Raw genomic sequence first — 52,461 nt, forward strand, 5'->3', positions numbered from 1 at the left:
TCGAGAACGGCAAACTCGTCGAACGACCCGACGAATCAGGAGGTGATCAACAAGCTGCGTGACACGCCAATCCACAGGTCTTGACTATTCCTCGCAAGCCGTCACGGATGGACTCAATCCGAAACCGGGTGGATGCGTCGCAGGTAGTTCGCGATCGCGGCACTGTGGATGCTGAAGAGCTTGAGGATCACGTGCGGGCCCGACAGCGTTGGGCCGCGCGTTCTTGCCATCGGCTTCGAGACGAGCGGTTTTGCCTTCTTCGATGCCGTCGTACGTCGGCTTGCCCGGGTATGGTGCTCATTCGGTGAGCCGGAACGCGCGAGACCCAGTCCTCGTGCCAACCGCACTCTACGTGTGCCGGCTCACCGAATGAACATCACGATGAACATCACGCCCGAATTGATCGACCAAGGCGTGCAAGGGTGCACTTGGGCGCCGCGCCTCCTCGCGCCGCCGAAGCTCGGCAACTATCCCGTCCTCACGAGCAACGGACGTTGCGATCCGCTGCGACGACTCATCCCCGGACCACCTGGTGCGGTACCGCGACGCGGACTCGTGACTGTTCCCGCCTGCCGAAGACGGTCCCATCTGAGCAACCGGATCCGCGATCGTCAACCGGCAATCGTTGTCAAGAAATCGAACGTCAAGCTCGGACGCAGATGTCCGTGCAACCATGTAATGGACACGATCGTTCCTGTTCGAACGACAGAATCCGGGCTTGACTCCGCCGGTCAATGCTGTGTGTCGACTGGTGCAGTCTCAGTACCGCGTCGGCCAGGAGTTCGCCTTCCACCCCGCCAGTTGTCTGGTGTGGTGTTGAGGACGTTGGCGAGGTCCGCGTTGATGGTGTCGAGCGTCGTGACGTCTTCACGAATCGCGAGCGCGGACGTGCGTACACTGCTCATGGCGAAGTCGTAGAGACGGCCGAAGGTTCTACTTCCTCCGCGGTCGATTGCGGTGTACTCATCGGCGGTCGGCGCGAGTGTGGGCACGGTGGTGTCGTTCGGCACCGGCGCCGATAGGAGCGCGTCTGAGTTGACCAGACCTCCGCCGAAATGCCCGGACGGCCAGTTCGGTACGGGAGACGCGGTGGATCGGAGAAGTTGCAGGAATGTCGGGGCGATCTTCTCTCTGCCGCCGCAGGCCTGGATGATGACGTCGCGACCGTGCTTGGAGAGCCACAGCGCCGCGATTCCGGCGACGGTGGCGACGGCGTACGACGTACCGGATCCTTGGGCCACGTCATCTTTGGTGTCGTCCTTGTTCGCCTTCGGGCGCCAGACTCTGTCGCCGGGTGCGGTGATGTCGACCGTATGGCCCCTCGACGAACGGCGGTTTCAAGGGGTCACTGCAACACAAGTGAATTAGCTGGCTGTGGCCAGGAGTTTAGCGAGGCGCTCGGCTGGGGTTTCCCAGTCGAGCGTTTTGCGTGGCCGGCCGTTGAGGCGGGCGGCGATGGCGGCGAGGTGGTCGGCGGTGGGTGGACAGGTCGGTGCCTTTGGGGAAGTACTGGCGCAGCAGGCCGTTGGTGTTCTCGTTGGAGCCGCGTTGCCAGGGTGAGTGCGGGTCGCAGAAGTAGACCGGCAGGTTGGCCGTGACAGAGAACTGGTGGTTCCTCGCCGCCGGTGCCGCGGTTGCCGCCGACCCATGCTCGGAAGCGCGCCAGCGTCGGCCGCCGAGTTGCCCGATTACGCGCCGATCCCGCCGTCCGCGCTCGGCCCGGCGGTCAACGCGCAGGGCTACTTCGTCGGCCGGATCAAGAGGAACCTGTCCTGGGTCACCGACAGCACGTACCAAGCGGCGTTCCTGACCACCAAGGACGGAGTGGTGCTGTTCGACGCGCCACCCACGATCGGGGAGACCTGCAGCGCGCAATCGACCAGATCGCGGCCGAGAAAGGTGTGCCCAACAAGGTGACGGACATCGTGTACTCGCATCACCACGCGGACCACGTCGGTGCCTCGTCGCTGTTCGGCAAGCGCGTGACCCGGCTCGGTCATGCCGAGAACAGGCGGTTGCTTGCCCGCGACAACGATCCCACCCGGCCGGTGCCCGATGTGACCTTCGATAGCCGCCGTATCCTGCGGGTCGGGGGCGAGCGGATCGAGCTGGCGTATCACGGGACGAACCACACACCCGACAACATCTACATCCACTTCCCGGACAACGACACGCTGATGCTGGTCGACATCAACCTGCCCGGTTGGTCCCGTTCGACTTCTTCAACGTGAACGAGGACGTGCCCGACTCGATCGCAGCCCCGGCCCGACGCCGTTCTTTGTCAAGTACGGAAACAACGCCTGGGCAGCGGTGCAGGAGTACCAAGCAGCCCAGGTGAAGTACGCATCCGATCCGGTGATCAATGCGACGAGGGCGCCGGTGAGAACACCTCACTCCACGAAAGATCGATCCCGAGGGCGGCCGCGCGACCAGCAGATCGAGCTCAGGCGACGGGGAGGGCGGGAGGGTCGGCGAGCGCGAAGAGGCGGTCGAACACCGCAACCCGGTCGAACTGCAACGCGTACGCCCGCGCGCGCTGCTCGGCCACCGCCCGCTGCTCGTAGGTCCAGTCGCACACGACCTCGTCAAGCACGGTCCGCAGCGTGCCCGGCTCCCGCTGCGGCACCTGCAGGGCCGTATCACCGACCGCCTCGGGTACGCCGCCGGTCGCGCAGGTGATGATCGGCCCGCCGCCGGCGAGAGCCTTCTCGACCAGCGCGATCCCGAACGTCTCCACGAACTCCGGCTCCTCGCGGGTCGGCAGCACGAACGCCGCGCTCCCGGCCATCAGCGCCGGCTTCTCCGCGTCGTCCACGTCGGTCAGCACCCGCACCCGTTCGCCCAGGCCGGCTGCCGCCACCCGCGCCACCACCTCACCTTCCTGCGGCCCGCGCCCGGCCAGGACCAGTTGCACCCGCTCGGCTGACCGCGATCCGGCGTAGGCGTCGATCAGGTCATCGATCCCCTTCGCCGAGGCGATCCGGGACAGGAACAGCACGTACCCGTCCCGCGAAAGGCCGCGCCGGGCAAGAGTTTCGGCGATCCTGTCATCGGTGAGCGACAGGTAGGACCTGGAGTCGACCGCCGGGTAGGAGATGGCGATCCGCTCACGGCACCGCTGCGCGAACGTCGTACCGTGCATGCGGTCGAGGGTCGCCGCCGAGGCCACGATCAGCTCCTTGGTGTACTCCGACACCGCCACGCAGTGGTCGGCCTCCAGGTAGACCGACAGGATGTGCGCGGCCGCTCCGAACCGGCCGGTGTCCACGCAGTCGCGCACCACGTTGGTGACGTCGGAGCCCACAGCGTCAGCCACCGTGATGACCCGTGCGGGGCCGATCCGGCGCGCCACCCGGACGGCCTCCTGTACGGCGATCGCGTGCGGGCTCAGGTACAGCGACATCGCCACCGTCGGTACCCCGTCGCCGAACAGCTCGACCAGCCGCCCGATGAGCCCGGACAGGTAGCGCCCGTCCGGAACCCGGTAGTCGCCAACGGGATCGGGCCGCTCGACGGTGATGCCAGGGCTGTACGGCAGCACACGATCGAGTGGTTTCAACGGCAGCCCGGCCGCCTCCAGCGCATCCAGCGGCCAGGTCACGATCCGCACGTCGTCGAACCCGCGGGTGAGCGCCACCTCCGCCAGGCACCGTGCCTCACCGGAGTGCCCGCAGATCACCGGGTCGGCGCGGACGACGATGACCAGACGGCGGTTGGGTGTGGATCGGACGAAAGTGTTGTCGGCGATGGTCATGCCTCACCTCCAGTGGTGTGCAGTGGATCGGATGTGGATGGTGGCCTGATCCGGCTGCCCCAGCTGGAGGGCCGAGGGCCGAGCTCGATGTGCAGGTTGCGGATGTGCCGTAGTTCCAGGCCGGAGATCCAGGGGCGTTCGAGTGTCTTGCCGTTCAGCGCGACGGATTGGACGTAGGAGACCGGTCCGCCTGCCTCGACCGGCTCGAATCCTGTGGTGGTGATCGACAGCTCGCTCTCCGGCAGCCGGATGGTGCACTCCGCCACGGCCGGCGCGCTCACCAGGAACAGGTTCTGACCGGCCACCGGGAACAGCGCGAGCGTCGCCCACACGTACCACGCGGACAGCCCGCCGGAGTCATCGTTGCCTGGCAGCCCGCCCCGGCCGGTGCCGAACTGGTTGGCGATCGCGGCATGCACCACCTCGGCGGTTCGGTCCGGCCGTCCGGCGTAGTGGTAGGACCACGGCGCCTCGTAGTCCGGTTCGTTGTTCAATCCCTCGAACCGGCACAGGCCGTACCCGGCGTTCATCTCGGCCACGCTCGGCGCCACCCCCGGCTGGGTGACCGGTGCGGCGTCGTACCCGAAGAACCGGTCGAGCAGCCGCACGAACGCCTCATCGCCGCCGGCGAGCGCGATCCGGGCACGCATGTCGTGCAGCAGCCGGAAAGAGTAGTTCCACCGGCCGCCCTCATAGAACGTCGAGTCGCGCAGCAGGCCGGTGCCCGGGTCGTACGCCGCCTGCCAGCCTTGGGCGAGGTCGCGCATCTGCTGGGCCAGCGGTCGGTCGCGCACCTTGTGGGCGATCGCGGCGGTGCAGTGGTAGGCGTACGCCAGGTCGAGGGTGTGGCTGATCGGGTGCGCCACACCGTGCACCAGGTAGTCCTCCCCGTACGTCCGGCGCAGGTCCATCTCCAGGTGCACCATGGCCCAGTCCCAGTCGATACCAGGCAGATCCAGTTGGCACAGGTCGGCCAGGAAGGTGTGGGCGAGCGCGCTGCCCTGCCGGGAGAACCGGTCCGCGCCCTTGGCCATCCGGTATCCGATGGGCAGGTTGCCCTCCTGCTCGCAGATCGACAGCAGTGCGCCGGCCAGCGCGACCGAACGCTGCGGGAACAGCGTGGTCATCAGCGGCAGCTGGGTGCGGTAGATGTCCCACATGGTGCAGATGTCGAACGCGTAAGGGCCCTCGGTCGTCCACGACGGGCTCTCGTCCGGGGCGAAGCACGGCTTGACCAGCGAGTGGTAGAGCGCGGTGCTGAAAACCGTTGCCTGGTCATCGGACGCGGCCTCGATCTCGACCTTGCCGAGGTGGTCGCGCCAGCTGGCTGCCGTGCGGTCGCGCCGCCCGGCGAAGGTGGCCTGGGTGCGGCCGACGTCCGTGTGCAGGTTGCCGCGGGCTGTCTCACACCCGCGCAGGGAGAACCCCAGCCGCACCTCGACGGTCTGCTCGGCGCGCGAGGGGCCCATGAAGATCAGCCCGAATGGCCGCAATGTGGTCGGTCGGATGTAGTCGAAGTCGAGGCGAGTGCCGCCGGGCATCAGGCGTCGGTCATACCACAGCAGCTGCCGCCAACCGGGTGCGTCGACCTCCAGGTGCACAGCCAGCGGCACCCCCTCGACGTGGATCTCCCCCTGAGCCACCCCCGGCTCCGGCATCGCCAGGTGCGCCTTCAGCGGCACGGTCTGGCTGCGCGGGATGGCCAGGCCGCCGGTCGAGGCGTCGATGACGATCCGGGCGGCGTCATTTGCCGGGAAGGTGTACCGGTGGACGGCCGACTTGGGGCCGACTGTCAGCTCGCAGCGCACCCCCGAGCTGAGCGTCGCCGCGTAGTAGCCGGGCTCGGCCACCTCCTCCAGCAGGTCCCACGTGGTGCCCAGGTCATCGAGCGGGCCGAGCATCGGCGTGACCCGGAAGTAGTTGTAGTACTTGCGGATCGCGCCGGTGCCGGACTGCTGGAAGTGGGTGAAACCGGAGGCGACCGGGCGGTCGTACAACCGGCCGGGCACGCCCTCGGTGTTGAAGTCGTACAGCCCGTAACCGGTCGGGTAGGCCCCGGAGTACGGGCAGGCCGACACCATCCCGAAGGGGTGGATCGCGCCCGGGTGAGTGTTGCCGACCTGCGGCTTGGGCCACCACCATGTCCCTGCCAGGCCCTTGGGCGTGGGCAGGTCGGTGGCACCGGTCCCGATGAACGGGTCGACGTGCTCGTACATCGGCTCACCGCCTCGCGCGGCTGACGTGGACTCTCAAGGTAAGAAGCGCATGTTTCAGCCGCGTGACCGACGGATACGCGCAGGTTACGCCCGGGGTCCGCGCTCGCACTTGCCGACCGCAATTTGGTGTCGCTCTACCGACCGAGAACATTTCAGCTCAGGCTGAACAGTGTCGTCTCTGGCCTCCAGCAAATAGTGCCGCTGCCGACGAACGAAATTGCCCAGATCAGATGGGCTCTGCGCGCCCTGGATATGGGCAAGGACGGCGAGGACTATCTCGACGTCGTGAAGACAGCTTTGAAGGATGGAATCTCTTACGTCCACGGGCAAGCCGAGCGAAATCTGATCGAGGACGATTTGCAGGTCAGCAGGCTGAACGCGTTGCTCGTCTACGTGGTCGTCGGATTGGCCCTGCTGATGGCTGCGGTGCCGTTCGTGTCGCGTTCCAGCAGACCGCGGCGGTCGAGGTCTTCTGGCCGGTAGCGGAGCTGGGGCTCGGGGACTCGATCGATCTGATCGCCGGGGCGATCGGCCTGTCCATCGTGGGTGCAGTTGGGGGGATCCTCAGCGGGATGCTGACGGTGCGCGACTCGCGGGCAACGCTCCTCGAGTACCGCACCCAGCACGAAGAAGTTGGCGCTCAAGCCGACTGTTGGCGCCGTGGCCGCGCTGACGGTCTACCTTTTCCTGAGCGCGCAGGTCATCAGTGGGATGGAGGTCACGGGGGCCGGCACGTACATCGTCGCCGGGTTCGTGGCCGGCTTCTCCGAGATACCTACTCAGGCTCGTCAACGCACAAATCGATTCCGGGCCGGGGTCCTCCACCAGTCCGCCACGCTCACCAAGCGCGGTAAGCCCGACGACAGAGGAGCGCACCGACCCGTCACCAGCCTGAGCTGCGGAGTACCGACGCCTGACGGCGTCGCCTCACTGTCCTTCGGTGAGGCGTTCGTGGTGGTGGATGACCGCCGCTCGAGCCAACAGGTTGACGCGCTGCGTCGATACGCCGATCACGGCGGCGACCTGGCCGGTGGCGATCAGAGGCCTGGGCGTCACGACCGGTTCGCCGATCACCTCGCTGTACGGCGGGCGCTGTGAGGGTGACCGTGCGCCCGGCAAGGTTACGCCTCGGGGTGGTTGCCGCAGAACTAGATGCTGCTGCGATGGATCCAGCCGTGGCTCGCGAGCCACTGGGCAGCGGTGCCGGGCAGCTCGTTCGGCTCGTCGGCCGTGAGTACTCCGCCGAGCATCACCGTTGCGCTGCACATGCCGCACATCACGATGTGGGCCTGGTGCGGTAGGCAGCGTTCGCAATGCCAGCCCCCAGATCCGGGCCCTCATCAACCGTCTGACCCACAAGGAGAGCGCATGAACCGCCCGTCCGGCCGGACCGAGGAATGCAATCGTCCTCAGGCCGCCGTACGGCTCACGCACGCCCGGGCCTTCCTGGAAGTCGCCGATCTCGTCGGCGACGTCGACGACGAACTGGCCAACGAGAACATGTCGGCCGCACTGGCCGTACTCGCTGGGATCGCCGCCGCAGACGCGGCATGCTGGATCACCCTCGGCCAGCGATCCCGCGGCCAGGACCATCGCCAGGCGATCAACCTGGTCACCCAGGTTGGCAGCGATGGTCAGCGACTCGGCCCCGAGCGCTCAAAAGACTGCTCGACATCAGGGACGGCGCGCACTACGGCGCGGTCTACGTCGGAGCGAAGGAAGCCAAGGAAGCACTTCGGAGTGCCCACATACTGCTCGATGAGGCCGAACGGCTGTTCCAGAGCGGGATCGGATGAACACCCGATACAAGGGCTGCCGCCGCGGGTAGCTGATTGAGGCGGCATCTGCGGGCAGTCTCGGCGCCGGGCCTGCGCGACAGCTGTACCCGGTACGGCCGGCCGACGGATCACTCACTCGGCATCACCTCCTCCACCTTGGTGACAATGCCACAACCCGAGCTCGAATCCTGACCGATTCCGGCGACCAACTCCTTGTGTGCGCCGCGACAGCCCAATCGGGTGGAATCAGCGTTTGCGGTAGGTGGCGGTGTAGGTGGTGTTGACGGCGGGGGCGGTGATGGTGTGGCTTTGCGGGCCGCCGTCGGACCACGAGGTGAACAAATAGGTGGACTTGTTGAAGGGTTGTGGGGACGGGGCGCTGACGGAGTTGGCGGAGCCGACGACGACCGTGACGGAGAACGGGGTCGAGCGGGGCGCCTCGTTGACGACCAGGTTGGTGAGGTTCAGGCCGCCAGGCGTGGTCTTGAACGTGAGTACGACGGTTCGCGGGTTCAACCGGAGACTGGTTGTCGACGTCAGTCCGGTGGAGTCCCTCGCGGTCAACGTCAGTTCGATCCAGCACGGGTATGCATGGTCGGGCGCGGTGAACGACCCACCGGCGACGCCGTTGAACGTCTGCAAGGCATGCGCGTGGCAGTCGGTCGGGGTGATGCAGTGATTCATGTTCACGGCCCAGCTCAACGAAGACGCCGGAAGCGTTCCGTCCTGTACGTCGGTTGCGTGGCCGGTGAACGGGATCGGGTCGCCGACCTTCCAGGTCAGTGACGCCGCGGGCGAATCGATCACAACGGTCGGCGCGGTATTGCCAGCCGTGACAGTCACCGACGTGGTGTCACTCGCGCCCTGGTCATCCGTCACCCGAAGCGCTGGATGATAGACGCCCGAGGACGAGTAGGTGTACGACGTCGTCGTACCGGTCGCGTCACCAAAGGTCCCGTCGCCGTTGAGATCCCACGAGTGCGTGAGCGGACGGCCTTCCGGGTCGGATGAGCTGGTGCCGTCGAAGTTGACCGTCAGTGGGACCGCGCCACTGGCCGGGTTTGCGGTGAAGGCAGCATTCGGCGCCTGGTTGGCGGCGGTGAAGGTGATCCGGTGGACCGAACCGTTCTCCATGTCGACGTAGAACAGGTCGCCACCGGGGCCGATCTTCAGGTCGACCGGATGCCCGGCCGCGCCGCCGGCCGCGTCGACACCCACGAACGACTGCAGTCTTGCCGGATCCGGTAATCCGTTCGTACCAGGCAGCATCGCCCAGATCTCGTTGCGCGAGTGGTCGGCGAAGAAGAGTGCGCCGTTGTACTGCGCCGGATACGACCCGCTTTGGTAGAACGCGATGCCCGTGATCGACGAACCACCGGTGCGGCAGCCGGTGTAGTTCACCACGCAGGCGTTGTGGTTGTAGGCGTAGTACGGCGCAACGACCGAGCCAGGTGTCGAGTAGAGCGATTGGCATGAGGTGAGGCCGGCACCCTGGTAGCCGCTCTGAGCGCCTGAGCCTTCGTAGCACGGCCAGCCGAAGTTGGTGGCCGTGGTCGGTGACACCACCCGGTTGATCTCTTCCCAGGCGCCCCAGCCGACATCGCCGACCCACAGTTCGTCAGTGCCCGGGCGTTGAGTCATCCGGAACGGATTGCGTACTCCGTAGGACACGATGCGCCGTGCGTTCGGATCGGTCGACGAGAAGAACGGGTTTCCGGGGACGCCGGCACCGGTCGCCGGGTCGAGGCGCAAGATCGCACCGTCGAGCGTCGCCGGCCCGGTGGGACGCCGTACGCTCTGACTCCGCAGCGCTCCACCTTGCGCTCCGGGCGGGCTCAGCGCAGTACCGACCGCACCTGGCGGATCGCCACACGGGTTGGCCTGATCGCCGGCGTACGTCGCGCCGTACTGCCCGTAGTCGACGTTGTTGAAGCTGGCACCGTCGCCGGCGCTGGCGTACAGGTAGCCGTCGCGTCCGAACAGGAGCGTGCCGACGGAGTGGCTCGGGTACTGCTGGCACCAGTCGTTGATGAGGACCTGTTCGCTGCCCGTCATGACGTTTCCGCTGATCTGGAGTCGCGACAGGCGCGCCGACACCAGGCATCCGTCGGTGGTCGGGCCGGGTGGCGTCGGACAGGCGTCGTTCCAGGTCGGCGCCGTACCGCCGATTGGCGCTTCGTACGCGTAAAGCACGTAAACAAAGGGGTTTGCCGGGAAGTTGGGCGGGATCGCGAAGCCGAGGAGGCCGCGGTCCCAGTAGTCGTTAACCTGTGTCCTGAGGTCGGCCACCGTCACCGGGTTCGTGTCCGTCAGGCTCTGGAAGACCTTGATCACGCCGTTCTTCTGGCCGACGAAGATCCGCCCGTCGGGTGCGAACTGCAGCACCGTCGGGTTGGTCAACCCGCTCAGTACGACGCTGTCGCGGAATCCGGTCGGCAACGTCGAAGCCCCTGCCGGACCGGGCCCGACCTGCGTGAGCAACGCGGCGCCCAGCAACATCGCCGCAACCGCGCTGACCAGCCCGCGCCTACGCGTCGCAAATCCCAGACGCACCATGGATGCCCCCACCCCTTGTTACCCCCGGGCTCGCGGACCCCACCGCACGCCCTGTGCTTCGCATTCTGCGCGCTCAACACCTGCTGGGTAAGAGCTCCGGGCAACCGTATTCGCTGCGTGCTCACACGCTGGCGGTGAGCTAACGGGTCGTGTCAAGAATCCGTCTGTACGACGCGGATCGCCCTAAGCGGTCATGAGGTCCAGAGCGACGGACGCGCCGTCGTGGACGACGTCGATCGTGCCGGTGACGTCGTCGCGGCGGTTCACCGTGAACGTCGTACCGATGGTGATGCCGAGCTGGTCGAGCTGCCGGAGAGCTCGGGGGCGCTGTCGGAGACGCGGGCGACTCGGACGCGGACGCCTTCATCGACGGTGTCGAGTCGCATCGCCGCGGCGGACGTCGCGATGGAGCGACTGCGGCGAGCGCTTGATGCCGGTTGGGATCCGGTGGAACTGCGTGAGCAGTACAACGCGGCAGCGGCCGAGAAGCGATCGGCTGAGAAGGCGCTGGCGGCAACACAGAACGACCAAGGGACGAGTCGGGACGAACTCGAGTCGCACATCGATCGGCTGGGAGGCATGGCCCAGGCCCTGGATCGGGCAGACCGGGAAGAGCTCACTGAGTTGTACGCGGCTCTGCGGCTGTCGCTCAGGTATGACCACATCGAGAAGACTGTCGATGTGGAGGTCGACCCTATGGCCGACCGTGTGGCTAAGTTGCGTGTCCGAGGCGGGACACGCACCTTAACCACATGCATAGGGCTCAACGCCTGAGTCCACGCTTCAACTCGACGATTCGCTGCATGTGCTCGGTCGGGCCGCGGCCGACGTGGAGTCGGCGGCTGCCGCTGGCGCGTCCGCGCATGTTCTTGATCGGTAAGAACGGCGAGGGCGGCGATGACTGTGCCAAGGAACGGAGCGAAGTAGTTCGGCCCGGCGTGGCCGATTGCCGGCAACGGCAACGCCAGTACGGAGACGAGCAACTGCGGAAGTTGATACGACACGGTGACCACAGCCAGTCCCGCCCCGGCATCCGCAGTGGACGGGAGCAGTTCGGTCATCATGGCCATGTCGACGCCCGAACGCGCCCTGGCCGTCCCGGCGACGGTGATCCCGGCGACGAACGTCGGCAGGTCGCGGGCGAACAGCCTGCTCGCGAGCCATTTGCTCGACCGCTGCCACCGGCACACCGGCTATCGGCATGAGACTCAGCGCTCGCTGTCCTAAGTGTCTCCGGGCACGTGTCGGCGGGACGGAATGAACCACGCAGTGCGAACGGCCAACGATGGTGGATCGAGGACCTTGAACTGGCCGAGAACAACCTGTCGATCACCCGCGCGCTCGCTGCGGAGTTCCTCGGCCGCGAAGGCCGGCCGACCGCCGTGATCTGCCACCACGACGTCCTCATCAGCGGCTACCGCAAGCGCCTGAACGAGCCGCGGATGGTTGCCGAGGACTGGTACCGGTAAGCCATCGCAGTGGGCGCGCCGTCGGGGCTTCCGCCGAGGTTGTCGTGATCGACTCGATCCCCGGGGAGCGGCTCCGGGAGGCGTTGTCATCGCTGCCCGAGCACTACCGACGGGTGGTCCTGCTCTTCGACGTCGAGGGTTTACCTACAAGGAGATCGCCGGAATCGTCGGGGCTCCTCTCGGAACCGTGATGTCGCGGCTGCACCGTGGCCGAAAGGTGTTGAGGAACTGGATGGTCCTGGGCGGGAATGCGGCGACGAGGGGAGTTCTGTGATCGCACACATCGCGAGGCGTGGCACACCGCGGTGCCAGCCAGGGATGACCGTCATTGGCGGCTGCTGCCGCTCTCGAGACACCTTCCAGGAGGCGGGAGAAGGGAAGCAAGAGAAGGGAGCAGGACATAGCGAAGGTGGCATGCAACGACGCCGGTGCAGGCCGATCCGGCACGCACCTTAAGTACACGCATCGAGATCGGTGTATGAGCTGTGGCGCACGGAGGTCTGGGGCTGCGATGTGCCGGTGTGCGAAGGGTCAGATGCCAGCGGTGGCATCAGGTGAGGCGGGCGCCGACTCCGGGGTCTGCGCCCTGGAGACTGCGCAAACCCTCGAGGGCTACGGCGAGCATGGGGACGTCGACCTCGGCTGCTGCGCGGAGGTGCTGCAGGGTGTGCTCGAAAAGCGCAAGCCTGCGCCGGCGGGGATGGAGCCAGGAGGCAATTGCTTCATGAGGTGACGAGGCGGTGCCGACTTCGTGGAGGATGGCGAGTGCGAGACGCTGCTGTTCGGCGACCAGGTCGTCGCCGTACGCCACCCTGGCCAGGATCGACCAGTGGTCGTCGGTGGGTCGCTCGGTGGCCTGGTCACGCAGCCAGTCGACTTGGAGCTGTTCTCCTACCAGCGCGAAGATGCCGGTCAGGAACGTCAGGTCGGCGCCGCTGCCTTCCGCGGCTTCGACCACGCCCAGGGTCAGAGTGAGTGGCTTGAGAAGGCAGACCACTCGGGCGAGTTCCTGCGGCGCACCCCCATTGGTCACCAGGTCGGTGATGCGGGCATCGAGTCGCTGCCGAGCGTGCGGCGGCATCAGCTCGTCGAGGCAGCCGCTCAGCTTGTCGATACCGGGTCGCAGCCGGGCCACTTCGATCGCCGGGTCCACGGCGTGCCCGTGCCGCATGAACCAGCGGGCCGCGCTTTCGACGATATGCCTGGTCTCGCCCAGGAGGCGGGTCTGCAGCTGGGTGTGCCGGGCGACGTCGAGGCGGTCGATCTCCGTCCAGACAGCCGGAAGAGCGAACACGTCACGTGCGGCGACGTACGCCACGACGAGGTCCTCCCGGTCCCGGCCGGTGAGCTCCTGCACCCGTAGCAGCGCCCCGGAGCCCATCCGGTTGAACACCTCGTTGGCGAGCACGCTGCAGGCGATCTCGCGGTGCAGCGGATGGCGGGGGAGGAGATCGTTGAACTCGGCGCGCAACGCCGGCGGCAGGTATCGCGCGAGGGCGGCGGAGCCGATGTACGCGTCGTCCGGTACGCCCGACTCGAGGAGGAAATGAGTAGCCACGTCCTTGCTGACTGCGAGTAGCACCGCGATCTCAGGGCGGGTCAGCCCGAGGCCGCCGGCCTGCCGCTGCGCGACTGCCTCTTCATCCGGCAGTGACTCGAGCGCGCGCTCCAGGACGCCCAGGTCCTCGGCGTGCCGGATCATTTCCACTTGCTTGTCCAGCCACGCTGCGCCCAGCGCGTGGCTGACGCTGATCGCCCGGGCTTGCGCGGCGTTGTTCGCCAGTACCTGCTCGACGATTTGTGGAGCAACGTGCCGGAGCAGTTCGTCGCGCCGGGACCGGGACAGCCGCCGGCCTTTGACCGCCGCGTCGAGCAAGATCTTGAGGTTGACCTCGCGGTCGGAGATGTCCACCCCGGCCGAGTTGTCGATGAAGTCGGTGTTGATCAGGCCACCGGCAAGGGCGTACTCCACCCGGCCGCGCTGCGTGACCCCGAGGTTCCCACCCTCGACCACTACGCGCGCCCGCAGCTCGCAGGCGTCCACGCGGACAGCGTCGTTGGCGCGATCGCCGACGTCGGCGTGTGACTCTGTCGAAGCTTTGACGTAAGTGCCGATGCCACCGTTGAACAACAGGTCGGCCCCGGTCCGCAGTACCGCCTGGATGAGTTCGTCGGCCGGAAGCAGGTCCGCTTCCACGTCGAGGAGGGTGCACACTTGCGGCGACAGCGGCACCGCCTTCGCCGTCCGGGAGAACACACCGCCACCCGCGGAGATCAGGTCGGGCCGGTAGTCGGCCCACGACGAACCGGGTAGCCGGAACAGTCTCTGCCGTTCGGCGTACGACGCAGCAGGATCGGGATCGGGGTCGAGGAAAACGTGCCGGTGGTCGAAGGCCGCGATCAGCCGGATCCGGTCAGACAGCAGCATGCCGTTACCGAACACATCCCCGGCCATGTCGCCGATGCCCACGACCGTGATCTCGTCCCGAGCCGGATCCAGCCCCAACTCGCCCAGGTGACGGCGTACTGACTCCCACGCGCCTCGCGCCGTCACGCCGAGCGCTTTGTGGTCATACCCGGTGGCGCCTCCGGAGGCGAACGCGTCGCCCAGCCAGAAGCCGTATTCCTCGGCGATTCCGTTTGCGAGATCGGACATCGTCGCGGTGCCTTTGTCGGCGGCGACCACCAGGTAGGTGTCGGCATCGTCGCGGCAGCGAACCTGCGGTGGCCGGGCTACCGTCCCCTCGACGCGGTTGTCGGTGACGTCGAGTAGCCCACGGACGAAGGTCTCGTACGCCGCCCGCACCTCCTGCCGTATCGTCTCGGCATCTGTGGCGGCAGGCGGCCGCTTCACGACGAACGCGCCCTTCGCGCCGTGCGGAACGATCACCGCGTTCTTCACCCGCTGCGCCTTCATCAGGCCGAGCACCTCGGTGCGGTAGTCCTCCGTCCGGTCAGACCAGCGCAGGCCACCTCGCGCCACCTTGGCCGTGCGCAGGTGCAGCCCCTCCATTCGCGTGGAGTAGACGAAGGTCTCCGTCATCGGCTGCGGGACGGGCAGGAAAGGCAAACCAGTCGAGTCCAGCTTGAGCACGATGTAAGGCTTGGGAGCGCCGTCTGTGTCGTACTGGTAATAGTTGGTGCGGACCACAGCACAGACCAGCTCGAGGAATGCGCGTAACAACCGGTCCTCCGAGATGTTCTCCACCGGCGCGAGCGCCGCCTCCACCTCGGCCAACGCCTCTTCTTCGCGGGTGCGGCCGGTGTATACCGGATCCAGCCGCGCGTGGAAGAGCGCCACCAGCAGCCGGGTCACCCGCTTGTGCGTCAAGAGCGTCCGCTCGACATACGCCTGACTGAAGGTGAGGCCTGCCTGCCGAAGGTATGCGAAGCAAGCCCGTAACACGGCCACCTCACGCCATGACAGGCCTGCCCGCAGTACCAGCTGGTTGAACCCATCGTTCTCCGCGTGTCCCGACCACACCGCCCCGAAGGCGTCAGCCACTTCGTCGCCGATGGCAGGGTCGGCTGTCAGCACCCCAACATCACGCGGCAGCAACGCGAACTCCTCCGCGCGGACCGATGCCCGGCCGGCCGGACGCACCTCGTATGCCTCATGCCCGGCGATCCGCAACGCCAAGTTCTCCAGTACCGGGAACACGTCCGCCAAGAGCGCCGGCGCCGGGCTGGGCCACAACAGCAGAAACCGGGTGCCGTCATCCAGATCCAGGTCGAGCTGCCCGTCCGCCGGGCGGTCAGGCACCACCAGCCGCAGCAGCGGTCCGGTGCCGCCGGCGTACTCCTCCAGCGCCGTCACCCAGGCGCTGGCGACTGCCGGCGGGTGTGTGGCATGGAACCCGGCAGGAAACGCTTGGGCGTATCGGCCCAGTGTCATCACGGCGCGCGCCTCTCCAAGGCGCCTGGTCAGTGCCTCCTGGAGCCCGCCCTGCCACCTCCGGAGTGAACCGGTGGCCATACGCTCATCGTAGGCCCGGACAACCGACACTCCCACCGTGCGGACTCCACGCCTTAGAGAGCAGCTGATGAAGGCCCGCGGCCCACTTGGCCCGCAGTTGAGCGTTCGGTAGCCGGTCGGCGAGCAGTTGCCAGTTGACGGTCGGGATCATCATGTCGGTCACCGTTCGCGACGAGTGTCGGTTGAATGATCCCGGCCAGCCGGTCGAGCGGGCTCGGGTCCGGCATGGCCCATTCGACGATGGCGTCGACTGGACGCGGGTGACCTCTGGCCGTTCTGCTTGTCAGCGTTCGCGGTTCGGCTGAAGACATCGCTGGACGTACTCCATGCCGAGTGCCCGGCTGGTGTCGGTGCCGTCAGAGCCCTCGGCGGGTTCGCTGAGGCGCCAGTGCAGTGTCCTTGAAGAATTGGATCTGTTCGGTCTGCTTTGCCTGCGCATCTGACTCTCGCCAGAAGGCGTGCATCAGCAGCGCGGTCGGGACCAGGAACACGACCAGCAGGAGCGCGCCGAGATCCGCCCAAATCCCGAGCAGAACCGAGACCGCTCCGAGGACGAGGAGTACGCCGCCCAGAAGCACGGCGAGTCTCGGGGCGGGCACGCCTTTGCTTTTCGCGTAGCCTGTCATCGCGTCTGTCTGACCGAAGTGGGCCAGCGCGGAAACGGCGAACAGCGCGGCGAAGAGAATCCGGCCGATGAGTACGACGACATCCATGACAACCTTCAGCAAGTGACTGGCATCTGCGCCGGCAGCGGTCGCGCTCGGTCGCGAGGTGTCACCCTCCATGATCGCCTGTCACGCGCGCGTTCAACCACAGCGACTACGGCCGGGTTCCCGAGCGATGTCGCCATTCGGACTCGACCGTGACGGCATCGAGTGACGCCTTCACGGCAACCTCCCACCTGGCAGCGACCAGGTCGCCCCAGCGTTGGCCCAGTCTCCACAGGTCGGTGCCGAGTTCGCCGGTGTACCTGAGGCGGGTGTCGCCGCCATCACCTTCCAGGTCGAACGACTCAACGACGTACGGGACCGGGCCGCGGACCAATCGGAAGTCGACCCGCTCGGGTCGGGTGAACCGCACGGTCTCCACGGTGGTGGCCCGAAGCCGGCCGCGGATCGAGGTGTAGTGGGCGGCCAGCAGCATGTCCGTGCCGCGATCCAGCACACGCACCTTCTCCTGCATCGCCCTGGTCGTGCGTTCGGCGTACGGCGCCGTGACCACGTCGAAGACCACCTCACGCGGAGCGGCGATCCGCACATCGATAGGGCCGAGTGGCCGGGTCCGCCGGCCGATCCCGAGATCAAGTGAGATCGCTCCGGTGACCAGACCGAGATAGGTGCCGGCGCCCGTCACCAGCCCACCAGCCGCGAGGGCGCAGATGGCTGCCATCCGTTGTCGCGGGGTCATCGTCGTCCTCCGGTTGGATCGGTGATCGCGGGTTGACCGCGAACAATCAGACCGTAGCCGAGCGTTCTACCGCCGTACCGGCAGCAATCGCTGGCCGGCCGGGCATCCGCTAGGGATCCGGGCGCTGATCGAGATCAACTCGTCGGGAAGCTGCACCGGATATCGCGGCCATGGTCCCAGCCGGCAGCCACCTGCCTGGGACTGCGAGCTTCCGGTCCGGCCGCGCGAACTGACATCGGCGCCTAAGCAACCTGCGCGGCGTCCGTCGAACGCAAATCAACCGGTTCCTACGACACCGGCAGCCGGTCCTGGGCTCTGGCGGCGCAGTCTGCGGCGACGGGCGACCGCTCTCGCTGGCGGCGACGGGCTGGCGGTGCGCGCCTTTGGCAGCACGGTGCGGTGCCTGGTCCCTGGTGGCACTCGTTGCCGTCGGCAGCGGTTTGGTCAGCCGGCACATACGAGTGACACGGTGACGCTCGTGCTCGACCTGTAGTCGCGATCTGCCGAGGATAGCGGCGCCCACCCGTACGCCGGCGGGAGATGTGCGATCGGCTGGACCTGGCCCAGGCCAAGCTGCGCCTCGCCGCGTCGTAACTGGTTCCTTCCCACGGCGCTGCGAAGCTGAACAGCCGCGACCGCACGGGCGCGAGCTGTTGGTGTCTCGCGTTGTTCGCATTCGGTACGCCGCCCGGATCGGTGGGACCGCCGGAATGGCTCCCAACGGCCTTGGTGGGCCGAGCGGGCGGGTCAAGTGGCCTGAGCGGGATACCTGCCGCGCGGGGGCTGCTGACCATAGAGTGCGTCGACATCGTGCGTACCGCGACAATGCCTCACCCCGCGCATCGGCGGATTCTTGCCATGGGCAACTTTGACTTGTCGGACGTTGTCACTGTGCACTGAGAGGAGGGCGGGGCCCTGACCCTGGTTCTTGGACACGCTGAATCCAGCCGTGTGCTGGGGAAGCGAGATGATCAGGTCCATGGCCCGCAAGAACTACTCCGAACAGTTTCGTCGGCAGGCCGTTGACTTGTACCAGTCCACTCCGGGAGCGACGCTGCGTGGGATCGCGGCCGATCTCGGGGTCGAGCGGGCGACCCTGGAACGTTGGGTCGACCTGTACGGGACGGGCAAGAAGACGACCGCCGACGGCGCCACCGTCAGCAGCCCGTCCAGGCCCGGCCGGCGTGAGACGCCGGCGGGTGCTGATCCGGAGTCGCCGGAGGCGAGGATCGCCCGGCTCGAGGCCGAGAATGCGCAGTTGCGGGCGGAGCAGGCCAGGCTCACGACCGAGCGGGAGATCCTGCGTCAGGCGGCCAAGTATTTCGCCGGGGAGACGAACTGGTGAACCGTTTCCAGTTCGTCGCTGACCACTCCACCACCTCTGGCGCCGGGTCACGGCCTGGCTGGAGCGTGAAGCGGTTGTGCGAGCTCGTCGAGATCGAGCGTTCGTCGTACTATGCGTGGCTGAAGGCTGCCCCGGCTCGCGCCGAGCGGGCCGCGGCCGACGCCCAGCTCGCGATGAGGATCCGGGCCGTCCACGACGAGGACACGACCCAGGGTGCTCCGCGGATCACCGCCGAGCTCAACGACGGCGCAGACGCCGGTGAGCGGGTGAACCACAAGCGGGTCGCCCGGGTGATGCGCAAGCACGGCATCGCCGGCTACCGGCGCCGCCGCAAGGTCCGCACCACGATCCCCGAGCCCGCCGACCAGAAGGTGCCCGACCTGCTGAAGCGCGACTTCACCGCCGCAACCCCGAACCAGCGTTACGTCGGCGACATCACCTACCTACCACTTGCAGACGGCAACAACCTCTACCTGGCCACGGTCATCGACTGCTACTCCCGCCAACTGGCCGGCTGGGCTGTCGCCGGCCACATGCGCACCGAACTGGTCGAAGACGCCCTCAAAGCCGCCGAACTCACCCGAGGCAGCCTGGCCGGAGCCGTGTTCCACAGCGACCACGGATCGGTCTACACGTCGAAGGACTACGCCAACCTCTGCAACGCCCTCGGCGTGACCCAGTCCATGGGCGCTGTCGGCACCAGCGACGACAACAGCCTCGCCGAATCGTTCAACGCGACCCTCAAAAGAGAGGTCCTCCAAGGCAAGAACTCCTGGCCCGACGAGGCCACCTGCCGCCGCGACGTGTTCCGGTGGGTCACCCGCTACAACACGCGCAGGCGACACTCCTGGTGCCGCTACCACTCCTCGAACACCTACGAAACCCTCTACCCCGCTACGCTCCCGTCGGCGGCGTAATCCACCACCGTGTCCATGAACCAGGGGTAAGGCCCGATGGTGCCGTAGATCCTGGATCCCAACGTGTGCAGATCTGACGGGCGGCTCAGGTATATCTCCACCGCGGCCGCATGCGATGTTATCGCTCAGGTCCCGACATGGAGGCCAGCAAGTGTTCGGGCTCCAGTCGAAGCTGTCAGACGTTCCACCGGATCTGCCACCTTCGTGTGACGACGCCTTCTGGACCACCTCATAGCGTCGTGGCATCCGAAGAGGAGTGTGGAAGTGAGTAGCTGGCGGAACATCAGAATCAACGACTCGATGCCGGACAGCTGAGGAACGCGTTGGACTGGGTATCTCGCCCGCGTGGTAACGCCGTGCTTGAAGGCAAGCCGGTGGGGACGGCGAGTGCCAGCCCGAGCCCGCATGGCGCGGCCTGGGCGCAGCACAGCCTCCACCGGGTGCTGACAGTCATCGGGGCAGACGTGGTCCGCGAAGAGCTGGCTGTGTCGCACGCCTTCCGGCAGTTCGATCACGTGAGCCGGCTGGCTGACGGAGAGCTCCGCGCCCGACTGGGCGAGCTGGTGGAGCGCTCGTACGCAACGCCGACCCCGGGTGCGTAGGTCTACAACCAGCAGAAATGACAAAATGAGGAGAGGACGAACCCATGCGAAGACTACCCATGATCGAACCCGACGAGGCGAGCGTCGACGCCAAAACGCTACTCGACCGCGTGAACCAGACGCTCGGTTTGGTGCCAAACATGACGAAGGTGATGGCGAACAGCCCCGCGCTGCTCGACGGTTACCTCGTCCTGTCCGGTGCTCTCGCCAAAGGAACACTCAAGGCGGGTGTCCGTGAGCAGATCGCCATTACGGTCGCCGAGGCGAACGGATGTGAGTACTGTCTGTCGGCGCACACCTACATCGGCGCCAATGTCGCGAAGGTTGACGAGGCCGAGCTCGAGAAGGCGCGCGACGCCGACAGCAGCGATCCGCACACCCGCGCGATCCTGCAGCTCGCGGACGCCGTCGTCCGCGGCCGTGGCGAGGTCAGTGACGTGCTCATCCAGGAGGTGCGCGGCGCCGGCGTCACCGATCAGCAGATCGCCGAGACTGTCGGCCACGTCGCGGTCAACGTGCTCACCAACTTGTTCAACAAGCTCGCCCGAGTCGACAACGACTGGCCGGGCGTGACTCCGCGCAGCGTTGCCGCGTAACTCCGACTCCACCCTGGGCGGCGGCCCACACCGACAAGCCGCCGTCCGGGGTGGCTCCACGGTCGAAATCCGGGATGGAAAGAACACGATGACGACTTCGTCGACCGGCGGACTCCAGGTCGCTGAACTCTGGTTGTACCCCGTCAAGTCGATGCAGGGGCTGCCGTCGGCGCTGATGCACAGCTACCGACTCCGAAATCGCTCGCCTCGGCGTCGACGGCCGCCGCCTACGTCCAAACATCGTGATAGCCGGCGCTGAACCGCGGGACGAGCGTCAGTGGCCGGGCCGCGCCCTGCGGATCGGAGACGCGCTGATCGGCGTCCACTCACAGCGCCCTCGATGCATCGTCACAACCATCGACCCGGACACCGGCGAGCAAGACCTCGATGTCTTGCGCCGCATCCGCCGCGACTGTCGCGCAGTTTGCAGGTCGGACGGGGCGGCAACAATGTGCTCGGGAGAGTAGGGGCAGTCGGTCGCGGGCCTGGTCCAGCCATGCGGCCAGGTCCGCCTCGGTCTGCAGCCCTCCGTCTTGGAGCTGGCCGCGTACGGCGAACGTGGCGTTCGCCAGCTCGACGGGCATCGGTTCGCGCAGCAGAGGAGCGCTCATGACTGGCCCGCGCGCAGCCGCGCGTTCTCGCGTTCGAGCTCGGCGATGCGTTCCTCGAGGTGGCCAAGGGCGTGGTCTACTGCGTCGCGGGGGAACAGTTGCGGGATGTGCTGAGCGCAGTTCCAGTTGAACCCTTCGACGTCGATCAGCACGGTGTGGTCCACCTTGGCGGGGTATTCCTCGACCGCCAGTCCATGATCGCCTTCCACGACCTGTGCTCGGCCGAGGATCTTCAACCTCATCTGGCGAGCGTAGTCCATGAGGAAGAGCGAGACTCGGTTGTCGTGGTCGAGGTTGCCACGGGTGATGTATTGCCGGTTGCCGCGAAGGTCGGCGAACCCGAGCGTATGGTCGTCTAGCACGCGCACGAAGCCGCGCGGGCCGCCGCGGTGCTGGATGTACGGCTAGCCCGTCTCGCTGCCCGTGGCCAGGTAGAAGCTGTCGCGCTCAGCGATGAACTCCTGTTCGTCGCGGCCGAGCCGATCGGGTTCGGCCGGACCGTCCAGCACGCGGCGGTAGGCGCGGTCGCTCCCATGCGCCCGCTGGTGGTCCTGGACGCGTTCGGTGAAAGCAAGTTGCGCGAAACGGTTCATGTGCGTCGTCCAAAGAGGGTGCGGTCGAACTCGTCGGTCTCGACGTCGTTGCTCGCCTCGCGGCCTGCCACAAACCCGTCGGCGAATTCCCACGGTTCGTTGCCGTGGCTGCGCCACCGCTGGCTGTCCGCGTCGCGCCATTCGTACTGGAAGCGCACGGCGATCTGCTCGTGGCCGGTCAGGAACTCGTTGCGGTTGTGCCATACCGAGTCCGGCGCGTAGGCGAGGGCCACTCTGTCGGGGTCGCGGCTGTTCCAGGCATCCTCGGCCAGTTGGACGTTCCGGGTCGTGGTTTCGGCGGTTAACGGGGGAAGTGGTAGACGGGACATGCGTGCTCCTTCGGTGGCGGCGGTACTGGCTCGCGCCCGGGTGTAAACGCGAGGCAGTGCCGGAGCCTCGTCAGTGCTTGTGGGTGTGGCGCACGACGGGCCAGTCGATATCGGTTTCAGCGGTCTTGTAGAAGTAGTTCGTAAACCTCGAAGCATGGCCTTGTGATCCTCGGACCGGTTCGTCTGACACTCCCAGGGCAGCCGTCGCCTCAACAGGCGGCGGCCGCGCGGTACGGATGAGTGTGGCGTGGAAGAACGTGTCGGTTGGTCAGAAGCTTGCGACGTTGACCAGTTTCTCCTTGAGGCCGTCGCGGTCGTCGATGTTGTTCCAGTCGGTCGTTCCGGCGGCCTGGAGTGCGGACTTGACTGTGGTGGGCGAGGAACCGGGGTGGTTCGCCAGGTAGAGCGCGGCAGCGCCGGCCGCGTGTGGGCTGGCCATCGATGTGCCCGAGATCGTGTTGTATCCGCCGTTGTTCCACGTCGAGTGGATACACAGTCCGGGGGCGATCAGGTCGATATCGGTGCCGGTGTTGGAGAAGTCGGCGAGCGTATCGTCCACGTCGTACGCGCAGGTTGGGCCGCCGAGGCCGCCGGGCCTGCCGTCGAAGTCGGCGAGCGCACTGACGGTGATCACCTCGTCGTAGGTGGCTGGCACGATGTTGCCGGCATCGCCATAGTTGTTGCCGGCAGCGACAACGTAGGTAACCCCGCTGGCCACCGACGTGCAGATGGCCTCGTGTAGTACGTCGACCCCGGTTCCGCAGGTGCTGTCGTCTGCGAATCCGCCGAGGCTCATGTTGGCCACCTCGATCCGGGATGCGTTGGCCGTGACGAAGTCGATCCCGCAGATGACGTCTGAGAACAGGCCGGAACCGTCGGCTTTGAGGACGCGCACCGACCAGATCCGAGCACCCGGGGCGACCCCGGTCACGCCGACGTTGTTGTCAAGAGCGCCGACGATGCCCGCGACATGGGTACCGTGGCCGTTCTGGTCGTTGCTGCCTCGCTCCGACGAGCAGTTCTTGGCGCGGACGACATTGAGGTCGGGGTGTCTCAGGTCGACTCCGGTGTCGATCACCGCCACGTCGACGTCCACCCGCGTGTCCACACCGTCGATGCCAGCCGTCGGGCTCGCTTCGGCGTCGACACGGTCGATCCCGGTAGGCAGCGGCTGTGCCGCGGAGGTCACCACCCGATCCGGATGGATGGAGGCGACCCGCGGATCCGCGGCGATCCGGGTGGCTGCCCTGGCGGTCAGCTGCGCGGAATAGCCGTGCAGCGCATACCCGTAGACATGGCCCGCTGTGACCCCGTACCGGCGGGCGTGTTCCGTGGCTACCGCCGAGGCATCTGTCCCTTCGTCGAGCACGATGATGTAGTCCCCGGTCTGCATTGTCCGTCCGCCAAAGGCAGTTGCCAGGGACGGGCTCGTCGCTCCGAGCACGGTCGCGACGAGCACGCTGACCAATCCGACGGCACTCATCCGGCGCATCACACACTCCCTCCACAAAGTTTGGAAAGCCCGCCCCAAGCCGGGCGCATGCACTCGTCCAGAACGGACGCTTTGTACTCGCAGAACGTAGGAGTTCTGGCCGAGGCGGTCGTCACTCAAAGGTGGAAACCCAGGGTGGAATCAATCTGCACGGCCTTCATGCGCTCATTGGGCAACCGATCAGCAGCTAACCGCTGACCACCAGGCGAGCCTCCGTCCCCAGCTGCCCGACGGTCGGGCCCGCGCGGTCCTAACGCAGGAAGGCGCACGAGCGCGCTCAGGCCAGAGTCCGCCGGGGAGTCGCCATTGACAGTTGCTAGGGGCAACGGATCGTCATCGGCTGAGATGCGGCCGGATGTGTATGGTTGACGGTTCGTGATCGCGAGATTGGTTCTCTCGCTTGGAGGCGAGACGACATCGCAAAGCTCTGAATCATCGAGACACCGGGAACTGCGGCGCCACGGCGTGAGCCAAGATCGTCAGACAGGCACGTGGCTCTGCCACAGGTCGGTACGCGATCGCTAGTGGGTCAGCCGACTAGGCCGATTTCGTAGGCGCGGGCGGTCGCCTGGGTGCGGCTTGCGGCGCCGAGTTTGTCGAGGATGTGCGTCACATGCTTCTTGATCGTATCGCGTGTCACGTAGAGTTCGTCTGCGATATCCCGGTTGCGTTTGCCTGCTGCAACTAGGTGCAGCACCTCCAGCTCCCGCTCAGTTAGCGGTACCACAGGGCCTGCGGCGGCCGGCGAGCTTGACCAAGTGGCGGTTTGCCCAGCGGCGGGGCCGTGTTCGAACATCCGCGCCGGTCGGCCGCGTTCGTTTAGCGGCGCCGCTCCAATGCTCAGTGCGGACCTTCGCTCGTCCAACTCGTCCGGCGCGCGGAGTCGCTGGCTTAGCATGCGTTGCCGGGCGGGTGAGAGGTTCGCGAGAAGCACACCGCGCAAGAGTTGGTAGCGAAAGCGGAAGCCGGGACCGTCGATTCGCAGGATCCCCCGTTCGCAGAGGCGCTCCAGCTCGTCGACGACCTTGGCCAGGTCGACCTGGAGCATAATCGCGAGCGGCTCCGGCTCGAACGGCTGCACAAGAGTGGAGACAGCGAGGAGGAGGCGGTAGGCCAAGGCGCCCTCGGTGCGGCACTGGGCGAGGAGCATCTCGCTGAACGCCGCTGACAGTTCGGGCCGGTTGCCGTTTGCGATCGCTTCGAGAACGAAACGAGGATTACCGCCGGTCAGATCATGCAGCCCGGGGATTCCGAGCGGCGCGACCTCCGCGGGGCTGAGGGGTTGTAGGCGCACGACCAGCTCCGGCCGCATGCGGCGGACCCGGCGGTCCGGGGGCGCTTGTTCGCTTCGAATCGCTGTGACGACGGCGGCGGGGATGCCGGCACCGCGGCGCTGCAAGTAGCTGAGCGCGGCAAGCGTGTGGGGGTCGGCCCAGTGCAGGTCGTCGAGCAGCAGCACGAGTGGGGCCTGCTCGGCGACGAGTCCTACGAGCGCTTCGAGTGCGTCCACCTCCGCGAACTGCTGTGGCGGGTCGCTCAAGCTGAGCTCGGGCAGGATCCTGCGGAGCGGGCGAAGCTGCCGGCTGTCGAGCTCGATGCCCTGCAGGGCGTCGCGGAGGGCGGCCGCGAGCGGCACGTAAGGCAGGTGCTGCTCGAGCGCGGAACAGGTTGCCCGTCCGACTCGGACGCCGGCGAGGCCGGCAGCAAGCTCGTCAAGTAGGCGAGTCTTGCCGAGCCCTGTTTCTGCTTCGACCTGGAGCAGGGCGAGCGAGCCCTCGCATGCCTGCCGTACCGCGCGCTCGAGCGTCTCGAGCTCGCTTGTCCGGCCGAGTAGGCGGATCATGCGGTCGCCGGTGCCTTCCCTGCCGCCGAATCGGAAGTGAGTCGAGGACGGCGTACCACTTGGCGAACGATCGGAGTGACGATCTTGTCGGCGCGGTGGTGGGACAGGTTCCAGGCGGCGTGGCGGAACAGTCCGGCGGCCAGGAGCGACCCATCGAGAACTGGGTTCGCGTTCGGGGCTAGCAGAGTCGTCAGTGCGACGACGGTGGCGGCCGTCGGCAATGCGAGGACCGCAGGCTGGGGCAGTGCGCCCAAGACGATGAAGCCGGCGGCGACCAAAGACAAGACCGCCGTCTGGTCGAGGCCGGCGAGGGGGGCGAGCAGGATGGGGAGGGTCGTGAGATCGCGGCGGCGGTCCAGCCCGAATCCGGTCAGCAAGACCGGTCCGATGGTCGGCGAGGTCGGCCATCGGCGAACGAGCCAGGGGAGACCGAGGCCGGGGCCGGGCCGGCCGCGCGTGTCGACTTCTGCGGTCATGGGCCGAACGTTCGCATTACGCATACGGCATCCGGAACAACCTGGCAGCAGTGCGTCCGAATATCTGTGATCGGTGTCATTCTGACCTAGGATTAGTGGCGTGGCTGAGCGGCGGATGATTGTCGTCGGGTACGAGCATGCCGAGTTGCTCGACATCGCGTGCGTGACCACCACGCTGGCCATGGCCAACGCAATCGGCGCACTTCGTCCTGGCTACCGCATCTCCGTGGCCGCACCCGGCGGCCGTCCGATCACCTGCGACTCCGGTCTGACCTTGCAGGTGCAGGAGACCTTGGAGAAGGTGACCGGTCCGTTCGACACGTTGATCATCTCCGGTGGACTGGGCCACCAGCGGGCGGCCGACGATCCGGCGCTCGTCGCGCACGTGCGCCGGCTAGCGCGGGAGAGTCGTCGGGTGGCGTCGGTGTGCACCGGTGCGTCGGTCCTCGCCGCCGCCGGGCTGCTCGATGGCCACCGTGCGACCACCCACTGGCGGTTCGCGGGCCAGCTCGCCGCCCGGTACAAGGCCGTCACGGTCGACCCCGACCCGATCTTCATCCGCGACGGCCGAGTGGTGACGGCGGCGGGTGTCACCAGCGCGCTCGACGTGACACTAGCCTTCATCGAGGAGGACTACGGCGCCGAGCTAGCCCGGCAGGTTGCTCGGGACCTGGTCACCTACCTGCAGCGTCCGGGCAACCAGGCACAGATGAGCGTCTACACGTCGCCGCCGCCGCCGGAGAACCATGTCGTCCGGCAGGCCGCAGAGTTCGTGCTGGCCCACCTCGACGGGGACCTGACCAACCTCCGGCTGGCCGAGGCGACGGGCGTCAGCGTGCGCCATCTCACCAGGCTGTTTCTCGACCACGTCGGGCAGACGCCTGGCCGATACGTCCACCGGGCGCGCATGGAAGCTGCCGCCAGGCTGCTTGCCACCACCGCCCTGCCGATGCCCGACGTGGCGGCCCGATGCGGGATGGGAACCGCCGAGACCCTGCGTCAAGCGTTCGTCGCCACCTACGGACTTCCGCCGACCCGCTACCGCGCGACCCAGTCCACGCGCCGCCCTGACTGATACACGGGCGGTATGGCGACCGCAGGGACCCACGACATCCACATTGCGGCTGAGCGGGCGCTCACGAGTCCAGCGGACCGAGTGTTCACGGAGATGAGAACAGCGGCGCCCGTGACGTGACCGGGTCGTGTGCCTGAGCAGGAGTCTGCTGGACGCGCATGCCAGAAACGTCCGCCCGGGCCAGGATGCCCGTCGCTGTCGCGCTTCCAAGATCGGTTCCCTCGGTACAAGCCACATGCCTGCGCGGCGTGATCGGCTGCAAGCCATAGAACCCCAACCGGCGTCCGGTGCGATGGACTCCAACCGGGCTTCCACCCTCGGGTCACGTGCTGCCAGGCGGACGTCGGAAGACTGCATGTCCAGACCGACCGTCCGGGTACGACGAGCGCAACGACATATGAATGGAGCCGCCCGCGCCGTGTTCATTTCCTTTCACAATGCCATGCTGTCGCTTGCGCATTCGTCAGCGATTACGCCACGTGGCGTCCGCACCGTCCATCGTTGATGGCATTGCCGTGCTGTCAATTGTCTCGAAAGGCATCTTCGTGCAGACACGTCATTATCCAGACGCGCGGCCTGGAACGCCGCCGGAGTCCTTGGTGCGCCCGGCGGCCGAGCGGGGATGACCGGGCGTGGGCAGTGGCCGCCCGGGATCACCCTCCCGGTTCCGGGCCTGGCCGCTGCCCCCGCCCCCAGACCAAGGAAGGACTCCGGCGTTGATGCTGGAGCGCCTGGACAAGCTCGTGCTAGACGAGTTCTTGGTCTACACCAGGACTACGGCGCACCAGTCGGGTGTGCCTGGCGCAGCCCCGGTCTCGTGCACCACGAGGCGGGCGACTATGAGGGCGCGGGTGCAGGAAAGGCATGGACGTCGATCTTGTGGTCGGTCCACTGGAACACCGGGCTGAAGGAGAGGCGCGCTTCGCGTCCCCCCGCTCCAGAGCCCGCCAGCGGGCCAACGGTCACGTGACACCGGAGGCGATGATCAGCCAGCGGCCCGCCGAGGTCGAGGACCGTGCCGTCCCCGGGCACTGGGAAGACCTGATCGCCTAGCGCACCCGGCACATCATCCGGCTTCGCTGGCACCTGCACGAGATCGGCCCGGAGTGGGATCCACGCCCTCGTTGCCTGACCGCGTTCAAGCGCTCTCCGCGCCTCCGCGGACGGGCTCGCTTGCCACGACAGTGTCATCACGCGGCTTGCCGCCGATCTGATCGAGCGAATCCGTCAGCTGACATCGACATCAACAGCCTCGAAGCCGAGCTCGATCACGGGACCAAGTGTCTGGCGCCCAAGCTGCGGGAGATCCACGGCGTTGCGGATCTCGCCCGGGCGGCCGGGGTTACCGACGAGGGGATCGCGGAGATGATAGGGCATGTCGCGCTCAACGTGCTGACGAACTACTTCAACAAGGCCGCCGGGGGGTCGAGATTGATTCCCGGTTGTCATCGCCTGACCAGACGCGGGAGGGCAATGGTGTACGTCGAGGGACTGTGGCGCTATCCGGTCAAGTCATTGGCCGGCGAGGCGCTCGACGCGGCTGACAGCCGATGGCATCGCCGGTGACCGGACCGTCCATGTCCGGGCCCGCCGCGGACCGCTGACCGGGCGAACCCGGCACCGGCTGCTGACCATCCCGCCGCCACCGGACCTAGCGGTGTCCCCTGGGTGGTCGGTCACCCATGGGACACCCCGGTTGCCGCCGAGGTAGTGCAGGCCGCGGCTGGACCGGACGCCGGGCTGGTTGCCTACGCCGCGCCGGAGCGCTTCGACGTGCTCAACCTGCTTGTCGCCACCGACGGAGCAGTCGCCGAGCTCGGCGCCGACGTGCGCCGACTCCGCCTTAACCTCTTGATCGGTGGCGTACCGGCACGCGCCGAACAAGACTCGCCGGGGCACGCCCTGGTCATCGGCGAGGCCGTTATCGGCATCCACTCCTTCCGTGGCCGCTGTATTGTCACCTCCATCGACCCCGGCACCGGGGCCCAAGACCTTGACGTCTTCCGGGGCATCCGTCATAGATTCGGCGGTCGACCTGGCCTCGACAGCTGGGTGATGGAGCCCGGCACGATCTGGGTCGGCGCCCAGGTCATACTCGAACACATCCAAGTCCAGCCCAGACCACATCGGCGGCTGGATCGTCGGCGCACCGTACACCAGCTAACGTGCCGATCGCCCTGGCATCGGCCCGCCGGTCAGCTGAGGAGGCCGAGGTCCCGTGCGCGGGCGGTGGTCTGAGTGCGGTTGGCCGCGCCGAGCTTGTCGAAGATGTGGGTGACGTGCTTCTTGACCGTGTCGCGCGTGATGTAGAGCTCGTCGGCGATCTCGCGGTTCTGCTTGCCGGCCGCGACCAGGTACAAGACTTGTAGTTCGCGGTCGCTGAGCGCGGTGACCATGTCACCGGCGGTCGCCGGGCTCGATCCCTTGGCAGAGCCCAGGCAGGCGGCGTCCCGTCGACTCGCCCTCGCCAGCCGGCTGACGTAGCCCATGGGCACGGTGCCAGAAGCGGTGAGAGGTCGTGGCTGGCTAGCGATGAGCTGCCCTAGCAAGGCGGCCATCGCGGGACCTTCGTCTACGAAGACCCGGATGTAGCCCTGTGGGTGCGCGTGAGTGACAGCCGCAGCCAGGGTGGTCACTGCACGCGCCTGATCCCCGTCGGCCTCCAGCGCCAGCGCCATGAGCGCTTGGATCTCGATCAGACTGCCGGTGCGGCCGTGGGCCGCCGCATGGCCGTACAAGCGTCCCAGCAGGCGGATCGCTCGATCGGCTGCGTGGCTGGCGAGCAACATCCGCGCGAGCATCAGATACGCCGGCTCTCGTGAGTAGATCACTTCCTCGTCCGCCCCCAGGCCGCGCTGCTCGGTCCAGCGGGCGGCCGCGGCCATGTCGCCATCGGCAAGGAGCAGCCGTGCGCGTTGCGCCCAGACCGGGTCGAGCAGATCGGCGACCTCCGGGCTGGGAGCGATCTGCTCGGCCTCGGTGATGGCGTCCAGCGCGCCGACGTTGTCGCCCGCCGCGTGGCGGATCAACGCCAGGGTAGCCAGGCCGTTGGCCAACGGTTGGGTGTAGGTGAGCCGGCGGCACAGCGGAATCCCATCCGTGACAAGGCCGAGGGCACTATCGAGCTCGTCACGCTGGTATGCCACCTCCGCCATCCCCACATAGGCGACGCCGGCAGCCGGCAGGCGCGAACTGCTCGACGCTGTCGCCATCGCGAGCATCCTTTGGTAGGTGTCGAGCGCCGCATCCAGGTCGCCCCGGGCGCGCTGGATCTGGCCAAGGTGATGGCAGCCCCAGGCGACGAGGGTGGACGCGCCAGCCGCCATCCATTCTTCAATGAGCTTGCCGAAGCTGCGCTCGGCCTGAGGAAGTCGGCCACGCATCCACTCGGCGATGGCAATGTGACCACGGGCCAGCGACTGAAGCATCCAGTCCCCTTCGCCGAGCTCATCAAGGGCCCGCGAGGCGAAAGAGATCGTGCTGTCAGCATCGCCGTGGAGCTCGGCCAGAAAGGCGCGACTGGCCGCGACCATCGCGGGGACATTAGTAAAGACACTCGCGTCCCGGCCGACAGACGGCTCGTAGGGTTCATCGGCTGCGCCCGGATCGCCCTTCCACGCTCTCGGCGGCATCGAGCAGCCCCTCGACCGGTCGCACTCGTCCGCTGAGAAGGGCCAGGCGGGCCTGCACGAGTGACAGCCGAGACGAGGAGCCAGCCGAGTCGGCGGGCATCGCAGCGAGCCAGCGCTGCAGGGTTGCGCTCTCACTGCGCAGGTGGAGCGCGTCGGCATTCTGCTCGATCACCCGAGCGGCCCAGGCGGCGTCCCTCGCAGCCGCGTGCCTTACGGCGTCGTCGGCCATGCCGTGCTCCTCGTGCCAGGCGGCTGCATTGCGGTTCAACACCAGCGCGCGCTGTGGTTGCCCCTTCTGCAGCCGGTACGGAGCAGGTCGGCGAACAGATGGTGGTAGCGCCACCAACCGCGTACCTCGTCCAGCGGCACCAAGAACAGATTGGCTCGCTCGATCGTCTCGAGCATCACCTGTCCGTCGCTGCGGCCGGTGACGGCGTCGCACAGTGCTCCGCACAGCCGTTCCAGCACCGACGTCTCCAACAGGAACGTGCGGACGGGTTCGGGCTGGAGCTCGAGTACCTCGCTGGTCAGATAGTCGAGGACATAGCGATGACTGCCGGAGAAGGTCGCCGCGAGCCCAGCGGCGTCAGGATGTCTCTGGAGCGACAACGCCGCCAGTTGCAGCCCGGCCGCCCAACCCTCGGTCTGGGTCGCCAACGCCGCTACCGCCTCCCTGGGTAGGTCGGTCCCGACCGCATCGTGGAGGAATGCCGCCGCCTCGTCCATGGTGAAGCGCATTTCGTTCGCGCGTAGTTTGGCGAGCTGACCGCGTGCCCGCAGCCGCGCCAACTGCAGTTGGGGGTCCGATCGGCTGGCCGGCACGAGGTGAAGGCCGGTGGTAGGTGCTCAAGCAGGAACGTCATCGAGGTGTGCACCTGGTGAGCGTCCACGAGGTGGTAGTCGTCAAGTACCAGCACCAGCTCCTGCGGATCGGCTGCGAGCTCATTGATCAATGCCGAGACCAGACCCTCGAACGTCGCCGGCGCCGGTCGAGTGAGCAGCGGGGTGACCCGATCAGCGATGCCGGGCCGCACTCGGTCCAGTGCGGCAGCGGCATGGCGCCAGAAACGCACGGGGTCGTCGTCACCGATGTCCAGCGAAAGCCACGCCACCGGACGCCGTCGCCGTTGGCTCCATTCGGCCAGCATGGCGGTCTTGCCGAACCCGGCTGGCGCGCACGCAAGCATCAATTCCCGCGCCAGCCCCTGTTCAAGCCGCTCCACCAGTCGCTGGCGCGGAACGAAGCCCGGAGGCGTCCGTGGCAGGTACAGCTTGGTCGCCACCAAGCCGGTCGACCGATCGGCCGCCGATTCTCGAGAGGATGTCTCAGGCTGTTCACTCATTGCCTGCACCACTCACCACATCACAGGAGATTGCCCGGCGTTGTGGAGGCATTTATCGCCGCCTGACCGCCGACGCAGACCCGCCTTTGATCTCGCTGTGCGTCTCCGGCCGCATACACGCGGCTTTCGCCTCGGAGGTCTGCCCCGCGCCTTACCACCTTCGGGCCAGGGGCTACCTGCGGGGTTCGCGGGAATTCCACTCTGAACCCCACTTGCGGGTGACGACCGAGCCCGCCGCCACACGGTGTGCTGTCAACCGTGAATTGCGAGTCCGCACCGAGCGTGCCCTCGATCATCGCCGACCCTGTGGCACCCACGCGGCACGCGGCGGATCGAGATCACGCCGAGGCCGCAATCGCCAGTAACCGGGCCCACGAAGGAGCAGTCGCAATGAACCCCGACACCGCTGCCGGACCAGGCACACAGACCAAGCACCGTTTCGTCGACGTCGACGGTCTGGACATCTTCTACCGCGAGGCCGGTGATCCGGCCAACCCGACGCTCTTGCTCCTCCACGGGTTCCCGACCTCATCGCACATGTACCGCGACCTGATCCCCAAGCTCGCCGACCGCTATCACCTCGTGGCGCCGGACTACCCAAGCTTCGGACACAGCTCGTTCCCCTCGGCCGACGACTTCGAATACTCGTTCGAGTCCTTCTACGAACTGATCCTCAGGTTCGTTGACGAGCTCGGCTTGGACCGATTCTCGGTTTACATCCAGGACTACGGTGCACCGATCGGACTCCGCCTGGCTCAGCGAAACCCTGATCGCGTCGCGGCCATCGTCACCCAGTCCGGCAACGCCTACCTCGAGGGATTCACGCCGTTCTGGGAGCCGCTGTTCGCCTACGCGACCGACCCCAACCCCGAGACGGAGGCCGAGGTGCGCAAGTACCTCACCCACGAGGCCAACCAGTGGCAGTGGACGCACGGGACCCGCGACCCGGAGAACATTTCCCCCGACGCCTGGACGCTCGACGACGCCAACCTGGATCGACCGGGCAATCGCGAGATCCAGCTCAGTTTGTTCCGCGACTACAAGAACAACCTCGACGGCTACCCCGCCTTCCAGGAGTACTTCCGTGTGTACCAGCCGCCGACGCTCATCGTTTGGGGCCGCAACGACGAGATCTTCGGCCCCAAGGGCGCCGAGGCCTACCTGCGCGACCTACCCGAGGCAGAGTTGCACCTGCTCGACACCGGGCACTTCGCCTTGGAGGAGGAGTCTGACTTCATCGCCGAAAGGATCCGCGACTTCCTCGGCCGCCACGTCGGCTGAATGCAGACGCTCACCACCTGGTGTGGTGCGTCCGCCCCGCCAGGCCCCCATTCAGAATCGAGCCTGCCAGGAAGATGCATCACCCATGAGACTCGTATCCGTCAATGTCGGGAAGCCCCGCACGATCGCCTGGCGAGGCCAGCAGGTACGCAGCGCGATCTGGAAGGAGCCCGTGCCGGACCGCCGTTGGGTCGACAGGCTCAACGTCGCCGGGGATGCGCAAGCGGATCTCGTCGGGCACGGCGGAGAACACAGGGCCGTGTTCGTCTACCAGGTCGCCTCGTATCGGTACTGGGAGCGGCAGCTACGACGCTCGCTGCCTGGGTTCGGGCAATTCGGCGAGAACTTCACTGTCGACGGCCTGTCCGACGAGGACGTCTGCATCGGCGACCGGTATGCCATCGGCTCGGCGTTGTTCGAGGTCACCCAGCCGCGGGTCACCTGCTACAAGGTCGGCATCCGACTCGACGAGCCGCGGATGCCGGCGCTACTCACCGGCCATGGCCGCCCAGGGTTCTACCTGCGAGTGCTCGAGGAGGGTGAGGTCGGCGTTGGCGACCCGATCGTCCGGACCAGCACGGGTCCGCACGGCCTGAGCGTCAGGCGCGTCTCGGACCTGCTCTACACCCCAGACCACGACGACCACACCATGCGCATGGCGCTGGAAAACCCGGCGCTCCCCGAGGGCTGGAAGCAGTCCTTCCGCCAGCTGTTAGATCAGCACCACGCTGGACAGCTCGGAAACCGTGGACTGTCGCCGCTCGCCGGGCACCCTCCGGCGTACGCCGGATTCCGGGAGTTCCGCATCGTTCAGACAGTCTCCGAAACCGCCGGCGTGCGCTCACTGTTGCTCGAGCCTGCGGACGGGACGGCAGCGCCGCCGCACCGTCCCGGCCAGTTCATCACTCTGCGACTGGCCGACGGACTGGCTGCAGCGCTGACGCGCAGCTATTCGCTCTCGGCGCATGGCAACGGGCGCTCGCTGCGCATATCCGTGAAGCGCTCGGGGCGCACCAGCGCAATCGTGCACGAGATGTTGAAGGCCGGCGACGTGGTCGAGCTCGGTGCTCCGCGAGGCTCGTTCGTACTCGAGCCCGGCGGAGTCGGCGCCGTGGTCCTGATCAGCGCCGGTATCGGTGTGACACCCGTGCTCGCCATGCTCGGTGCCCTGGCCGAGCGACATAGCCCCCGGCCGGTGGCCTGGATTCACGTGGCCCGCTGCGGCGCCGAACACGCCTTCGCCGACGAGGCCCGAGAGTTGCTCACCGCGCTGCCACAGGCCACGTCCTTGGTGCTCTACACCCAGCCAAGGCCGCAGGACCAGCTCGGTGAGCACTTCGACGCGGCGGGGCGCCTCGCCGGCGAGCACCTGACGGCCCTCCGGCTGTCGCCGCACAGTCAGGCCTTCCTGTGTGGACCGCCGGGATTCATGGCCGAGGTGAGCGGCATGCTGCAACGCCTCGGCATCGATGCCGAGGACGTCCGCACCGAGACCTTCGGGACGATCAGCGCGCACATCGTCTTGCGGCACCCACACGAGCCCAGTCCGCCAGCCGTCGGAGGACCGCAGGTCAGCTTTGCCCGCTCCAGGATCTCGGCGGGCTTCGACAGCGCACGCTGGCGCAGCCTCCTGGACCTGGCCGAGGAGTGCGACGTGCCGGTGACCTGGTCCTGCCGCACTGGTGTATGCCACCGCTGCGAGACCGCCGTGGTTGCCGGCAACGTTACCTACCAACCCGAACCTCTCGATCTTCCCGCGCCAGGCAACACGCTGCTGTGCTGCGCCAGACCGACCAGCGACCTGACGCTGGACCTGTAGGTCTAGCAGCGCTCCGGTACACCTTCGACCAGCCGGTTGACGCCACGCGACCAACCGCCGGCGGGAGCAGCTCTGGACGCCGAACTCGGCACCCTGGAGCGGCAAGAGATGGCAGACTCGAGACTCAGATCCCTGCTTTGTATGCGCCGCCTGGCCCTCGCCCAACGAACCCACCAATCGCCTCGCCAGCTGTACCCGATCAAGGAGGTGCTGGAGCACCTCGCGATGCACGAGTCCCGGCTGCTGCGCGACCTGGGACGCCTCGAGCGCCCTCGATGGAGCCTGTCGGCTTGATGACCGACCGGGTCGGCAAGGATGGCGAACCGCTGACTCGATCCTGGTCACCAAGCACCTGCAGTTCTCGCTGCCGTACCGGGACTTGGAACCCTTCGCTGGGTCGGGAATTCATGGGTCAGCACTGCGCCCTCGAACCGTCCGTTCTTGATTTCGAGGTCAAGCGCTACCTCGGCGTACACGGCCAAGCGCTGTCGTACAAGGTGGTGAGCGGATCTGGTTGGAGGCCCGCGATAAACGTACGCCGCGTCCAGGGAGACGCGTTCGACCTAGCGGAGTTCGACCACGCGGCCCTCGACCTCGGCTCGCTCGGGCTCGACCCGCTTGCCCCTGTGAACGCCAGGGCGAGCCGCTTCGCGGTGCAGTCCTTCGCTTACTCGCTGCCGTCCGCCACGGTGGCCGCTACAGATCAGATGAGGGCGCGACATTGATGGTTCACTCCGGGCGGGCGCTGAACCCCGACCTGTCGCACCGGTTCTGCGAGCGGCTCACCGTTCACAAGGACCAGCTGTGGCTGCGCGCGAGGGGACAGATCGACTTTCTACGACCCCCGGCTCATCGGCCCGACGTCAGACCACATCGCCGCCGTCTTCGCCGTCGCCGTGGAGCCGGCAGCATGAGGGTACAGTTGCTCGGCATCTCCGGCAGCCTCCGCCGCGCCTCACACGACCACGCGGTCCTGCGAGCGGCCGGTCGGGCCGCCGCCGACGGCGTCGACTTCACGGTCTACCAAGGATTGAAGTCGGTGCCGGAGTTTCGACGAGGACCTCGAGGGCGACCTCCCTGGCGGGGTCGTCGCGCTGCGGACGGCAGTCGAGGGCGCGGACGGCGTCTTGCTGGCCACGCCGGAGTAAAACCAGTCCATTCCCGGGTCGACGAAGAACCTGATCGACTGGCTGTGGCGTTCCGACCAGCTGATAGGCAAGCCGGTGGCAGTGATCGGCGCGAGCACCGGCCCCTGCGCCACCCGCATCGCGCAGTCGCAGCTGCGGCAGATGCTGCTGCCGGTGGGGGCTTGGTCATGCCCTCTCCGATGCCCTTCATCCCACACGCCGGAGAGCTGATGGACGACAAGGGTGAGCTGGCCGACGACGACACGATCCGCCGACTCGTCGATGTCGTCGACGCTATAGCCGCTTGGACGGCGCTGCACACAGCGGGCGGGGAGCATCGGCAGGTCGCTGGATGCGTCACCGTGCTCGTCAGGTGAACTGATGCGCGCCTATCACCAACAATGAATTGGAGCCATCTGCCGAGCTGGTTCGTCAAACCAGTCGAGCACGCCGGAGGACCGTGACTTCTAACCAGGTGTGAGCGGGTTGGCTAACAGTGACCGGCAGCAGCTCGACCTCCGGCGTCGAAAGGGCCGCGACAGGCGTGCGTGGATTTCGCCTGGGTGAGCGGCAGGAGCGATCCGATCACCGAATCGCTGGCGGCCGGTCCTGGTGTTATCTGCTGGTGTTTCGTGCGGCGGCGCAGCGGATCGACCGGATACCGGTCGCACGCAGGGCGTCACATGCGATCCGAACAGGCTCGGGTCCGTTGACCGCGGCAACCTGACCTTGGTTCGGTAGCTGTCGGCGTCGAGTGGCGTCGGGCACGGGGGAGGCGGTCGCATCATCGGCGAGGCCGGTTCCGTCGGTACAAGTCAGGCATCCGCAGCATGTGTAGCGTTCTGCGAAATAGACGGTTGTCAGCCTAACCGAGAGACTGACATGAGCATTGTGGAGCCACATGTGAGGACCATCTTCAGACGAGCCTACAAATTGGGTTAGTAGCGGCAGCTTTCGCCATGATCGGCACCGGCCCACGCGACGCATTGGAACGTGTACGCGTTCGACGTTTCTGACGTGAACGGCGACAACGTCACACATTGGGTGAAGGCTGTAAGGGACAGTGATGGTGCTCGCGGAGATGCGCGCTTCGTGTCCTATGGCGAGCATCTCTACGTCAGCAACTACACCTACGGGTAGGGTCTGCTGCAGGGATAGGTGATATCTGAGTTGGCTTGCCGTGAGGTGGGCCTGGAAGGATGTTGCTGTCCCAAAGCCCTACCCCCGCGAGTTCCGCGACGATGTCGACCCAAGGGCTACTCGGGTAGGTACCGGGCCACGCGCCAGCGCCGACGTCACCGGCTGGCTCGACGCCGAGACCGAACAGTTCCGCGAACGGGGCGAGTTCGTCGCGATGAACCCCGGGCGCAGCCTATTGGCGCGCGGCAAGCTATGCACTACCGCAGGCGCAGGTCGGGGTGGATCACGCGGCTCGGGTGCTGCGTGCACCGACGTCGCCGCGCTGGACGGCGAGATCGGTCAACTGCTGGTGTTGGCGACGATGTCTGTTGATCGGTTCGACGACGTACGCGGGCCGCGCATGTAACCATGCGGTGCCTACCTGTGGCTGAGGAACAACCGTTGTGATCGTGCCTTGCGCGCAGGTGTGCTTCACCTGGATGTCACGACGGGACTGCGTTCCCGTAGGTGACCGACGGCATCGGCTCGGTTAGCCACTGTGAGGGTGTGCAACCGGCCAGTATCTGCCATTCGCGGAGCATATGGGCCTGGTCGTAGTAGCCGGACAGGGAAGCGATCGCCGCCCTCGTTAGGCTGTTGCGGGCGCCGATGAGAGCGGACGAGCGTTCCAGCCGGACAATTCTGCGGAGTTGGCGTGGGGGTACGCCCGCCTCTTGATGGAACCGTCTGGTCAGGTATCTGCGGCTCCACCCCACTTCGCGGGCGAGGTCGGCGACGTCGGTGACCGGAGGATCAGTTGTGAGCCGTTGCCAGGCGTACCTGACTTCTGCCGCGGGCGCGGGTGCCCGATCGTCGAGCAGGGCGGTGAGGTGCTCGTCGAGCACAGCGAATCTGTAGGCCCAACTCGAGGCCGCGTGAAGACGTTCGACCAGGAACTTGCCTTCCAGTCCAGGGATATCGTCGAGATGTACCACCGTATTCATGACCTCACCGGCGGGCAGGCCGAGCACAGTACGCGCCGCCAGGGGATTGAGATCTACCGAGATGCCGAGCCCGTTGCCACCGTGCTTGAACACGACCGATCTCGTGTTCAGGCCGAAGAGCATGGCCTGCAGCGAGGTCGCGGGTTGGCGTGGGTCCGGTGAGCTTGCGACCTCGATTGGCGGTCCCAGGTTGATCATCAGGGTCATGTAGCTGGAGGGCAGGCCGCTGTGCAGCCCCGGCGGGAATCCTGCTTGCAGGTATCCGATGTAGCGGATGATGTGTGGCCTGAGTTGTGGTGCAGGCACGCCGACCACAGCCCGGCTGGAGGGCGCCGTTAGCAGTGTTCCCATGACCGCCAGCCTGGTCCAGGCGCTCGTCGTCGGGCTTGAACAGATCCGCTAGCCCTGGCGCAGTGCGGTGATGGCTTGGCTCGGGGTGATGCCGAACATGGCGCGGCATGCGCGGGTGAGGTGGGCGCTGTCGGCGAACCCTGAGTCGTGCGCCGCGGCGGTCAGCGTGGTGCCATCGGCGACTTGGGACAGGGCGTGTTGCAGCCGTGCCCAGCGGCGCCACACCGGGAACGTGAGTCCGAGCTGCTCTTGAAACAGGTGCCCGAGCCGGCTCGGTGACATCCCGACTGCGGCTGCCAACTCGGGCAGCGGCAGGGGACCGTTGATCATGCCGGCGGCGGTGTCGAGTGCGAGCCGTAACACTGGGTGCAGCTGCGCTGGATCATCGGCCGCATGCAGCGAATCCGGGGCGGGACAGATCCATGCCTCGGCGCCGGATACGTCTGTACCACGGCCGCGGAGGTCGGTGGCCTCGGGCGTGCTGGGGTCGAGGTAGGTGATCGATCCGATCGTGCCGGGGGTAGCGAGGATCTCGTGGTCGATCATGGTCGGGATAACCGCGGTTCCGGTTACCCGGCATTCTCGTCCTGCGCGGTCGCGCAGGACGGCTGCGCCGGTCTGCAGGTCAAGCACCTGCACGGCAGCGTGGGCATGGAGCCCGGCGGAGCCCAGCGCCCCGGTGAACGTCATCCGTCCAGGGGCGTAATCGACCCGCCCGGCCCAGCTGGGCGTCATGGTCGCCGGCTCTCGGGTCGGGCCACGGCGGCGATCTCCCAGGAGAGACCGTGCGGGGCCGTCTTGGTTGGACTGTTGTTCTCCGACGGTCCGCGGGTGTCCGATCGCCGGCTGGGTGGGCGTCGGTGTGTGTCTGTTGTCCCTCGGCGCGCCGGGTTGGTAGCTGGGTGGCGAGGACTGTGAACCCGGCGACGATGAAGGTGTCGGAAAGGCTGAAGGTGGGCCATCAGTCGATGTGTTGGTAGTCGGTGACGGACCCATGGCATGCCCTGATTGCGCGTCGACGTCATCTTCGCCATTACAAACCTCCATCTTGGATCGCCGGCCCGACCCCGTGCGCTTCGCACGTTGGGGTGGGACGGGAAGCAGGCCCGGCGTCAGGTACAACTGGTCACGGCCGGGCCTGCGGTGAAGCCAGGTCATAGCCGTGGCCGCATGCTTGCCGCCCACCGCACTAGCCACGCTAACTCCCAGTGCAGCGACGGGCCGAGGCACCCGGTCTCCTGTTGGGTCAGGAAGCCATCAGTCGTAGAGCAGGGGCCCGTATGGCGCGGTTGAGGAGCTGCTCCGTACGGGCCGCCGCCCGGTCGACTGTCAGTCCTGCGAGCCCTCCTGGTCGAACTTGTTGTCGTCGAGGAGCCCGATGCCTGCGGCGAGTCGTTCGACGTCACACAGGGTGATAACCGGGCGGTCGAGGTAGCGCAGGTAGTGCTTCTCCGCGCGGCCGCCCACGTGGTGCCAAACGTGCCGGGCCAGGGCCGCCTCGTACGCCGTCATCCACCCTCGCGAGCGTCACGAGCGTGAGGCGCTTGTCGTGCGCGCCGTCGAGCGGCGTCAGCAGTTGGGCGCGCCGGGTGCACCCGTGGTACCGGACGCACCGGTCGCCCTTGCGGTTCCCGGCGCTGTCGCCGCTGCTTGGGCGGCTGGCTCTGTTGACGCCGAACAGGTCGACCTCGAGCGGGTGGTCTGCTCGAACGCCCGCTGCACCGCACGGTCACCGGCCAGCAGGGCGCGGGCGATGAACCCGGCCGCATCTGCGGGTGGGTCTTGCGCTGGAAGAACTCCCGCCGGCGACGCCTGCCGCAGCTCGCGGCAAACGCCGGCTGCCGCGCCATGCCGGTCCAGCACAGTTCTGGTTGCGTGCGCCAGTCAGCGAGGACTTCGACATCACCCCTCAGGCAGTCATCCAGCCGGGCTGGGCCGCCGGCTGAGACCTAGGCTGCTTACCGCATGGGCGATCGACCCGGTGCAGCATGCGTGCGGGCACTGGGGCCGTGGTGCCAGGCAGGCCCGATCACCCAATCCCGCACGCGTGCAGCAGCCCTGTCCCGGTTCCGACGACCTGCCCCGCTCGTTCTCCCGTTCGGCAGCCCGCCGCTGGGGCCCGGCTCCGATCCGGCTGGGGGCCGCGCTCGCCTCGTTCTGCCTTCCGGCCAGTTCGAGATTGCGCGCCGGTGTCGGGCTGGCGAGCCCCTCGCCGGTGCGGTGGGCCGTGCCGGTCACGGAGAATTCGGTTCTGTGATGTGTGGGCGGTGACCGGACGGGCACAGCAGGGTCAGGTGTTGACGGGCGCTGGTGGCCGGTGACACGGGTCTGTTTGCGGTGCCTGTCCGTGCGCTGCCGCAGTGGTCAGGCGGAGGACGAGTAGGCGGACGGGCGGCCGCCCGTTCTGAGCAGAAGGGGATCGAGATCGGGCTCTGAGGCGGGCGGGTCGAGTGTGTCGACGTCGGGTGAAGAGTGACCCTGTATCGGCGGCTGAAAATGAACCCCCTGCGTGACCCTGTGAAGGGTGATGACAGTGGAGGACTGGGCTGAGATCCGCCGGTTGCACCGGTCGGAGGGGATGGCGATCAAGGCGATCTCGAGGAAGCTGGGGATCTCGCGGAACGCTGTCCGGCGGGCGTTGGCCAGCGATGGCCCGCCTGCTTACTCGCGGCCGCCGCGGGGGTCGGTGGTGGACGCGGTGGAGCCGCGGATCCGGGAGTTGCTGCGCGAGACGCCGACGATGCCGGCCACGGTGATCGCCGAGCGGCTCGAGTGGCCGCATGGGCTGACGGTGCTGAAGGATCGGGTCCGGGCGTTGCGGCCGTACTACCTGCCGCCGGATCCGGCGTCGCGCACCGAGTACGACTCGGGCCACCGGGCGCAGTGCGACTTGTGGTTCCCGCCGGTGTTGGTTCCGCTGGGTGCCGGGCATGCCGGGTCGCCGCCGGTGCTGGTGACGACGGCGTGCTATTCCAGGATGCGGTGGGCGGTGATGATCCCGTCCCGGACGGCACCGGACCTGATCGCCGGGCACTGGCAGCTGATCCAGGCCATCGGCGCGGTGCCACGCCAGCTGGTGTGGGACAACGAGGGCGCGGTGGGTTGCTGGCGCCGGGGCAGGCCGAGTCTGACGGTCGAGTTCGAGGCCTTCCGCGGCAGCCTGGGCATCGGGGTGCACCTGTGTCGCCCGCGCGATCCGGAAGCCAAGGGGATCACCGAGCGGAACAACGGCTACTTCGAGACGTCGTTCCTGCCCGGCCGGGGGTTCAGCGGCCCCGAGGACTTCAACCGCCAGTTCACCGAGTGGCTGGCAGGGGCGAACACACGGTGGTCCCGGCGGATCGGCTGCGCCCCGGTCGCTCGGTGGGCCTTGGACCGGGACGCGATGCTTGCCCTGCCGCCCGCACCGCCGGCGATCGGGTGGACCAACCGGGTCCGGCTGCCGCGGGACTACTACGTGCGAGTCGCCTCGAACGACTACTCGGTCGACCCTGCCGTGGTGGGCCGGTTCGTCGACGTGGTCGCAGATCTGGCCCGCGTCACGATCACCTGCGCGGGGACCGTGGTCGGACGCCATCAGCGGTGCTGGGCCCGGCACCAAACCATCACCGACCCAGCCCACCGTCAGACGGCGCGGCGGTTGGCCCACCACGCGTCCGCGGTCCGCGCGACGACGCGCACCCCGGCCGCACCGTCACTGCCACCGCGGTGGTGGTCGAGCGTCGGGACCTGTCGGTCTATGACGCCGCATTCGGGATCACGGCCAGGTGAGCTGGCGTGATGGCAACGCGAACCACAGCCAAGGCAAGCCGCGACGTGACCGCCGAGTTGGCGTTTCTGACCAGGGCGTTGAAGGCACCGACCCTGCGAGAGGTGATCCCACGGTTGGCCGACCGGGCCCGGACCGAGTCCTGGACCCATGAGGAGTTCCTGGCCGCCTGCCTGCAACGCGAGGTCTCAGCCCGGGAATCCCATGGCGGTGAGGGCCGGATCCGCGCCGCCCGGTTCCCGGCGCGCAAGAGTCTGGAGGAGTTCGACTTCGACCACGCCCGCGGCCTCAAACGCGACCTGATCGCCCATCTGGGCACCCTGGACTTCATTGCCGGCAAACAAAACGTCGTGTTCCTCGGCCCGCCCGGGACCGGCAAGACGCACCTGGCCACCGGGATCGCGACCCGTGCCTGCCAGGCCGGGCACCGGGTGCTGTTCGCCACCGCCGCCGAATGGGTCGACCGGCTCGCCGAACACCACACCACCGGACGGCTCCAAGACGAGCTCCGCCGCCTGGGCCGCTACCCCCTGCTGGTCGTCGACGAGGTCGGCTGTGCGCCACGAGGCGCTGATGGATCTCGCGGAAGGAGGTGTCCGCCGCCGGTCATCGCAGTGACCGGTTGAAGCTGGAGGCAGGCCGATCCCCGGGTTGGGGGTGAGGCCGGGAGCAGCCTCGACAACGTAGGGACGGACCGGCACCACCAGACGGTTCGTGCCCGCAAGCGAAGACGGAATGGGTGCAAGGAAACTGAACCAGTGGTTGACGTCTCGTGAGTCGTCAGCGGCCTGCCGAATCTGGTGGATGGGCCGCTTTGCAGTGCTGGACAGTGCCGAAGCCGATGGCCTGTCCTCTCCCCACGCCTTCATCCGATGGGCGTTGGGAGGCCCGGACCAAGACTGCGATGTGCGGTCCGTGGCGATGCTGCCGGGGTATAGCTGGGCACCGAAGCCGTCGCAGAGATCCTCAGTGAACGTGGGAAGCGATCTGGCATCGCCCTCCCTGCCTGGCAGCCGGCCGGGCGGCGGGCAGGCGCGACGCCCGCTGATGACGCCAGATCGTGGCGGAGTCGCCGTAGTACTCCGAGGCCGGGAAAGCCGGTCACATGGGGAAGGGCGACAGCGTGATGGCAGCGACGCTGCTGTCGGGAAGGAACGTTGTTGAATAACGACGCGCCGTCGGCTTGGCCAGGGATACGTGAGGCCGAGCAGCGGGTACTCGATCACCAGCTCAAGCTGCACCGATGGGCAAGGAACGAGCCGGACCGCCGGTTCGATGATGTATTCAACTTGATCTGCGACCGGGCCACGCTGTTGGTGGCCTGGGAGCGGGTGTCCGGCAACCGGGGTGCCAGGACAGCAGGCGTGGACGCGGTTACCCGCTTCCACGTCGAGGAACGCCTGGGTGTGATTCCGTTCCTGGAGGAGCTTCGCTGCTGTCTCAGGGACGGGTCGTTCACGGCGCTGCCGGTCGAGCAGGCGGTGATCCCCAAGAAGAACGGCAAGGTCCGTTACCTGGGGATCCCGACGCTGCGCGATCGGGTCGCGCAGATGGCGCTCAAGCTGGTCCTGGAGCCGATCTTCGAGGCCGACTTCTACCCGTCCAGTTACGGGTATCGGCCTGGGCGTCGGGCCCAGGATGCCATCGCCGAGATCCACCACTTCACCCGCAAGCCGTCGACCTACGAATGGGTCATCGAGGGCGACATCAAGGCTTGCTTCGACAATGTCGACCACCACGTCTTGATGGAACTGGTGGGCGAACGCGTCAAGGACCGCAAGGTCCTGCGGCTGGTCAGCGCGTTTCTGCGGGCCGGGGTTGTCGAGAGGCATGGTGGATTCGCGGAGACCCTCACGGGCACTCCGCAAGGAGGTGTTGCCTCCCCGCTGTTGGCCAACATCTATCTCTCGGTTCTGGACCGGCACTTCGCGCGGATCTGGGACCAGGAGATGAGCCCGCCGTGGCGTCGGCAGTATCGGCGCCGGACGGGACGGCCGAACTTTCGGCTGGTGCGTTACGCCGACGACTTCGTCGTGCTCGTGCACGGCACGAAGTCCGAGGCCGAGGCGCTCAAGGCCGAGATCGGTGAGCTGGTGGCCCGCAGGCTGAAGATGACGCTGTCGGACGAGAAGACCCATATCACCCACATCGACGACGGTTTCGTCTTCCTGGGCTTCCACATCCAGCGCAGGTCTTGGGGCGACGGCCGTCGCGTCGTGCTCACCATCGCGTCCAAGCAGGCCTTGGCGTCGGTGATGCACAAGATCAAGAAACTGACGGGGCGAAGTACGACATCGCTGTCGTTGGAGGAGGTGCTGCGGACGGTCAACCCGGTCCTGCGGGGCTGGGCTGCCTACTTCCGCTACGGCGCATCGAAGAAGACGTTCTCCTACCTCGGCTGGTATGCGTGGTGGAGGCTGCTTCTGTGGATCCGCCGCAAGCACCCCCACCTGACCTGGAAACAGTTGCGGCGCCGCTACTACGGGGCCGACCGCATCACCGAGGGCGGACTCGTCCTCTACAACCCGGCGAAGATGCGGGTCGAACGCTACCGCTTCCGCGGAACGCAGATCAGCACGCCTTACAACATCGACGAGGTCGACCCCGACGGAGCACGCTTCCGCCGGACCAGCCACGACGATGCGGCCTTCGTCGGCCAGGTCAGCGAATAGCTCGCCTGACCCATCGGATCACGTGGAGAGCCGGATGCCTGGCCAACGGGCGCGTCCGGTTCGGCGGGCGGGGACAAGGAAACCAACACCGGAAACGGTGCACGGCGCCTCGTCCCCGACCCAACACATCCCCTTCGAGCACCAGGCCGCCAACCTGTTCTTCCAGCTCGTCTCCTCCCGCTACGAACGCGCCTCGCTGATCGTGACCAGCAACAAGGAATTCGGCCGCTGGGGCGAGGTCTTCGGCGACGACACCGTCGCCGCCGCGATGATCGACCGCCTCGTCCACCACGCCGACGTGATCGCCCTCAAGGGCGACTCCTACCGCCTCAAGAACCACGACCTCGGCCGCATCCCCGCCGCCACCGAGGACCAACCATGACAACCAGCAGGGGGCTCATTTTCAACCGACGCCAAAGGGTCCGTTTTCAGCCGTCGTTGACAGAGTGTTCGTGGGGATCACGGATCGTCTCGGCCGTGCGTCGTCGACGATCTCGCGAGAAGCGCCGCAACGCTGATGCGCGCAGCGACTGTCGCCCGTTCGAGACGCACCATCAGGCGACCGCCGCAGGGCCCGCCCGCATCGGCGGCGTCTCGACACCAACCCGGAGGTGCATGACCAGCCAGCCGAACTGATGGCGCAGCGATTGAGCTCCACAATAGATCAGCCGGCATAATCCGCTGACTCGTCGTGGACCAGCCCGAGGCGGAAGTGTAGACACGCTGGCGACACCGAAGTCGTCGTCGCCGCGGACGCGCACACCGGTGTGTCCATGAGTGATCAGACGGGTACCGGCCGCTCGCTAACTACCAGCTTCATCACGAGCGTGGAGGTGAGCCGCTTTACGCCGGGCAGTGCGGCGAGCACGTCGTCTTCGAGGTTCGCGTAAGCCTCGAGGTCGGCAGTGACGACCCGTAGCAGGTAGTCCGGATCACCGAACAGCCGCTGTGCCTGCAGCACGTTCGGAATCCGGGTCACCGCGTCCTCGAACCCGAGCAGCGTGTCGCGGTCCTCCTGCCCCATGGTGACGAACACCAGCGCTTCGAATCCGAGCCCGACCGCCTGCGGGTCTACCAGTGCTCGGTACCCGGTGATCACGCCGGTGCGCTCCAGTTCGCGCAGCCGACGGTGGCAGGGTGACAGGCTCAACCCGATCCTGTCCGCCAGCTCGGTGACCGTGAGCCGGCCGTTCTGCTGGAGCTCCGCAAGAATCTGCCTGTCGATCCGATCCATGACCGACAAGTCTTCCATTTCGGGCGCTGGAGCAGGCGAAAGTTGGAACCATCTTCCGGCGGATCCGCCATAGCCTTCCGACCATGGAGTGGATCGAGGATCGCGCGGACGAGATGGCCGAACTGGTGGCGAGGCTGGTGGCCTGCCGGACGGAGAACCCGCCGGGTCGCGGCCTGCCCGAGTGCGCCGCGATACTGCATGACGCGATGGACCGTCTCGGCCTTGCCCCGGAGATCCTGGTGCTGCCAGGTGATGCCCGAGTTGTGCGGGGAGCTGTCGGAGACGGCGACCGGATCGTGTACTTCCACGGGCACTTCGACGTCGTCCCGGCGCAGGACCCAGCACAGTTCACCGCGGTGCGCGGCGGCGGCCGCATCACCGGGCGCGGCACCGCAGACATGAAGGGTGGCATCGTCAGCATGCTTTACGGGGCTGCGGCGGCCAGGGCATCGGGACTGCCGGAGGACGGTCGGATCGTCATTCACCTGGTCTGTGACGAGGAGACCGGCAGCACTGTCGGGTCCGGGTACCTGCGCCACGCAGGTCTGATCGATCCGCGCGCACTGGCGATGCTCACCGCCGAGCAGAGCGGCGAGGTGATCTGGAACGCGGCAAAGGGCGCGTTGTCGTTGCGGGTGACCGTACACGGCCGTTCGAGTCATGTTGGGCAGGCATTCAAGGGGGTCAACTCCTTCCTGCACATGCTCAAGGTGGCGGCACCGCTGGAGGCCTATGCGGAGGAAATGAGTGACCGGCGCACGGCGTACCGGGTCAGTCCAGGCGAGGCCCCTGGCTCGATGGTCGTAATCGGCGGCAAGTCCGGCGGCGGGTCGAACTTCAATGTCGTCCCGGGCTCGACATACTTCACCGTGGACGGTCGGTTCAATCCCGAGGAGGACGTCGAGGCCGAGCTGACCCGCATCACCCGATTGATCTCCGAAGCGGCGCTGCAGGCCGGTGCCGAGGTAACGATTGATGTCACGCAGGTCGCTGCGCCAGCCGGCACCACGCTCGATCATCCGGCCGCCGTGCTGCTCGGTGAGTGTGTCACCGAGGTCACCGGGGCACCAGCGCGGTTCGAGCTATGCGCGGGTTGTCTGGACACCCGCTGGTATGACCAAGTCGGCATTCCCGCTTTCGGTTACGGCCCCGGCCTGTTCGAGGTCTCGCACGGCCCCGACGAGTACGTCGAGGAGGCCGCACTGCATCGCGTAGCCGCCGTTTACGCCCGGTACGCGAACCGCCTTCTTCATCACGACAGCGGCACCTGGCCGCGGAACAGCACACCGTAGCCTTGCTGGCTCAGCCGACGGCCTCATCAACGAAGACTGAACGCCGATCCGGTGCCGCAGCTCTCATTCGGTGAAGAGCATTACGCAGTCGGTAGCGGATGTGGATCTGTTCATTGCCATCGACATCGACTTTCTCGTCAGGAGAGACTTGGCGGCTCTGCACAGTTGGTGCAGATGTGGTCGGTGTGTCAGTGGCTGGGCACATGTCGAGGTCTCTCGAGGATGAAGGTTCCGCACCGCCCATCTGGGAGACCGCGATGCCCTTGACGCTGCCTCCGCCTGTTCTGACCTGACCACGCACTCCCGACTCGCTGAGCTCGGCCTCAATGAACTGGTAGTCGTAGAACAGCTGCAGCTGGACTTCCCTGTTCCCGGGCCGGTCCAGCAATGCCTGGTCCAGCGTCCAGGGGGTGAGCCGGTCCAGCCGGTCGGTGGGGACGCCGTGGGTGTACTGCCAGCGGGTCGCGTCGAGCTCGAGCAGCTTGCGGACCGCGGCCTCGTTGCCGGCGCGGTCCTTGGCGTGGGCGAACAGCAGGTCCCAGAACGGGGTGAACCCTTCGGTGTAGGCGTTGCCGGACTGCACGATCAGCGCGGCGACCCGGTCTGGTTGACGGGAGGCGATCCGCAGTCCGATCGGGGCGCCGTAGTCCTGGAGGTACAGGGCGAACTGGTCGAGGCCGAGCTGGTCGAGCAGGCCGAGGGCGATAGTTGTGAGGTTGTCGAAGGAGTACTCGAACTCGGCGACCGCCGGGGCGTCGGAGTAGCCGAAGCCGATGTGGTCGGGGGCGATGAGGTGGTAGGAGTCGGCGAGGTCGATGATCAGCCGCCGGAACATGTGCGACGCGGTCGGGAAGCCGTGCAGCAGGACCAGCGTCGGCGACGCCGGGTCGCCAGCCTCGCGGTAGAAGACGGTGCGGCCGTTGACGACGGCGGTGCGGTGATGCACGGTGGGCCTGCCTTCGGTGTGGGACGTGATGGTCCTAGGCGATTTCCGTTCTCTGATGGGTGTGGGGTGAGCGGGCGGGTGTCGCTGGTCAGGTGTTGGCGGGTGCTGGTGGCTGGTGGCATGGGTCGGTCAGTGGTTCCTGTATGTGTGTTGTCGCGGTTAGGCGGTGGATGAGGAGGCTGCTGGTGGCCATGAGCGCGGCGGCGGCGAGGAAGTAGGGGCGGTAGGTTCCGGTCATGGCGCGGGTGAGCCCGCCGGCCAGGACGCCGAGGCCGGCGCAGGCCTGGTGTACGAGCCAGATTCGGCCCATGATCCGGCCGAGTGTCGCTGGATCGCGCCCAGTCGAGAGCACGGCGATGGTCAGCGGGATGACGGGGAACGAGGAGAGTCCGAAGAGCACGGCGAAGACGAACAGCGGCCATGCGCTGGTGGATGCGGCGGCCAGGAGCAGCGCGGCGCCGCGGAGCAGGTGCATGGTCAGCAGCAGCGTCTCGCGCCCGAACCGAGCGGCCAGTCGGCCGATGGCGGGCATCATCGCTGCGCTGGCTGCGGCCGCGCAGGCCAGGACTTGGCCGCCGGTGGCTACGGCGCCGCCGAGATCGACGACGTAGCTGGGCAGGTGCAAGAGCACGAAGTACAAGCTCATTGCGTGCAGGCCGAATGAGGCCAGCGCGAGACGGTACTGCCGTTTCAGACCTTCAGAGGTCGCTGGGCTGTTCAGGAGCCGGGTGGACACATCATGCGTGGCCCCGTCGGGAAACTGGCCGAGAGTTGCGGGATCATCGCGCAGTAGTAGCGCCGCTGCGGGAACCGCGGTCACCGCGACCATGACCCCAAGCGCGAGGTACGCCGTTGCGGTGCCGTAGCCCACGATCAGCCATCCAGCCAGAGGCAGGATGAGCAACTGACCGAGGTTGATGCCGGCGGCGCTACGAGCCAGCATCCGGGCGCGGTCCCGCACGTACCAGCGCGACACCAGCACCGAGTTCGCCAGCGTCGCCGCGGCCGCGAACCCGGCCCCGCCTAGCAGCGGATACACCAACAGGAACTGCCACAGCTGCCTGACGCATGCCAGCAACGCGTAGCAGGCGACCAGCAGTACCAGCCCTACGGTCAGAACCCGGCGCGGGCCGACACGGTCGACCAGCCGACCGACGACCGGTTGCAGGAGGCCGGTGATCGCGGTGTTCGCCGCGGCCGCCACGCTCAGCGCGCCGACGCTCCAGCCGTGGCGCTGCGACAGCGGCGAGAAGAACAGCCCGGCCGCGAAGTTCAGGCCGAAAGCCGCCGTCATCACCAGCATCGACACCGCCACCATCCGGCGCCCTGCGAACCGCCTACCCGATCTGTCCATCATGGTCCTTCATGCCCCTCAAGACCGTCTGACTGGTGCACTCTTCGATGGCTCACAAGACCGAGCGACGAGGGGGAGAGCGGCCAGTCCGGTTCGGATTGGCAGGCGCCTGAGGCCCGGAACGGCTCGGCGAGCTGCGGTAGGTAGGCGATGGGGTAGTTGGGTTTCGCGGCCATGCCGAGTTGGTCGCTGGTGAACTTGCGTGCGTGGTTGTAGCTGTAGGTGCCGAGTAGGTGGTCCCAGACGAGCGTGAATAGGCCGAAGTTGACGTCGCCGATCCCGGCCCACTTGAGGTGATGGAAGCGGTGGCCCTCGTTGAGCGCCAAAACGTGCTTCAGTGGGCCGACTCGGTAGTCGGCGTTGGAGTGCTGCAGCATCAACTGCACCGCGACGGCGACGGCGAGCACGGCGGCGACTGATGATGGCAGGCCGAGGATGAGCAGGGGTACGACGCCGGCGGTCATTTCGATGGTCTGGTGGACCGGATGCTTCATCAGGCCATTGAGTCCGTAGAACCGTTTCACGGAGTGGTGTACGGCGTGGAACCGCCACAGCAGCCCGATCTTGTGGCTGGCGAGGTGGACGAGGGTGATGCCGGCATCGGCGGCGAGGATCGCGGCCAGGACCTGCAGCGCAAACGGCCACTGGACGGGCCAGATGTCGAAGGCCGGCGCGAGCGCGGCCAGTGCTGGGATGGCGGCGACAGTGGCCAAGATCAGCGTCTCGTTGACCGCGCTGTGCGCGATGTCGCGCCCGGCGTCACCGGCGGTGCGGTTCCAGTCCGGCTCGTACGGCAGCACGCGTTCGGCGGTGAACGACACCATGATCGCAGCGCCGAGCAGCCCGAGCATCCATGCTTTGGAGGCTCCGGATCCCGCCAGCCAGATCGCGGCGCCGTTGATACCAAGCAGCATCACGGGTGCGTAGCCGTACCGCACCGCGGCAGCGAGGAGTGTTCCCATGACCGCCAGCCTGGTCCAGGCGCTCGTCGTCGGGCTTGAACAGATCCGCTAGCCCTGGCGCAGTGCGGTGATGGCTTGGCTCGGGGTGATGCCGAACATGGCGCGGCATGCGCGGGTGAGGTGGGCGCTGTCGGCGAACCCTGAGTCGTGCGCCGCGGCGGTCAGCGTGGTGCCATCGGCGACTTGGGACAGGGCGTGTTGCAGCCGTGCCCAGCGGCGCCACACCGGGAACGCGAGCCCGAGCTGATCGGCCGCTCGTTCGCCGCGGTGTACACCGGCCGGCAGATCGCGGTCGAGAGCGTCGAAGTCTTGCGGATCAGGTGCAGGACGCACGCCTGCAGCCGCGTGTACCGCCAGGCGGTGGTGATCGAGTCTGGCAGAACCGGGTCGCCGACTTGCGCAGGCGACGGCTGCGTAGTCTCTATCCACCCGTGGGCCATGGGGAAGGACGGGACGTGTCGGTGGCAGGCAAGGTACCGGGGTTGTTCGCAAAGTAGAGCGCGGCACTGCCGGCCGCATTCGGGCTGGCAATCGATGTGCTCGAGTTCGTGTTGTATCCGCCGTCCTCCACGTCGAGCGGATGCATAGTCCGGGTGCGATCAGGTCGATGTCGGTGCCGGTTGGAGAAGGCGGCGAGCGTGTCGTCCACGTCGTACACGCAGGTTGCGCCGCCGAGGCCGCTGGGCTGACCGTCGAAGTCGGCCAGCGCACTGACGGTGATTACCTCGTCGTAGGTGGCAGGCACGATGTTGCCGGCGTCGCCATAGTTGTTGCCAGCAGCATCAACCTAGGTAACGCCGCCCGCCACCGATGTGCAGATGGCTTCGTTGAGTGCGTGCATCGGCGCCGGTTCCGCACGTGCTGTCGTCTGCGAATCCGCCGAGGCTCATGCTGGCCACCTCGATCCGGGAAGCGTTGGTCGTGACGAAGTCGACCCCGCCCATGACGTCCGATCACAGGCCGGAACCGCGCCAAGCCGGGCGCGGGTGTCCAGGCAGACGCTCAGTACTCGCCCGAGCGTAGGAGTGGTGGCCGAGGGGGTCGTCACTCAAAGGTGGTAATCAAGGGTGAAACTCTGCACGGCCCTAATGCGCCCGCTGGGCAACCGATCAACAGCCAACGGCTGACCACCAGATGTGCGTCCGTCCCTCGCTGGCGGACCGTCCGGTAACGTGCGGCCGGAAGGCAGGATCGCGCGGCGCACGTGTGTGCACAGTCGTGGGGTTCGCCGAAACTCTCGGCTGGGGGAGTCAGGCCAAAGTCCAGCCAGTAGAGTCGAATCTGTCAGTTGCTAACGGCAACGAGCCAGGCGACGGCTGCGGCCTGAAGAGGCTCCGGCGCCCATGTTGTCCCGACGGCCAACCTTCATCGAAGGATTCCCCTTGAATGTGCACCTTCGAGTGATGCGCACCAGTACGTCGAGCTCCTAGTAGTACTTTGTTAGGTCGGGTAGTGCTGGTGGCAGGTGGGGCAGGTGCCGATCCAGTACGCCAGGAATCGCTGGAGTTTGTGCAGTAGGGC

The 52,461-nt window shown here is 67.0% G+C and carries 52 protein-coding genes and 6 pseudogenes; 28 read left to right on the forward strand and 30 right to left on the reverse strand.

Annotated elements, in window-relative coordinates:
• Positions 1-731: 731 nt before the first annotated feature.
• Both ACIBL3_RS44515 and ACIBL3_RS44520 read right to left on the reverse strand, forming a co-directional pair.
• Positions 732-1,319: pseudogene (locus ACIBL3_RS44515) on the reverse strand (S8 family serine peptidase); the annotation flags it as partial.
• Positions 1,320-1,364: 45 nt separating this feature from the next.
• A pseudogene (locus tag ACIBL3_RS44520) lies at positions 1,365-1,608 on the reverse strand (IS30 family transposase); the annotation flags it as partial.
• Positions 1,609-1,647: 39 nt separating this feature from the next.
• Here ACIBL3_RS44520 and ACIBL3_RS44525 point away from each other — a divergent pair.
• Both ACIBL3_RS44525 and ACIBL3_RS44530 read left to right on the forward strand, forming a co-directional pair.
• A complete protein-coding gene (locus ACIBL3_RS44525) occupies positions 1,648-1,917 on the forward strand; it encodes a hypothetical protein (RefSeq protein WP_396360134.1) in 270 nt (89 codons plus the stop codon).
• Positions 1,914-2,231: an MBL fold metallo-hydrolase gene (locus tag ACIBL3_RS44530; protein ID WP_396360084.1), complete on the forward strand. Its 318-nt coding sequence runs from the start codon at positions 1,914-1,916 to the stop codon at positions 2,229-2,231. Before ACIBL3_RS44525 ends, ACIBL3_RS44530 begins: the two co-directional genes overlap by 4 nt.
• A 212-nt stretch (positions 2,232-2,443) precedes the next feature.
• On the opposite strand, the gene ACIBL3_RS44535 is transcribed toward ACIBL3_RS44530, so the two are convergent.
• Both ACIBL3_RS44535 and ACIBL3_RS44540 read right to left on the reverse strand, forming a co-directional pair.
• Positions 2,444-3,754 (reverse strand): glycosyltransferase, encoded by a 1,311-nt coding sequence (locus ACIBL3_RS44535; protein WP_396360085.1) that lies wholly within the window; start codon positions 3,752-3,754, stop codon positions 2,444-2,446.
• Positions 3,751-5,970, reverse strand: coding sequence for a glycoside hydrolase domain-containing protein (locus ACIBL3_RS44540; RefSeq protein WP_396360086.1), 2,220 nt, complete (start codon positions 5,968-5,970; stop codon positions 3,751-3,753). Before ACIBL3_RS44540 ends, ACIBL3_RS44535 begins: the two co-directional genes overlap by 4 nt.
• Positions 5,971-6,165: 195 nt before the next feature.
• Here ACIBL3_RS44540 and ACIBL3_RS44545 point away from each other — a divergent pair, with 195 nt between their 5' ends.
• The 3 genes from ACIBL3_RS44545 to ACIBL3_RS44555 all read left to right on the forward strand — a co-directional run bounded on the left by ACIBL3_RS44545 (position 6,166) and on the right by ACIBL3_RS44555 (position 7,806).
• Positions 6,166-6,453 (forward strand): hypothetical protein, encoded by a 288-nt coding sequence (locus tag ACIBL3_RS44545; RefSeq protein WP_396360087.1) that lies wholly within the window; start codon positions 6,166-6,168, stop codon positions 6,451-6,453.
• 177 nt (positions 6,454-6,630) lie between these two features.
• The gene (locus tag ACIBL3_RS44550; protein WP_396360088.1) at positions 6,631-7,068 is read left to right on the forward strand and encodes a hypothetical protein; all 438 of its coding nucleotides are present in this window, start codon (positions 6,631-6,633) and stop codon (positions 7,066-7,068) included.
• A gap of 270 nt (positions 7,069-7,338) precedes the next feature.
• A complete protein-coding gene (locus tag ACIBL3_RS44555; protein ID WP_396360089.1) occupies positions 7,339-7,806 on the forward strand; it encodes a hypothetical protein in 468 nt (155 codons plus the stop codon).
• Between the two features lie 188 nt (positions 7,807-7,994).
• Here ACIBL3_RS44555 and ACIBL3_RS44560 read toward each other — a convergent pair whose 3' ends face one another.
• Both ACIBL3_RS44560 and ACIBL3_RS44565 read right to left on the reverse strand, forming a co-directional pair.
• On the reverse strand, positions 7,995-10,304 hold the full coding sequence (locus ACIBL3_RS44560) for a PQQ-dependent sugar dehydrogenase (protein ID WP_396360090.1): 2,310 nt from the start codon (positions 10,302-10,304) through the stop codon (positions 7,995-7,997).
• A 183-nt stretch (positions 10,305-10,487) separates the two neighbouring features.
• Entirely contained in the window at positions 10,488-10,595 is a 108-nt protein-coding gene (locus ACIBL3_RS44565; RefSeq protein WP_396360126.1) for a hypothetical protein, read from the reverse strand.
• Between the two features lie 771 nt (positions 10,596-11,366).
• Here ACIBL3_RS44565 and ACIBL3_RS44570 point away from each other — a divergent pair.
• From ACIBL3_RS44570 to ACIBL3_RS44580, 3 genes and pseudogenes are all read left to right on the forward strand, one after another.
• Positions 11,367-11,531 (forward strand): hypothetical protein, encoded by a 165-nt coding sequence (locus tag ACIBL3_RS44570; protein ID WP_396360091.1) that lies wholly within the window; start codon positions 11,367-11,369, stop codon positions 11,529-11,531.
• 14 nt (positions 11,532-11,545) lie between these two features.
• Complete coding sequence (locus tag ACIBL3_RS44575; protein ID WP_396360092.1) at positions 11,546-11,773, forward strand: hypothetical protein; 228 nt, start codon at positions 11,546-11,548, stop codon at positions 11,771-11,773.
• Between the two features lie 44 nt (positions 11,774-11,817).
• Positions 11,818-12,047, forward strand: a pseudogene (locus ACIBL3_RS44580) (sigma factor-like helix-turn-helix DNA-binding protein).
• Between the two features lie 276 nt (positions 12,048-12,323).
• On the opposite strand, the gene ACIBL3_RS44585 reads toward ACIBL3_RS44580, so the two are convergent.
• The 3 genes from ACIBL3_RS44585 to ACIBL3_RS44595 form a co-directional block, all read right to left on the reverse strand.
• Complete coding sequence (locus tag ACIBL3_RS44585) at positions 12,324-15,749, reverse strand: NAD-glutamate dehydrogenase domain-containing protein (protein ID WP_396360093.1); 3,426 nt, start codon at positions 15,747-15,749, stop codon at positions 12,324-12,326.
• Positions 15,750-16,105: 356 nt separating this feature from the next.
• Complete coding sequence (locus tag ACIBL3_RS44590) at positions 16,106-16,462, reverse strand: DoxX family protein (protein WP_396360094.1); 357 nt, start codon at positions 16,460-16,462, stop codon at positions 16,106-16,108.
• A gap of 106 nt (positions 16,463-16,568) precedes the next feature.
• Positions 16,569-17,156 (reverse strand): hypothetical protein, encoded by a 588-nt coding sequence (locus ACIBL3_RS44595; protein WP_396360095.1) that lies wholly within the window; start codon positions 17,154-17,156, stop codon positions 16,569-16,571.
• Between the two features lie 979 nt (positions 17,157-18,135).
• On the opposite strand from ACIBL3_RS44595, the gene ACIBL3_RS44600 reads away from it, so the two are divergent.
• The 4 genes from ACIBL3_RS44600 to ACIBL3_RS44615 all read left to right on the forward strand — a co-directional run bounded on the left by ACIBL3_RS44600 (position 18,136) and on the right by ACIBL3_RS44615 (position 21,083).
• Positions 18,136-19,418, forward strand: a protein-coding gene (locus ACIBL3_RS44600) for an IS3 family transposase (RefSeq protein WP_396360127.1) whose coding sequence is annotated in 2 segments (ribosomal slippage) — positions 18,136-18,481 and positions 18,481-19,418 — 1,284 coding nt in all. Because the reading frame shifts where the segments join, the coding sequence is not laid out codon by codon here.
• A gap of 311 nt (positions 19,419-19,729) precedes the next feature.
• Entirely contained in the window at positions 19,730-20,020 is a 291-nt protein-coding gene (locus tag ACIBL3_RS44605) for an NADPH-dependent FMN reductase (protein ID WP_396360128.1), read from the forward strand.
• Between the two features lie 44 nt (positions 20,021-20,064).
• Positions 20,065-20,616, forward strand: coding sequence for a carboxymuconolactone decarboxylase family protein (locus tag ACIBL3_RS44610; RefSeq protein WP_396360096.1), 552 nt, complete (start codon positions 20,065-20,067; stop codon positions 20,614-20,616).
• Between the two features lie 197 nt (positions 20,617-20,813).
• Positions 20,814-21,083 carry an MOSC domain-containing protein gene (locus ACIBL3_RS44615; RefSeq protein ID WP_396360129.1) on the forward strand — a complete coding sequence of 90 codons (270 nt, stop codon included), beginning with the start codon at positions 20,814-20,816 and terminating at the stop codon, positions 21,081-21,083.
• Between the two features lie 140 nt (positions 21,084-21,223).
• Here the strand turns inward: ACIBL3_RS44615 and ACIBL3_RS44620 are convergent, their stop codons facing one another.
• The 6 genes from ACIBL3_RS44620 to ACIBL3_RS44645 all read right to left on the reverse strand — a co-directional run bounded on the left by ACIBL3_RS44620 (position 21,224) and on the right by ACIBL3_RS44645 (position 25,960).
• A complete protein-coding gene (locus ACIBL3_RS44620) occupies positions 21,224-21,625 on the reverse strand; it encodes a pyridoxamine 5'-phosphate oxidase family protein (RefSeq protein WP_396360130.1) in 402 nt (133 codons plus the stop codon).
• A 6-nt stretch (positions 21,626-21,631) separates the two neighbouring features.
• Positions 21,632-21,820 carry a hypothetical protein gene (locus tag ACIBL3_RS44625; RefSeq protein WP_396360097.1) on the reverse strand — a complete coding sequence of 63 codons (189 nt, stop codon included), beginning with the start codon at positions 21,818-21,820 and terminating at the stop codon, positions 21,632-21,634.
• Positions 21,817-22,149, reverse strand: coding sequence for a DUF1348 family protein (locus tag ACIBL3_RS44630; RefSeq protein ID WP_396360098.1), 333 nt, complete (start codon positions 22,147-22,149; stop codon positions 21,817-21,819). Before ACIBL3_RS44630 ends, ACIBL3_RS44625 begins: the two co-directional genes overlap by 4 nt.
• A 268-nt stretch (positions 22,150-22,417) precedes the next feature.
• On the reverse strand, positions 22,418-23,632 hold the full coding sequence (locus ACIBL3_RS44635) for a S8 family serine peptidase (protein ID WP_396360099.1): 1,215 nt from the start codon (positions 23,630-23,632) through the stop codon (positions 22,418-22,420).
• Positions 23,633-24,170: 538 nt separating this feature from the next.
• Positions 24,171-25,484: an AAA family ATPase gene (locus ACIBL3_RS44640; RefSeq protein WP_396360100.1), complete on the reverse strand. Its 1,314-nt coding sequence runs from the start codon at positions 25,482-25,484 to the stop codon at positions 24,171-24,173.
• On the reverse strand, positions 25,481-25,960 hold the full coding sequence (locus ACIBL3_RS44645) for a hypothetical protein (protein ID WP_396360101.1): 480 nt from the start codon (positions 25,958-25,960) through the stop codon (positions 25,481-25,483). The genes ACIBL3_RS44640 and ACIBL3_RS44645 overlap by 4 nt, the downstream gene beginning before the upstream one ends.
• Positions 25,961-26,060: 100 nt before the next feature.
• Here ACIBL3_RS44645 and ACIBL3_RS44650 point away from each other — a divergent pair, with 100 nt between their 5' ends.
• On the forward strand, positions 26,061-27,035 hold the full coding sequence (locus tag ACIBL3_RS44650; RefSeq protein WP_396360102.1) for a GlxA family transcriptional regulator: 975 nt from the start codon (positions 26,061-26,063) through the stop codon (positions 27,033-27,035).
• Between the two features lie 864 nt (positions 27,036-27,899).
• A complete protein-coding gene (locus tag ACIBL3_RS44655; protein ID WP_396360135.1) occupies positions 27,900-28,088 on the forward strand; it encodes a hypothetical protein in 189 nt (62 codons plus the stop codon).
• A 174-nt stretch (positions 28,089-28,262) separates the two neighbouring features.
• On the opposite strand, the gene ACIBL3_RS44660 is transcribed toward ACIBL3_RS44655, so the two are convergent.
• Positions 28,263-28,484 carry a hypothetical protein gene (locus ACIBL3_RS44660; RefSeq protein WP_396360136.1) on the reverse strand — a complete coding sequence of 74 codons (222 nt, stop codon included), beginning with the start codon at positions 28,482-28,484 and terminating at the stop codon, positions 28,263-28,265.
• Here ACIBL3_RS44660 and ACIBL3_RS44665 point away from each other — a divergent pair.
• Entirely contained in the window at positions 28,401-28,601 is a 201-nt protein-coding gene (locus ACIBL3_RS44665) for a hypothetical protein (protein ID WP_396360103.1), read from the forward strand. The genes ACIBL3_RS44660 and ACIBL3_RS44665 overlap by 84 nt on opposite strands.
• On the opposite strand, the gene ACIBL3_RS44670 is transcribed toward ACIBL3_RS44665, so the two are convergent.
• Positions 28,548-28,934 (reverse strand): hypothetical protein, encoded by a 387-nt coding sequence (locus ACIBL3_RS44670; RefSeq protein WP_396360137.1) that lies wholly within the window; start codon positions 28,932-28,934, stop codon positions 28,548-28,550. The two genes, ACIBL3_RS44665 and ACIBL3_RS44670, sit on opposite strands and share 54 nt — an antisense overlap.
• Here ACIBL3_RS44670 and ACIBL3_RS44675 point away from each other — a divergent pair.
• On the forward strand, positions 28,863-29,273 hold the full coding sequence (locus ACIBL3_RS44675; RefSeq protein WP_396360131.1) for an MOSC domain-containing protein: 411 nt from the start codon (positions 28,863-28,865) through the stop codon (positions 29,271-29,273). The genes ACIBL3_RS44670 and ACIBL3_RS44675 overlap by 72 nt on opposite strands.
• On the opposite strand, the gene ACIBL3_RS44680 is transcribed toward ACIBL3_RS44675, so the two are convergent.
• The 4 genes from ACIBL3_RS44680 to ACIBL3_RS44695 are packed head-to-tail and all read right to left on the reverse strand — an operon-like array spanning position 29,231 to position 32,010.
• Positions 29,231-30,568 carry a LuxR C-terminal-related transcriptional regulator gene (locus tag ACIBL3_RS44680; RefSeq protein ID WP_396360104.1) on the reverse strand — a complete coding sequence of 446 codons (1,338 nt, stop codon included), beginning with the start codon at positions 30,566-30,568 and terminating at the stop codon, positions 29,231-29,233. The genes ACIBL3_RS44675 and ACIBL3_RS44680 overlap by 43 nt on opposite strands.
• 55 nt (positions 30,569-30,623) lie before the next feature.
• A complete protein-coding gene (locus tag ACIBL3_RS44685; RefSeq protein ID WP_396360105.1) occupies positions 30,624-30,938 on the reverse strand; it encodes a hypothetical protein in 315 nt (104 codons plus the stop codon).
• Positions 30,932-31,324 (reverse strand): hypothetical protein, encoded by a 393-nt coding sequence (locus ACIBL3_RS44690; RefSeq protein WP_396360106.1) that lies wholly within the window; start codon positions 31,322-31,324, stop codon positions 30,932-30,934. Before ACIBL3_RS44690 ends, ACIBL3_RS44685 begins: the two co-directional genes overlap by 7 nt.
• Before the next feature lie 5 nt (positions 31,325-31,329).
• On the reverse strand, positions 31,330-32,010 hold the full coding sequence (locus ACIBL3_RS44695) for a hypothetical protein (RefSeq protein ID WP_396360107.1): 681 nt from the start codon (positions 32,008-32,010) through the stop codon (positions 31,330-31,332).
• A gap of 390 nt (positions 32,011-32,400) precedes the next feature.
• Between ACIBL3_RS44695 and ACIBL3_RS44700 the strand changes: the two genes are divergently transcribed.
• The 6 genes from ACIBL3_RS44700 (at position 32,401) to ACIBL3_RS44725 (ending at position 36,614) form a co-directional block, all read left to right on the forward strand.
• Positions 32,401-33,291, forward strand: coding sequence for an alpha/beta fold hydrolase (locus ACIBL3_RS44700; RefSeq protein WP_396360108.1), 891 nt, complete (start codon positions 32,401-32,403; stop codon positions 33,289-33,291).
• A gap of 85 nt (positions 33,292-33,376) precedes the next feature.
• Positions 33,377-35,110, forward strand: a complete 1,734-nt coding sequence (locus ACIBL3_RS44705) for an MOSC domain-containing protein (RefSeq protein ID WP_396360109.1) — start codon at positions 33,377-33,379, stop codon at positions 35,108-35,110.
• Positions 35,111-35,218: 108 nt separating this feature from the next.
• Positions 35,219-35,404 (forward strand): hypothetical protein, encoded by a 186-nt coding sequence (locus ACIBL3_RS44710; RefSeq protein ID WP_396360110.1) that lies wholly within the window; start codon positions 35,219-35,221, stop codon positions 35,402-35,404.
• Entirely contained in the window at positions 35,404-35,835 is a 432-nt protein-coding gene (locus ACIBL3_RS44715) for a DUF885 family protein (protein WP_396360111.1), read from the forward strand. The genes ACIBL3_RS44710 and ACIBL3_RS44715 overlap by 1 nt, the downstream gene beginning before the upstream one ends.
• 432 nt (positions 35,836-36,267) lie before the next feature.
• Entirely contained in the window at positions 36,268-36,468 is a 201-nt protein-coding gene (locus tag ACIBL3_RS44720) for an NADPH-dependent FMN reductase (protein ID WP_396360132.1), read from the forward strand.
• Positions 36,438-36,614 (forward strand): hypothetical protein, encoded by a 177-nt coding sequence (locus ACIBL3_RS44725; RefSeq protein ID WP_396360112.1) that lies wholly within the window; start codon positions 36,438-36,440, stop codon positions 36,612-36,614. Before ACIBL3_RS44720 ends, ACIBL3_RS44725 begins: the two co-directional genes overlap by 31 nt.
• Positions 36,615-37,859: 1,245 nt before the next feature.
• Here the strand turns inward: ACIBL3_RS44725 and ACIBL3_RS44730 are convergent.
• From ACIBL3_RS44730 to ACIBL3_RS44740, 3 genes are all read right to left on the reverse strand, one after another.
• Positions 37,860-38,711, reverse strand: a complete 852-nt coding sequence (locus ACIBL3_RS44730; RefSeq protein WP_396360113.1) for a helix-turn-helix domain-containing protein — start codon at positions 38,709-38,711, stop codon at positions 37,860-37,862.
• 48 nt (positions 38,712-38,759) lie between these two features.
• Positions 38,760-39,401 carry a helix-turn-helix domain-containing protein gene (locus ACIBL3_RS44735; protein WP_396360114.1) on the reverse strand — a complete coding sequence of 214 codons (642 nt, stop codon included), beginning with the start codon at positions 39,399-39,401 and terminating at the stop codon, positions 38,760-38,762.
• A 639-nt stretch (positions 39,402-40,040) separates the two neighbouring features.
• The gene (locus tag ACIBL3_RS44740) at positions 40,041-40,223 is read right to left on the reverse strand and encodes a hypothetical protein (protein ID WP_396360115.1); all 183 of its coding nucleotides are present in this window, start codon (positions 40,221-40,223) and stop codon (positions 40,041-40,043) included.
• Positions 40,224-40,486: 263 nt separating this feature from the next.
• Here ACIBL3_RS44740 and ACIBL3_RS44745 point away from each other — a divergent pair, with 263 nt between their 5' ends.
• From ACIBL3_RS44745 to ACIBL3_RS44765, 5 genes and pseudogenes are all read left to right on the forward strand, one after another.
• Positions 40,487-40,657, forward strand: coding sequence for a hypothetical protein (locus ACIBL3_RS44745; protein WP_396360116.1), 171 nt, complete (start codon positions 40,487-40,489; stop codon positions 40,655-40,657).
• 578 nt (positions 40,658-41,235) lie between these two features.
• Positions 41,236-42,482: pseudogene (gene istA, locus ACIBL3_RS44750) on the forward strand (IS21 family transposase).
• A gap of 9 nt (positions 42,483-42,491) precedes the next feature.
• Positions 42,492-43,106, forward strand: coding sequence for an ATP-binding protein (locus tag ACIBL3_RS44755; RefSeq protein ID WP_396360117.1), 615 nt, complete (start codon positions 42,492-42,494; stop codon positions 43,104-43,106).
• Positions 43,107-43,796: 690 nt separating this feature from the next.
• Entirely contained in the window at positions 43,797-45,152 is a 1,356-nt protein-coding gene (ltrA, locus tag ACIBL3_RS44760; RefSeq protein ID WP_396360133.1) for a group II intron reverse transcriptase/maturase, read from the forward strand.
• Between the two features lie 124 nt (positions 45,153-45,276).
• Positions 45,277-45,534: pseudogene (locus tag ACIBL3_RS44765) on the forward strand (ATP-binding protein); the annotation flags it as partial.
• A 399-nt stretch (positions 45,535-45,933) separates the two neighbouring features.
• On the opposite strand, the gene ACIBL3_RS44770 reads toward ACIBL3_RS44765, so the two are convergent.
• Positions 45,934-46,386 carry an Lrp/AsnC family transcriptional regulator gene (locus tag ACIBL3_RS44770; protein ID WP_396360118.1) on the reverse strand — a complete coding sequence of 151 codons (453 nt, stop codon included), beginning with the start codon at positions 46,384-46,386 and terminating at the stop codon, positions 45,934-45,936.
• Positions 46,387-46,469: 83 nt separating this feature from the next.
• Here ACIBL3_RS44770 and ACIBL3_RS44775 point away from each other — a divergent pair, with 83 nt between their 5' ends.
• On the forward strand, positions 46,470-47,678 hold the full coding sequence (locus ACIBL3_RS44775) for a M20/M25/M40 family metallo-hydrolase (protein WP_396360119.1): 1,209 nt from the start codon (positions 46,470-46,472) through the stop codon (positions 47,676-47,678).
• A gap of 10 nt (positions 47,679-47,688) precedes the next feature.
• On the opposite strand, the gene ACIBL3_RS44780 is transcribed toward ACIBL3_RS44775, so the two are convergent.
• The 5 genes and pseudogenes from ACIBL3_RS44780 to ACIBL3_RS44800 form a co-directional block, all read right to left on the reverse strand.
• A complete protein-coding gene (locus tag ACIBL3_RS44780; protein ID WP_396360120.1) occupies positions 47,689-48,624 on the reverse strand; it encodes an alpha/beta fold hydrolase in 936 nt (311 codons plus the stop codon).
• A gap of 88 nt (positions 48,625-48,712) precedes the next feature.
• Entirely contained in the window at positions 48,713-49,978 is a 1,266-nt protein-coding gene (locus tag ACIBL3_RS44785; RefSeq protein ID WP_396360121.1) for an MFS transporter, read from the reverse strand.
• Complete coding sequence (locus ACIBL3_RS44790; protein WP_396360123.1) at positions 49,978-50,940, reverse strand: sterol desaturase family protein; 963 nt, start codon at positions 50,938-50,940, stop codon at positions 49,978-49,980. The genes ACIBL3_RS44785 and ACIBL3_RS44790 overlap by 1 nt, the downstream gene beginning before the upstream one ends.
• Positions 50,941-50,988: 48 nt before the next feature.
• Positions 50,989-51,273 carry a helix-turn-helix domain-containing protein gene (locus tag ACIBL3_RS44795; protein WP_396360125.1) on the reverse strand — a complete coding sequence of 95 codons (285 nt, stop codon included), beginning with the start codon at positions 51,271-51,273 and terminating at the stop codon, positions 50,989-50,991.
• Between the two features lie 88 nt (positions 51,274-51,361).
• Positions 51,362-51,709: pseudogene (locus ACIBL3_RS44800) on the reverse strand (S8 family serine peptidase); the annotation flags it as partial.
• Positions 51,710-52,461: the final 752 nt, after the last annotated feature.

Source organism: Kribbella sp. NPDC050124 (genome assembly GCF_044460355.1).
Lineage (GTDB): Bacteria > Actinomycetota > Actinomycetes > Propionibacteriales > Kribbellaceae > Kribbella.

Bases quoted from the DNA above. Each gene is read 5' to 3' on its own strand.
- ACIBL3_RS44555 (WP_396360089.1), top strand. From the start codon at position 7,339: ATGAACCGCCCGTCCGGCCGGACCGAGGAATGCAATCGTCCTCAGGCC.
- ACIBL3_RS44725 (WP_396360112.1), top strand. From the start codon at position 36,438: ATGCCCTTCATCCCACACGCCGGAGAGCTGATGGACGACAAGGGTGAG.
- ACIBL3_RS44710 (WP_396360110.1), top strand. From the start codon at position 35,219: ATGGCAGACTCGAGACTCAGATCCCTGCTTTGTATGCGCCGCCTGGCC.
- ACIBL3_RS44610 (WP_396360096.1), top strand. From the start codon at position 20,065: ATGCGAAGACTACCCATGATCGAACCCGACGAGGCGAGCGTCGACGCC.
- ACIBL3_RS44640 (WP_396360100.1), bottom strand. From the start codon at position 25,484: ATGATCCGCCTACTCGGCCGGACAAGCGAGCTCGAGACGCTCGAGCGC.
- ACIBL3_RS44705 (WP_396360109.1), top strand. From the start codon at position 33,377: ATGAGACTCGTATCCGTCAATGTCGGGAAGCCCCGCACGATCGCCTGG.
- ACIBL3_RS44635 (WP_396360099.1), bottom strand. From the start codon at position 23,632: ATGAGTGCCGTCGGATTGGTCAGCGTGCTCGTCGCGACCGTGCTCGGA.
- ACIBL3_RS44655 (WP_396360135.1), top strand. From the start codon at position 27,900: ATGGACGTCGATCTTGTGGTCGGTCCACTGGAACACCGGGCTGAAGGA.
- ACIBL3_RS44740 (WP_396360115.1), bottom strand. From the start codon at position 40,223: ATGACGGCGTACGAGGCGGCCCTGGCCCGGCACGTTTGGCACCACGTG.
- ACIBL3_RS44645 (WP_396360101.1), bottom strand. From the start codon at position 25,960: ATGACCGCAGAAGTCGACACGCGCGGCCGGCCCGGCCCCGGCCTCGGT.
- ACIBL3_RS44680 (WP_396360104.1), bottom strand. From the start codon at position 30,568: ATGGTCGCGGCCAGTCGCGCCTTTCTGGCCGAGCTCCACGGCGATGCT.
- ACIBL3_RS44770 (WP_396360118.1), bottom strand. From the start codon at position 46,386: ATGGATCGGATCGACAGGCAGATTCTTGCGGAGCTCCAGCAGAACGGC.
- ACIBL3_RS44715 (WP_396360111.1), top strand. From the start codon at position 35,404: ATGACCGACCGGGTCGGCAAGGATGGCGAACCGCTGACTCGATCCTGG.
- ACIBL3_RS44625 (WP_396360097.1), bottom strand. From the start codon at position 21,820: ATGAACCGTTTCGCGCAACTTGCTTTCACCGAACGCGTCCAGGACCAC.
- ACIBL3_RS44570 (WP_396360091.1), top strand. From the start codon at position 11,367: ATGGCCATGTCGACGCCCGAACGCGCCCTGGCCGTCCCGGCGACGGTG.
- ACIBL3_RS44695 (WP_396360107.1), bottom strand. From the start codon at position 32,010: ATGAGTGAACAGCCTGAGACATCCTCTCGAGAATCGGCGGCCGATCGG.
- ACIBL3_RS44660 (WP_396360136.1), bottom strand. From the start codon at position 28,484: ATGACAACCGGGAATCAATCTCGACCCCCCGGCGGCCTTGTTGAAGTA.
- ACIBL3_RS44775 (WP_396360119.1), top strand. From the start codon at position 46,470: ATGGAGTGGATCGAGGATCGCGCGGACGAGATGGCCGAACTGGTGGCG.
- ACIBL3_RS44730 (WP_396360113.1), bottom strand. From the start codon at position 38,711: ATGGGAACACTGCTAACGGCGCCCTCCAGCCGGGCTGTGGTCGGCGTG.
- ACIBL3_RS44700 (WP_396360108.1), top strand. From the start codon at position 32,401: ATGAACCCCGACACCGCTGCCGGACCAGGCACACAGACCAAGCACCGT.
- ACIBL3_RS44540 (WP_396360086.1), bottom strand. From the start codon at position 5,970: ATGTACGAGCACGTCGACCCGTTCATCGGGACCGGTGCCACCGACCTG.
- ACIBL3_RS44595 (WP_396360095.1), bottom strand. From the start codon at position 17,156: ATGACCCCGCGACAACGGATGGCAGCCATCTGCGCCCTCGCGGCTGGT.
- ACIBL3_RS44790 (WP_396360123.1), bottom strand. From the start codon at position 50,940: ATGGGAACACTCCTCGCTGCCGCGGTGCGGTACGGCTACGCACCCGTG.
- ACIBL3_RS44755 (WP_396360117.1), top strand. From the start codon at position 42,492: ATGGCAACGCGAACCACAGCCAAGGCAAGCCGCGACGTGACCGCCGAG.
- ACIBL3_RS44535 (WP_396360085.1), bottom strand. From the start codon at position 3,754: ATGACCATCGCCGACAACACTTTCGTCCGATCCACACCCAACCGCCGT.
- ACIBL3_RS44525 (WP_396360134.1), top strand. From the start codon at position 1,648: ATGCTCGGAAGCGCGCCAGCGTCGGCCGCCGAGTTGCCCGATTACGCG.
- ACIBL3_RS44735 (WP_396360114.1), bottom strand. From the start codon at position 39,401: ATGACGTTCACCGGGGCGCTGGGCTCCGCCGGGCTCCATGCCCACGCT.
- ACIBL3_RS44630 (WP_396360098.1), bottom strand. From the start codon at position 22,149: ATGTCCCGTCTACCACTTCCCCCGTTAACCGCCGAAACCACGACCCGG.
- ACIBL3_RS44785 (WP_396360121.1), bottom strand. From the start codon at position 49,978: ATGGACAGATCGGGTAGGCGGTTCGCAGGGCGCCGGATGGTGGCGGTG.
- ACIBL3_RS44590 (WP_396360094.1), bottom strand. From the start codon at position 16,462: ATGGATGTCGTCGTACTCATCGGCCGGATTCTCTTCGCCGCGCTGTTC.
- ACIBL3_RS44585 (WP_396360093.1), bottom strand. From the start codon at position 15,749: ATGGCCACCGGTTCACTCCGGAGGTGGCAGGGCGGGCTCCAGGAGGCA.
- ACIBL3_RS44560 (WP_396360090.1), bottom strand. From the start codon at position 10,304: ATGGTGCGTCTGGGATTTGCGACGCGTAGGCGCGGGCTGGTCAGCGCG.
- ACIBL3_RS44665 (WP_396360103.1), top strand. From the start codon at position 28,401: ATGATAGGGCATGTCGCGCTCAACGTGCTGACGAACTACTTCAACAAG.